Raw genomic sequence first — 57,671 nt, forward strand, 5'->3', positions numbered from 1 at the left:
GAAGACCGGACCGAGCAGGTCGTCCGCGAACGCCTTCGCGTAGAAGTCCTCGAGGAGCGCGATGATGTCCTCGCGGGAACCGATGTCCGGACGCTCCGCCATGCTGTCGGCGGAAGCGGGCGGACGCGGCTGCGCGGGCATGGACACCTCTCGGTCGGGCCGGACGCGGCTTGCGGCGGTGCGGACGAATGCAGACGCCGCAAGCTCGGCAAACGATGCAGACGCAGCAAGCAGAGTCAGCGAAGTACCAGTCCAGGGTACGTGGCGCCGGGTGGCGCGGCGTGGCCTGCCGGGATGTCCGGCCGGCCTCCGCTAGGGTCGGAGCCTGACACGAACAGATGTTCGTATAGCTGGGCCCGGCCCGGGCGGCGCACGGCCGGACGGGTGATGTGACGGGTGACATAAACGGGTGACATAAGGGGGAGTGCCGCGTGCGGGTATTCGGAGTCGACCCCGGTCTGACGCGCTGCGGTCTGGGCGTCGTCGACGGCGGTGTGGGAGCGCCGCTGCGGCTGGTCGAGGCCGGCGTCGTGCGCACCCCCGCGGACGCCGCGATCGACGCCCGCCTGCTGGCCGTCGAACAAGGCATCGAGGAGTGGCTGGACCGGCTCAAGCCGGACTGCGTCGCGGTCGAACGCGTCTTCGCCCAGCACAACGTGCGCACCGTGATGGGCACCGCCCAGGCCTCCGCGGTCGCCATCGTCTGCGCGGCCCGGCGCGGCCTGCCGGTCACCCTGCACACCCCCAGCGAGGTCAAGGCCGCGGTCACCGGCAGCGGCCGTGCCGACAAGGCCCAGATCGGCGCCATGGTGGCGCGCATCCTGCGGCTCGACTCGCCGCCCAAACCCGCCGACGCGGCCGACGCCGTCGCGCTCGCCATCTGCCACATCTGGCGCGGCGGCGCCACGAACCGGCTCGCCGCCGCGGTCGCCGCGGCCCGTACACCGTCCCCGCGCCTGCCGCGCGGTACGCGAGGATGACCCCGTGATCGCCTTTGTCAGCGGCCCCGTCGCCGCCCTCGGCCCCGAACTCGCCGTCGTCGAGGTCGGCGGGATCGGCATGGCCGTCCTGTGCACGCCCGGCACGCTCGCCGGACTCCGGATCGGCGAGTCGGCCCGGCTCTCCACCAGCCTCGTGGTCCGCGAGGACTCCCTCACGTTGTACGGCTTCGCCGACGACGATGAGCGCACCACGTTCGAACTCCTGCAGACCGCAAGCGGCGTGGGCCCGCGCGTCGCGCAGGCGATGCTCGCCGTACACACCCCCGACGCGCTGCGCGCCGCGATCGAGAGCGGCGACGAGAAGGCGCTGACCGCGGTGCCGGGCATCGGCAAGAAGGGCGCCCAGAAGCTGCTCATCGAGCTCAAGGGCCGCCTCGGCGCGCCCACCGGCGGCGCCGGCGCCGCCCGCGTGGGGGCGCCCGTCTCCGTGCACTGGCGCGACCAGCTGCACAGTGCCCTCATCGGCCTGGGCTACGCGACGCGCGAGGCCGACGAAGCGGTGGCCGCGGCCGCCCCGGAAGCCGAGGCCGCGATCGCCGAGGGCGGTACCCCCGACATCGGGCTGCTGCTGCGCACCGCGCTGCGCAGCCTGAACCGCCGATGACGTGTCGGGCGGGTGCGCAAGGATGGCGCGCGGCCCGCAAGCGGCCGGGTCCGGACTACGGCAGGGGCGAGACGGCATGACGCACGACGGGGACCGCCTGGTGACCGCCGAGGCGGACGGCGAGGACCAGGCGGTCGAGGCCGCCCTGCGCCCGCGCAGCCTGGACGAGTTCATCGGCCAGGAACGCGTCCGCGAACAGCTCTCGCTGGTGCTGCGCGCCGCCCGGGCCCGCGGCGGGACGCCCGACCACGTGCTGCTGTCCGGCCCGCCCGGACTCGGCAAGACCACGCTGTCGATGATCATCGCGGCCGAGATGGGCGCCCCGATCCGCATCACCTCGGGCCCGGCCATCCAGCACGCCGGCGACCTCGCCGCCATCCTGTCCTCGCTGGCCGAGGGCGAGGTGCTCTTCCTCGACGAGATCCACCGCATGTCGCGGCCCGCCGAGGAGATGCTCTACATGGCGATGGAGGACTTCCGGGTCGACATCATCGTCGGGAAGGGCCCCGGCGCCACCGCGATCCCGCTCGAGCTGCCGCCCTTCACGCTCGTGGGCGCGACCACCCGGGCCGGCCTCCTGCCGCCGCCGCTGCGCGACCGCTTCGGCTTCACCGGCCACATGGACTTCTACGCACCCGCCGAACTGGAGCGCGTGCTGCACCGCTCGGCGCGGCTGCTGGACGTCCCGGTGGATGCCGAGGGCGCCGCGGAGATCGCCGGGCGCTCGCGCGGCACCCCGCGTATCGCCAACCGGCTGCTGCGCCGCGTGCGCGACTATGCGCAGGTCCGGGCCGACGGGCGGATCAACCGCGAGGTGGCCGCGCTGGCCCTCGACGTGTACGAAGTGGACGCCTGCGGCCTGGACCGGCTCGACCGCGCGGTGCTGCACGCCCTGGTCACCCTCTTCGGCGGCGGCCCGGTCGGGCTGTCCACCCTCGCGGTCGCGGTCGGCGAGGAGACCGAGACGGTCGAGGAGGTCGCCGAGCCGTTCCTGGTGCGCAGCGGGATGCTGGCCCGCACGCCCCGGGGCCGTGTCGCGACCGCGGCCGCCTGGCGGCACCTGGGTCTGGTCGCGCCGCCTACTGCGGCAGGTGGACAGTCCGGGCGTAGGGCGCAGCCGGGATTGTTCGGGGACGAAGGCACCGCGCCTGGTCAGGGGCCGGACGGCGCATTCGGGTGAGCGTCGGGAACGACTGCGCGCCGCGATCGTTGTTCCTTGCGTACCCGTCCGTCTAGACTCCGCCGAGGCCCAAGGTCGGCCTTCATCGCATGTCGTGATCCGAGCCGCATCGCGGCACCGGAAAGGAACCGTTTCCAGCCGTGGACATCCTCAGCCTTCTGCCCATCCTGCTCATCTTCGTCGTGATCTATTTCTTCATGATCAAGCCGGCGAAGAAGCGCCAGCAGGAGGCGGTCCAGACGCAGAACTCGTTGCGCCCCGGATCGGAGGTCCGTACCATCGCGGGTCTCTTCGCGACCGTGAGCGAGGTCGAGGACGACTCTGTGATCCTCGAGATCGCGCCGGGCGTGCACAGCCGCTACCTCAAGAGCGCCATCGCCGCCGTGCTCAGCACCGGTGACGACGAGGACGACGACGACACCGTCGGCGACCACGAGGGCACCGGCTCGGACGACGGCGCGGACCGCGCCGAGGGCGCCGAGACGATCGATCTGGACAAGAAGCCGGAGAGCGGGTCGGCCGACGGTGGCAACGGCGACCGTCCGCGTACGGACGGCTAGTTCGTCCCGCGTAGAGCACCTAGGCGGCGGTCCGCAGGGCCGCCGCCGGCAATACAGTCATGTCCAGGCCACGGATGCACCCGGACAAGGGTCCGGGCGCTGTGCCGTGATCCGGTGACGCACGTGGTTCCGGATCGGCACCAACAGGGAGATGGGCGAAGGTGGCAGCACCGAAATCAAGCACACGAGGGCACCCGGGGCGGGCCCTGGTCTTCATCACGGTGGTCATCGCCGCCCTCTACGGGATCATGTTCGCGACCGGCGACACGACGCCGCGGCTCGGCATCGACCTGGCAGGCGGCACGAGCGTCACGCTCAAGGCCAAGCCGGATGCGGGCGGCAGCAAGAGCGCCGTCAACGCGGAGAACATGAACACCGCGGTCCAGATCATCCGGGACCGCGTCAACGCGTTCGGTGTGTCCGAGGCCGAGGTGCAGACCCAGGGCAGCGAGCACATCGTCATCAACATCCCCAAGGGGAAGGGCGAGGCGGAAGCCGCCAAGCAGGTCGGCCAGACCGCCAAGCTGTACTTCCGCCCGGTGCTGCAGACCGAGTACCAGCCGGACACGCCGCCCACCACCCCGGCGACCACGCCGCCCGCGAGCACGCCGCCGGCATCGAACCCGCCGCAGGGCCAGGGCGCCGCGACCACGCCGCCGTCCGCCTCGCCCCCGGCGACCACGCCGGCCGCGACCGGGACCGGGGCCGCCAAGGCCACCGCGACCGCCACGGCGTCCGCGAAGGCGACCGGCACCGCGACGGCGAAGCCGCAGAGCCGGGTCATCCCGGACCTGAAGCAGGACACCCCGTCGCCGACGCCGCCCGCGGCGAACACGCCCGGCGCGCCGGCCACCACGCCGCCGCCGATCGACATGACGCAGCCGGTCACGCCGCCGTCGAGCAACGGCGCGGGCGCGGACCTGACCAAGTACGGCGTCACGCCGGAGCTCCAGGCCCAGTTCACCGCGCTCAACTGCGCGGACCCGGCCCAGCGCGGCGTCGGCAACCAGACCGACCCGACCAAGCCGACCGTGGCGTGCTCGGCCAAGCCGCAGAACGGTACGTACGAGAAGTACATCCTCGGCCCGGCCGCGATCGACGGCACGGACCTCTCCTCGTCGAACGCGCAGCTGCCCACCGGCCCCGGCCAGATCGGCGGCTGGGAGGTCGCGCTCAAGTTCGACGGCACCGGCACCGACAAGTTCACCAAGATCACCGGTGACCTCGCCGAGGGCCAGTACCCGACGAACCGCTTCGCGGTCGAGCTGGACGGCGTCGTGGTCGTCGCGCCCACCGTCTCCACCGAGCTGCCGGGCGGCCAGGCGGTCATCACCGGCGACTTCAGCCAGAAGGAAGCCAAGAACCTCGCCAACGTCCTCAAGTACGGCGCGCTGCCGCTGTCCTTCGAGATGAGCGAGGTCTCCAAGGTCTCCGCGGCGCTGGGCTCCGACCAGCTGCGCGGCGGCCTGATCGCCGGTGCGATCGGCCTCTTCCTGGTCGCGCTGTACTCGATCATGTACTACCGCGGCCTCGGCGTGGTCAGCCTCGTCAGCCTCGCCATCTCCGGTCTGCTGACCTACGCGATCATGTGCCTCCTCGGCCGCGGCATCGGGTTCGCGCTGAACCTCCCCGCGGTCTGCGGCGCCATCGCGGCGATCGGCATCACCGCCGACTCGTTCATCGTCTACTTCGAGCGCATCCGCGACGAGGTACGCGAGGGCAAGTCGCTGCAGCCGGCCGTGGCCCGGGCCTGGCCGCGCGCCCGGCGCACCATCCTGGTGTCCGACTTCGTGTCGTTCCTGGCCGCCGCCGTCCTGTACTGGGTGTCGGTCGGCAAGGTGAAGGGCTTCGCGTTCACGCTGGGCCTGACCACGCTGCTCGACGTCGTGGTGGTGTTCCTGTTCACCAAGCCGCTCATGGTGATCCTGGCGCGCAAGAAGTTCTTTGCGTCCGGGCACCCGTGGTCGGGTCTCGACCCGGCACGCCTCGGCGCCAAGCGCCCCCTGGCGTACCGCGCGACCCGCCGGCCCCGCGCCAACGTCGAACCCAAGGAGGCATGATGGCGGGCCTCTCCAGCCTGCGGACCATCGGCCACCGGCTGTACACCGGCGAGGTCGAGTACGACTTCGTCGGCCGCAAGAAGAAGTGGTACGCGCTCTCCGCGCTCATCCTCATACTGGCCGTCGGCGGCCTGCTGGGCCGCGGCCTGTCGCAGGGCATCGAGTTCAAGGGCGGGGCGGTCTACACCGTCAACCAGGGCGGCATCTCGGTCGCCCAGGCGCACGAGGCCATAGAGGAGTTCCGGGGCGAGCACGAGCCGATCATCCAGAAGGTCGGCAAGGAGCAGGTCCGGATCCAGATCGCCAGCAAGGACACCGGCAAGTTCAACGAGATCCGCGATGCGCTCAGCGCCAAGCTGGGCGTCCCCGCGGACAAGGTGGACGCCGAACTCGTCGGTCCCAGCTGGGGCAAGGAGATCTCCAACAAGGCCTTGCAGGGCCTGCTGATCTTCATGGTCCTGGTGACGATCTACCTGGCCGTGGCCTTCGAATGGCGAATGGCCATCGCGGCCCTGGTCGCGCTCGTGCACGACATCGTCATCACGATCGGCGTCTACGCGCTGGTCGGATTCGAGGTCACGCCCGGTACGGTCATCGGTCTGCTGACCATCCTCGGTTACTCCTTGTACGACACCGTCGTCGTGTTCGACACGGTGAAGGAGACCACCCGGGGCATCACCAAGCAGAACAAGATGACCTTCAGCGAGGCCGCCAACCGAGGCCTGAACCAGACCCTGGTCCGGTCCATCAACACCTCGGTCGTCGCGCTGCTGCCGGTCGCGTCGCTGCTGTTCGTCGGCGGCGGCCTGCTCGGGGCGGGCATGCTCAAGGACATCGCGCTGTCGCTGTTCGTGGGTCTGGCCGCCGGTGCGTTCTCGTCGATCTTCATCGCCACCCCGCTGTACGCCGACCTCAAGGAGCGCACGCCGGAGATGCGCGCGCTGGCCAAGCGCGTCGAGCAGCACCGTGCGGCGCAGGCCAAGGCCGCCGCGCGCGGCGAGGCGGGCGATGCGGCCGAGGCGTCCGACGCGCCGGCCGACGGCGACGCGGACGACCAGGACGGCGACGACGGGGAACCCGCGGGCGCGGGTTCGGCCGGCTCCGGCGGCATCCGCCGCCAGCCCGCCCGGAACCGCCGCGCAGGCCGCCCGAGCGGCAAGCGCAAGCACTGATCACCGGTGACCGGGTGACGCGACAGGCCGGCTTCCCGCCCGCCCGTCCGTCACCCGGTCACCGCCGTTTTTGGGGAAGGACACCCTCACCGTGGAACTCCGCGACCTGCTGGACAGCCGCATCCGCGACGTTCCGGACTGGCCCAAGCCCGGCGTGGTCTTCAAGGACATCTCGCCGATGCTCGCCGACCCCGAGGCCTTCGCCGCGCTCGTGGACGCGCTGGCCGAGCAGTGCTCCGCGGCCGGCGTCGACAAGGTCGTGGGCATCGAGGCGCGCGGCTTCATCCTGGCCGCCCCGGTCGCCTACCGGGCCGGCGCCGGGTTCGTCCCGGTCCGCAAGCAGGGCAAGCTGCCGTGCGCCACGTACGCGCAGAGCTACGACCTCGAATACGGCTCCGCCACGCTCGAGGTGCACCAGGACGCCTTCGCCCCGGGCGAACGCGTCCTGGTGATCGACGACGTGCTCGCCACCGGCGGCACCGTGGCCGCCACCATCGACCTGGTGCGCCGCACCGGCGCCGAGGTCGCAGGCGTGTCGGTGCTGCTGGAGCTGGGCTTCCTGCCCGGCCGCGCCAAGCTCGCGGGCCTGCTCCCGGACGAGAGCGTACGGTCCTTCATCACCGTCTGACGCGGCCCCTGAGCGCCTGCTCCGGCCGACATCCCTGCGCGGAGGCGAACCCGCGGTGGACCGCTCTCGTTACGATGGAGGTCCACTGAGGTTTTTCGACGACCGACGCAGCGGACCGGTCGGGGGCCGGGCTCGGACAAGTCGCCCGCGGAAGACGCAGCAATAACCGGCGGGAGGAGTGCCGTTGCCGGACGAGGTCGTGCCCGTGGCACCGACATCGGGAGCGTCCGCGGACGCCGCCCGCGTCCCTTCGCGGGACGGGTCGGACCGGGCCAACCGGCAAGCACCGGACGTCGCGGCCGAGGCGCCTGCCCGCGCCGACGGCCCCGAGGCGGCCGCAGCCGAGGGCAAGCCCCGGCCCCCTGGGACCGCGGAAGGAACCGGCGGAGCGGGGGGAGCCGCCCCTGCGGCGTCCGCCGACTCCGGCGGATCCGGATCCGACGGGCCCGGATCCGACGCATCCGCGGCCGAGCCCGCACCTGCCGCGGCCCCCGACCCGGCCGGGCGCGAAGGCGGCGGCGTGGGGCACGGCGAGGCGGCGGCCGGCGCGGCCGGCCCGGAATCCCGCAACCAGCCGGCCCGCCCGCCCGTGGTCCGGCGTACCGGATCCGGCGACCGGGTGCGCAGCCTGCGCGGCGACACCGGCGGCCGGGTGCGCGCCCGGCTGGCCCGGCTCGGCGTGCAGCGCAGCAGCGTCTACAACCCGGTCCTCGAACCGCTGCTGCGGATCGTCCGGGCCAACGACCCCAAGGCCGACCTGCGCGAGATCGAGCGGGCCTACACCACCGCCGAACGCTGGCACCGCGGCCAGCGGCGCAAGAGCGGCGACCCGTACATCACCCACCCGCTGGCCGTCGCGACCATCCTGGCCGAGCTGGGCATGGACCCGCCGACCCTGATGGCCGGCCTGCTGCACGACACCGTCGAGGACACCGACTACGGCCTGGAGACGCTGCGCCGCGACTTCGGCGACACCGTTGCCATGCTCGTGGACGGCGTCACCAAGCTCGACAAGGTCAAGTTCGGCGAGGCCGCGCAGGCCGAGACGGTCCGCAAGATGGTCATCGCGATGGCCAAGGACCCCCGCGTCCTGGTCATCAAGCTCGCCGACCGGCTGCACAACATGCGCACCATGCGCTACCTCAAGCGCGAGAAGCAGGAGCGCAAGGCCCGCGAGACGCTGGAGATCTACGCCCCGCTGGCCCACCGGCTGGGCATGAACACCATCAAGTGGGAGCTGGAGGACCTGGCGTTCGCCATCCTCTACCCCAAGATGTACGACGAGATCGTGCGGCTGGTTGCCGAGCGCGCGCCCAAGCGCGACGAGTACCTCGCGGTGGTCATCGACCAGGTCCAGCAGGACCTGCGGTCGGCGCGCATCAAGGCGACGGTGACCGGGCGGCCCAAGCACTACTACTCCGTCTACCAGAAGATGATCGTCCGCGGCCGGGACTTCGCGGAGATCTACGACCTGGTCGGCATCCGCGTCCTCGTCGACTCCGTCCGCGACTGCTACGCGGCGCTCGGGACCATCCACGCGCGGTGGAACCCGGTGCCGGGGCGGTTCAAGGACTACGTCGCGATGCCCAAGTTCAACATGTACCAGTCGCTGCACACGACGGTCATCGGGCCCGAGGGCAAGCCGGTCGAGCTGCAGATCCGCACGTTCGACATGCACCGCCGCGCCGAATACGGCATTGCGGCGCACTGGAAGTACAAGGCGGAGGCGGTCGGCGGCAACCGCGCCGCGGCCGACGCCAAGGCGTCCAAGAAGGACAACAGCCAGGTCGGCGACATGGCGTGGCTGCGCCAACTCCTGGACTGGCAGCGGGAGACCGACGACCCGGGCGAGTTCCTGGAGTCGCTGCGCTTCGACCTGTCCTCGCAGGAAGTCTTCGTCTTCACCCCCAAGGGCGACGTCATCGCGCTGCCTGCCGGTTCGACACCGGTCGACTTCGCGTACGCGGTGCACACCGACGTGGGGCACCGCACCATCGGGGCCCGGGTCAATGGCCGCCTCGTCCCGCTGGAAAGCCGCCTTGACAACGGCGACTTGGTGGAGGTCTTCACCTCCAAGGCGGAGACCGCCGCACCCAGCCGGGACTGGCTCGGCTTCGTCAAGTCGCCGCGCGCCCGCAACAAGATCCGGCAGTGGTTCTCCAAGGAGCGCCGCGAGGAGGCCATCGAGCACGGCAAGGAAGCCCTCACGCGCGCCATGCGCAAGCAGGGCCTGCCGCTGCAGCGCCTCATGACCAGCGGGGACGCGCTGGTCACGCTCGCGCACGAGCTGCGCTACCCGGACATCTCCTCGCTGTACGCCGCGATCGGCGAACAGCAGGTCTCCGCGCAGCACATCGTGCAGCGCCTGGTCGCCTCACTGGGCGGCGAGGACGGCGCCACCGAGGACCTCGCCGAGGTCACCACGCCGACCGCGACGCGGCGCGCCCGGCGGTCCAGCGGCGATCCGGGCGTCATGGTCAAGGGCGTCGAGGACATCTGGGTCAAGCTCTCGCGGTGCTGCACGCCGGTGCCGGGCGACCCGATCATCGGCTTCGTGACGCGCGGCAGCGGCGTCTCGGTGCACCGCAAGGACTGCGGCAACGTCGAGTCGCTCTCGCAGCAGGAAGAGCGCATCGTCGAGGTCGAGTGGGCGCCTACCGCGTCGTCGGTGTTCCTGGTGGCCATAGAGGTCCAGGCGCTGGACCGGTCGCGGCTGCTGTCGGACATCACGCGGGTGCTGTCCGACCAGCACGTGAACATCCTGTCCGCGTCGGTGACGACGAGCCGGGACCGGGTGGCGCTGAGCCGCTTCACGTTCGAGATGGGCGACCCGAAGCACCTGGGACACGTGCTGAAGGCGGTGCGCGGCGTCGAGGGCGTGTTCGACGCGTACCGCGTGACGAGCGGGCGCCAGCAGGGCTGAGCGGCCGGAACCGGACGTAAGCGAGGGGCTCCGCGGCGGTCCGCGGAGCCCCTCACTTGTACCTGTCCTGCGCGGTCAGGCCGACCGGGCGGCTCAGCCCCCGACCGGGCCCCGCCAGATGGTCCGGGTGATCTGCCAGTAGGCGCTGGCCTTCGTGCGGTCCGGCTTGGCGACGATCTTGATCGCGCCGACCAGGCCCTCGCGCTTGTTCTTGAAGCACACGATCGAACCCTCGGTCAGGAGGGTGTACGAGATGCGCCCGTCGACCGCGTAGCGGGTGTCGCCCTGGCAGGTCTCGTAGTCGCCGACCTGCTTGGGGTCGAGCAGGACCAGCTCGGTGCCGGACAGCCGCTCGTAGCTCTCGTTGAACTGGATCATGTCGCCGTCGCAGTAGTCGTACGCGACCGGCGTGGCGATCTTCAGGCTCACGCAATACCCGTCCGGCACGTTCATCGGGATGGTGCTGATCTCGCCGCCTTCGGGGAAGCCGCTTGCGATGGCCCCGGGCGACTTGCTCGCCGAGGACGTGTTGGTACGCCCGGTCGAGGGGGTCGAGGTCGGCGTCCTCGAACCCGTGGCCGACGCGCTCGGCGAAGAGCCGTTCGGGCCCGTCGCGGTGGGGCCGGTCGGGAGGCTGAGGCCGGCGTTCTCGCCTTGCGCTTCCTTCTTCTTGTCGTCGTCGTTGCCCATGAGGCCGATCGCGACGCCGCCGCCCGCGGCGCCCAGGACCAGCACGGCGACCAGCGCGATCAACGCGCGGCGCTTGCGCTTCCGCTTCAGTGCCGGGTCCTTGGGCAGCTGCGGCGGCTGCTCGTTCTGCCGGGCCGTCACGTCGGCGACGAGAGTGGCCGGCAGCCAGCCGTCGGCGATCTGCAGCCGCGAGTCGCCGGACACGCTGCGGCACAGCTCGATGACCTGGGCCGGGGTGGGGCGCTCCGCCGGGTCCTTCGCGAGCAGCCGCGCGACGACCTGGCGTACCGGCTCCGGGCACAGGGAGAGGTCCGGCTCCTCGTGCACCACGCGGTACAGGATCGAGGTGTCGGTGCCCTCGCCGAACGGGCCGACGCCGGTGGCTGCGAAGACCGCCAGCGCACCGAGCGAGAACATGTCGGACGCGGGCCCGGCGGGCTTGCCCTGGGCCTGCTCGGGCGCCATGTACGCGGGCGTCCCGATGCTCATCCCGGTGCTGGTCAGCGGGGTCGCGTCGGCGGCGCGCGCGATGCCGAAGTCGATCACGCGCGGGCCGTCCGCGGCCAGGATCACGTTGGACGGCTTCAGGTCGCGGTGCACCACGCCCGCGGAATGCACCGACTGCAGCGCCTCCGCGACGCCCGCGGTGAGCACGAGCACGGTCTCGGCGGGCAGCGGGCCGTGCCGGTGGACCGCCTCGTTGAGCGGGGGGCCGGCGACGTACGCGGTGGCCAGCCAGGGCTGCGCCCCGTGCGCGTCGGAGTCCAGCACGGGCGCGGTGAACAGGCCTTGAACGCGCTGCGCGGCGGCGACTTCCTGCTGGAAGCGGCGGCGGAACTCGGCGTCGTCGGCGAACTCGCCGCGGATCACCTTGAGGGCGACGGGCCGGCCGCCGGGCGTGGCGGACAGGTAGACGCGCCCCATACCGCCGGCGCCGAGCCGGGCACGCAGCAGGTAGCCGCCGATCGTGCGCGGGTCGTCGCTCTCCAGCGGACGCAGCGCGGCCCGGTCGGGACCGCCGGACCAGGCAGGACGGTCGGCGCCGCGGGTGGCTGCTGCGGGGGCGGGAGCGGGCGCGGGCGCCACGGCCGGGTTCGGCTCGGTGGGGAGCGCGTGCGGGGCGGCCGGAGCAGCGGGCCGCGGGGTGGCCGGGACGGACGGGGCAGCCAGCGCGGAGGGCGTGAAGGCGGGGCCGTCCACGGTCTCGGGCTCGACCCGGGGGACGGCGGGTGCCGCAGGGGGTGCCGGCGGGGGAGCGGCGGGTGCCGCGGGCGGAGCCGCTGGAGGTCCGGCCGGGCGCGGCGGGGGGCCGACACGCGGGGCCGCGGCGGGCGGAGGCGGCGGAGACGACGCCGGGGGAGCGGCGGGATGTGCCACGGGAGGTGCCGCGGGAGGTGCCGCAGGGGCGACCGGGCTTGCGGAGCCCGCGAGTTGCGCGGCAAGCGCGGCCCGCCAGCGCTCTTCCCAGCCCGCCGGGTCCGCTCCGCACGCGGTCACCAGATCGAGCGTGACCTGCAGCGGAGGTACCAGCGCGCCGGCCAGCGCCGCGGTCAGAACTGCCTCGTCGACGCCGATGCGGGCGGCGAGTTCGCCCGTCTCGACGTCCACGGCCTGGCCCCGGACCTGACGCAGTTCGCGCGCAAACTCGGTCAAGGGCTCACCGACGGACATATGACTCCCCGAAGTCCCAGCTATGCAAGTGTGTTGGATGACGCGTCACATCATCGCGGATCTTGCCGGCGCGACGCGCGGGGGAACTCCATTGCCCTGCAAGCGTGAACACCTGAACAACGGTCTGAACAAGCGGGGCCGCGAGCGGACGCCGGCACCGGAGGCGGCACGCGCACATGCGGATCCGCGGGCACGCCGATGCCTGGACACGCCGAGACGAGGACCCCTGAGCGCCGACCCCTGAGCGCCGACCCCTGAGCGCCGACGCTTGACGCCGATCCTTGAGCGCCGATCCACGTGTGCGCCGACGCGCGGACACGCAGAGACGCGAACGGGCCCGGGGCGGTCTTCGCCCCGGGCCCGTTCAGGTCCGGCCGGCCGCTCGTTGCGGCCGTACTGCTTCTCGGTGCTGCCTCAGCGTCTGCTTCCGGCGCCGGGCGTCAGCCGCTGAACTCCTCCAGCGCCTTGCGCGCCTCGGCGAGCCACTCCTCGCGGGCCGCGACCGCCTCGTCGGCCTCGCGGGCCTTGCGGTCGTTGCCGGCCGCCCGCGCCTTGTCGCCCTGCGCCTTGAGCTTGTCGATCGACGCCTGCAGCTGGTCCACGGTGGCCTGCGCCCGGGCCCGGGCCTCCGGGTTGGTGCGGCGCCACAGCTCTTCCTCGGCGTCCCGGATGGCCCGCTCGACCGCGTGCAGCCGGGCCTCCATCTTCGGGCGCGCGTCGCGCGGGACGTGGCCGATCTCCTCCCAGCGCTCGTTGACCGAGCGCAGCCCCGCGCGGGCCGTCTTCACGTCCTCGACCGGCAGCAGCGCCTCCGCCTCGACGAGCAGCTGCTCCTTGAGGTTCTGGTTGTCGCGCTGCTCGGAGTCGCGCTCGGCGTAGACCTCGCCGCGGGCCGCGAAGAACACGTCCTGGGCCGCCCGGAAGCGCTGCCACAGGCTCTCTTCGACGTCCCGCTGCGCGCGGCCGGCGGCCTTCCAGTCGCGCATCAGGTCGCGGTAGCGCGCCGAGGTGTCGTTCCAGTCGGTCGACGTCGACAGCGCCTCGGCCTCGGCGACCAGCCGCTCCTTGGTGCGGCGCACGCCCTCGCGCTGCTGGTCCAGCTCGGCGAAGTGGCTCTTGCGGCGCTTGGCGAAGACCGAGCGGGCCTGCGAGAAGCGGTGCCACAGCTCGTCGTCGGTCTTGCGGTCCAGCCGCGGCACGGCCTTCCAGGAGTCCACCAGGGCCCGGAGCCGCTCGCCGGCCTGCCGCCAGTCGGTGCTCTGCGCCAGCTGCTCGGCCTCGGTGACGATGCGCTCCTTGGCGCCGTGCGCCTCCTCCTGCGCCTTGGCGCGGGCCACCTTGCGCTCTTCGCGGCGGCTCTCGACCACGCCGCCGAGCGCGTCGAGGCGCTTCACCAGGGCGTCGAGGTCGCCGACCGCGTGCGCGTCGACGATGTTCGCGCGCAGGTGCTCGATCGCGGTGGCCGCGTCCTTCGGCGCCAGGTCGGTGGTCCGTACACGCCGTTCCAGGAGCTCGACCTCGACGACGAGCCCCTCGTACTTGCGCCGGAAGTAGGCAAGGGCCTCGTCCGGGGAACCCGCCTGCCACGACCCGACGGAACGCTCACCGTCCGCGGTCTTGACAAAGACGTTTCCCTGCTCGTCGACGCGGCCCCACGGGTCGCTGCTCACAGCGGCCTCCTTCGATGCTGAATGCGGCGCACTTTACACAGGAGTCGGGGGCGGCGGGCGTGCCGCCGCCCCGTAACGGCGGCGATTCGGCCGGATGACGCCTGACGGCTGGTCAGGACTCCATCATGCCGAGGTCGGAGCCGGTACGGGGCCCGCTGCGCGGGCGGGCCCCTGGGCGTCCCTCTTACGGTCCCTGTGGGTGTCCCTGCGGGCGTCCCGGGTCAGGACTTCTTGGTGACCGTCACATCGTTGAGGACGACGTTCTCGTGCGGCGCGCCGTCCTCGCTCATGTCCTCGGTGCCGCCCGCGACGACCTTGTCGAGGACGTCCATGCCGGCCGTGATCTTGCCGAACGGTGTGTAGTTCGGCGGCAGCGCCGAGGCGGTCTTGACCAGGAAGAACTGGCTGCCGTTGGTGCCCGGGCCGGAGTTCGCCATGGCGACGGTGCCGGCCGGGTAGGTCGCACCCTCCAGGTTCTCGTCCGCGAACTTGTAGCCGGGGCCGCCGGTGCCCGTACCGGTCGGGTCGCCGCACTGCAGCACCGTCATCGCGCCGGTGGTGAGGCGGTGGCACTTGGTGTGGTCGAAGTAGTTCTTCTCGGCCAGGAAGTTGAACGAGTTCACGGTCTTGGGCGCCTTGGCGGCGTCCAGCGCGATCGTGATGTCGCCGCAGGTGGTCTTGAGGACCATCTCGTACGCGGCCTTGGTGTCGATCGACATCGCCGGCTCGGTCGGGTGCGTCTGGTTCTCGGGCTGGCCCGGCAGCGCTTCGGCGCACTGGCGCGGCTTGGTGTTGCCCGTGATGGGCAGCTCGTCCGATGCCGCGGTCGTCTTGCCCTTGTCGTCGTCGTCGAGCGCGGTGGCCACCCAGGTGCCGCCGCCGGCCACCACGAGGACCGCCACGACGGCGCCGATGAGCGCGTTGCGCTGCTTGGCCTTGACCCGGGCTTCCGCCCGCCGCACGGCCTGGCGCTCGTGCTTGGCACGGGCGAGATGCCGCTGGCGCTGCTCCTTGCTGACCACCGCGTGTTCTCCTGATTCGACTTCGACGCTCGACGCTTCGACTGCTTGTTCGGCCGGAACGGCTGGCACGGCACCCTGGTCGGCCCGCCATCCGGGTCGCGACCTGCGGTGATGCACCGGGACGCCGAAAGCGGGCGACTGGCGGACAGTGTAGGCGCGCACGGGGAACCGGTTCGCTAACCGCCCCCGCGCGCCGGTACCCTCGGACGAGGATTCCCACGTCCGCCGCATACTGCCGTCTGATCGTCCGCCCCGGAAGACCCTCCGGTTGCAATCGGGGCGCGATCCACCTTCGAGACAGCCGAGGACCAACGTGATCATCGCCGGGTTCCCCGCCGGGGCATGGGGCACCAATTGCTACGTGGTGGCCCCCGCCGCGGGCGAAGAGTGCGTGATCGTCGATCCCGGCCAGGATGCGTTCGACGGCGTCCAGGACATCATCCGCGAGAACCGCCTGCGCCCGGTCGCCGTGCTCCTCACGCACGGCCACCTCGACCACATGTGGTCGGTCATGCCGGTGTGCGCCGAGCACAAGGTCCCCGCGTGGATCCACCCCGACGACCGCGAGCTGCTGTCCGACCCGGGCAAGGGCATCTCGCGCGCGCTCGGGCAGCAGATCTTCGGCGGCATGACGTTCACCGAGCCGGACGAGGTCCGCGAGCTGACCGACGGCGCCACCCTGGACCTCGCCGGCCTGGAGTTCCGGGTCAGCCATGCGCCCGGCCATACCAAGGGGTCGGTGACCTTCGGCACCGGGGCAGAGGCGGACATCCCGCCCGTCCTCTACTCGGGTGACCTGCTCTTCGCCGGCTCCATCGGACGCACCGACCTGCCCGGCGGCGACCACGCGCAGATGCTGCAGTCGCTGTCCCGGGTGGTCCTGCCGCTGCCGGACGAGACCGTCGTCCTGTCCGGGCACGGCCCCCAGACCACGATCGGCCGCGAGCGCGCCACGAATCCGTACCTGCAGGAGCTGGCGCCCGGGTCGGGACCTCGCCGAGGAATGTGACGGAACGCAAGACGTGAGTACTTTTTCCGCCCCCAAGGGCACCTTCGACATGCTCCCGCCGTATTCGGAGACGTTCAACCGGATCCGGATCCAGTTCGGCCTCGAACTGCGCGACGCGGGCTTCCAGTACATCGAGACGCCGGTGTTCGAGGACACCGGCCTCTTCGTGCGGGGCGTCGGCGAGTCGACGGACGTGGTCTCCAAGGAGATGTACACGTTCCCCGACCGCGCCGGCCGCTCGCTGACGCTGCGCCCCGAGGGCACCGCGGCCGTCGTACGGTCCGTGCTGCAGCACAACCTGCAGGCCCAGCGCCTGCCGGTGAAGCTGTGGTACTTCGGCCCGTACTTCCGCTACGAGACGCCGCAGGCCGGCCGCACCCGGCAGTTCCACCAGGTCGGCGCCGAGGCCATCGGCAGCCAGGACCCGCTGGTCGACGTCGAGATGATCGCGCTGGCCGTGGAGGGCTTCCAGAAGCTCGGCCTGCGCAACTTCCGGCTCCAGCTCAACTCGCTGGGCTGCAAGGAGTGCCGGCCGGCGTACCGGGCCAAGCTGCAGGACTTCCTGCGCGCCCTGGACTTGGACGAGGACACCCGCCGCCGCATCGAGATCAACCCGCTGCGCGTCCTCGACGACAAGCGTCCCGAGGTGCAGGCGCAGCTCACCGACGCACCGCTGATCACGGACAACCTGTGCGAGGCATGCGCCACGCACCACGAGTTCGTGCGCAGCATGCTCGACGACCTGAAGATCGCGTACGAGGACACCCCGAAGCTGGTCCGCGGCCTCGACTACTACGTGCGCACCATCTTCGAATTCGTGCACGACGGCCTCGGCGCGCAGTCCGCGATCGGCGGCGGCGGCCGCTACGACGGCCTCGCGCAGGAGCTCGGCGGCCCCGAGCTGCCGTCCGTCGGCTGGGCTCTGGGCATCGGCCGCACCATGATCGCCATGGAGGACGAAGGCCAGGAGATCGAGACCGGCGCCGACTGCGACGTCTACGGCGTGGCGCTCGGCGAGGCGGCCCGCCGCGAGGTGTTCAAGCTGATCACCGAGCTGCGGCTGGCCGACATCCCGGCCGACATGGCGTTCGACGGCAAGAAGCTCAAGGGCGCCATGAAGGCCGCCGACCAGTCGGGCGCGCGCTACGCGCTCGTCGTCGGCGAACGCGATCTTGCCGAGGGCGTCGTCCAGTTGAAGGACCTCACCACCGGCGACCAGACGGCCGTCGCACTCGACGCCGTGGTCGACACTCTCAAGGAGAAGCTGCAGTGATCCGCACCCATGACGCCGGTACGCTCCGCGCGGAGCACGCCGGGACCACCGTGACGCTCGCCGGCTGGGTCGCCCGGCGGCGCGATCACGGCGGCGTGGCGTTCGTGGACATCCGGGACGCGTCCGGGACCGTCCAGGTCGTCTTCCGCGACCTGGACGCGGTCCACGGGCTGCGCGGCGAGTACTGCGTCAAGGTCACCGGCGACGTGCGGATCCGCCCCGAGGGCAACGAGAACACCGAGATCCCGACCGGTGCGGTCGAGGTCCTGGTGACCGACTTCGAGGTGCTCTCCGAGGCGGCCCCGCTGCCGTTCCCGATCGAGGAGTACACCCCCGGCACGGTGAACGAGGAAGTGCGGCTGCGCTACCGCTACCTCGACCTGCGCCGCCAGCAGATGGCCCGCAACCTGCGGCTCCGCTCGCAGGTCACGCAGATCATCCGCGACGTGCTGGCGGACAACCGCTTCCTGGACATCGAGACGCCCTACCTGACGCGCTCGACGCCGGAAGGCGCCCGCGACTTCGTGGTGCCGGTCCGCCTGCAGCCGGGCACCTGGTACGCCCTGCCGCAGTCGCCGCAGCTGTTCAAGCAGCTGCTGATGGTGGCCGGCATGGAGCGCTACTACCAGATCGCGCGCTGCTTCCGGGACGAGGACTTCCGCGCCGACCGGCAGCCCGAGTTCACCCAGCTCGACGTCGAGATGTCGTTCTGCGACCAGGAGGACATCCTCGCCCTCACCGAGCAGGTCCTCGCCCGCATCTGGCGCGAGGTCAAGGGCGTCGAGCTCGAACTGCCGCTGCCGCGCATGGCGTACGCCGAGGCGATGGGCAAGTACGGCTCGGACAAGCCCGACCTGCGCTTCGGCGTGGAGATCGCGGACCTGACCGGGTACTTCGAGGGCACCGACTTCCGGGTCTTCCAGTCGGAGTTCGTCGGCGCGATCGTGATGCCGGGCGGCGCCGGGCAGACCCGCAAGGAGCTCGACGGCTGGCAGGACTGGGCGAAGGCGCGCGGCGCGCGCGGCCTCGCGTACGTCCTGGTCGACGCCGAGACCGGCGAACTGCGCGGCCCGGTGGCCAAGAACCTCTCCGAGGCGCATCTCGGCGGGCTGGTCGAGGCCGCGGGTGCGAAGCCGGGCGACGCCATCTTCTTCGCCGCGGGCCGGCGTACCGCCTCGCTCGAACTCCTCGGCGCGGCGCGCCTGGAGATCGGCAAGCGCTGCGAGCTGATCGACGAGTCGGCGTGGAACCTGCTGTGGGTCGTGGACTTCCCGATGTTCGAGCCGATCGAGGACGACAAGGGAAACTTCCAGGGCTGGCACGCCATCCACCACCCCTTCACGGCGCCGACCGCGGAGTACCTCGACACGTTCGACAAGGACCCGGGCGCGGCCCTGTCGAACGCGTACGACATCGTGCTGAACGGCACCGAGATCGGCGGCGGTTCGATCCGTATCCACCGCGCGGACGTGCAGAAGCGCGCGTTCGAGGCGATCGGGCTCTCGGACGAGGAAGCGCAGTCGCAGTTCGGGTTCCTGCTGGACGCGTTCCAGTACGGCCCGCCGCCGCACGGCGGGATCGCGCTCGGCCTGGACCGCCTGGTGGCGCTGCTGGCCGGGGCGGAGTCGATCCGCGACGTCATGGCCTTCCCGAAGACCGCCACCGGCGGCGACCCGCTGACCGGCGCGCCGACGGCGATCACCCCGGCGCAGCGCCGCGAGGCGGGCATCGACGCCAAGCCGAAGTCGGCGGAGGCGGACGCCAAGGGCGAGGGCAAGGCCGACGCCAAGGCGGAGGTTGCGGCGGAGGCTGTGGCCGAGGCCAAGGCAGCTCAGTAGGCATCGGCGGCCGCGTAGTCACCCGGCATTAGCAGATGGCCCGGTCCCCAGCAGCGGGGGCCGGGCCATCTGTGGATAAGCGGCGGCTTCGCCAGGCTTGCAGAAACGTCTCTGCACACCGCGCCGTCGAACGGCTTTCCGTGCTCCTCCGGTTGCGTAGCGTTTCTTCTGGATCCGGCGACATGCCGGACCGCCGACGCTCGGAGGGGAACCCATGGCAGCCAAGACCGCGTCCAAGACCGGCGGGAAGAACAAGGCGACCGCCGCCGTCACCGGGGCCGACACCGAGCCCAAGGTGGCCGGGAAGTCCAAGCCCAAGTCCGCGACCAAGCCCGCCGCCAAGCCCGCCGCCAAAGCCAAGCCCGAGAAGTCCCGCGCACCGGGCAAGGCGAAGCAAGAGCCGCACGGTCAGCTCACCCCCGCAGTCACCCCCGCAGCCACCCCCGCACTCACCCCCGACCCCGGGCACCGATCCGGCGCGCCGCCCGAGGTTCCGATTCCGCCGCCGGTGCTCCTTGCCCGCGGCCATCTCCGGCGGCGCGGTTGGACCGACAGCGGGATCCTCAAGTTCCTCGGCGAGCCGGATGCGCATGCCCCGAACCCCGTCGTGTGGTCGGCCGCGAACATGCGGCTGTACGACCAGGCACGGGTGGCCGGCATCGAGGCCACCGAGGTGTGGCAGCGCTGGCGGGCCGAATCGGAGCAGCGCCGCGAGCTGAACCGCCGCCGGGCCGAGGAGCGCAGCCATGCCCGCGCCGAGCACCTGGCCAGGCTCGGGATGTACGCGGAGGTGGCGTCCCATGTCGCGAACCGCTGACCCGGCACCGGGTCTTGCCCCGGCACGCCGCCTGATGCCGCATCAATGTCCGTCCCATGCACGATCATGGGCAGCGAGGACTCGGGACGGAGGACGCATGGTCCAGACAGTGCACGTCAATTCGCTGCGCTGGTTCGTGGAGAAGGACGGCGGCACCGAATTCGTGTCCTCGCACGGCGACGCCGTCGACGACGAAGCGGTCGGCCGGGCACTCGCCACCGCCTACCCGGACGCCCTCCAGCTCGTGGGCGTACTCCGCGAGGCCGGCGTGGGCGCGGACTGCTGGTTCACGCTCGCCGACGAATCCGAGTCCAAGAACGAACCCGCGAACGAACCCGGGAACGAATCCGGGAACGAACTCGAGAACGGATCGGAGGGCGCATCCGACACCAGTCGTCCCCCGACCTCGCCCGACGACCACCTCCGAGCGCTCCGCAGCGGAGCCGTCTCGCTCGGCGGCCTGTCGCTCGCGGTCGGCGGGGACCCCGCACGAATAGGCACCCGCGTGGCGGTGACCGGACTGACCTGTACCGACCCGGACGACGAGGCCCTGGCCCGGGCAGCCGTCGCGTTGGCCAGGGAGTTCGGCCCGCAGGTGGTCTGGGACGATGGTCTGGCCGACGTGATGCTCGTGCGTCCCGGCATGACCGTCCCCGCCGTCCTCACACGCTGGAGCCGCCGCCGATGAGCAGCCCGAACCGTCCGAGCCTGCCGAACCGTTCGACCGTGCCGGATCCCGACACCCGGCGTATCGCGTTCGACAACCTGCACAACTTCCGTGACCTGGGCGGCTACCGGACACGGGACGGCCGGACGGTCCGCCACGGGCGGCTTTACCGCTCCGACTCGCTCGGCAAGCTGCGCGGCGACGACTGGGAGCTCTACCTCCGGCTCGGCATACGCACCGTCATCGACCTGCGCTACGACTGGGAGGCCGACCGCAACGGCCGGGTGCCCGAACACCCGGGCCAGGTCTACCTCAACCTGAGCATCGAGCACCGCCCCTACGACCAGGCCGCGATCGACCCGGACGCGGACCCGTGGCGCTACCTCGCCGACCGCTACGCCGAAGTCGCCCTGGACGGCGCCCAGGAGCTCCGCGAAGCCCTTGAGGCCATCGCCGCCGAAGACGCCCCGCAGGTCTTCCACTGCACCTCCGGCAAGGACCGCACCGGCCTCCTCGCCGCACTCGTCCTGATCCTGCTCGACGTCCCCGAAGAGACCGTCCTCGACGACTTCGCCCTGACCGAACTCTCCACCGCCCGGCTGCGCGCGGACTGGGAAGCCGCCCACCCCGACCGCGTCCTGGGCTGGCCCGGCTACGGCCGCGCGCCCGCCGAGGTCATGCGCCTGGTCCTCGCCGACCTGGCCGCCGACTACGGCTCCGTGCACGACTACGTCGCCAAACACCTCAAGGTCGACGAAGCCACCGTCGCCCTCCTCCGCACCCGCCTCCTGACCCCGGAGGACTCGGCCGGCTGACCACGAGCCCCACGAATCCTGCCGCCCTTGTTGTCCGGGCGGGCCGACGACAGGCCCGCACCGGCAGCCTCCTCCGCGGCTGTCGTGGCACGACCCGCGTCCGCGAGGCCGCCACGTCGCCGCTCGCCACGAGAAAGCCGCCACTCTCCATCACCCGGGACGCGTCATCTCCGCTCTGCGCAGCCCGCCGCGCCATGATCCGCGCGGAGCGCCATAACCGCATGCCCGGTCCCGGGGGTTGCCACTAGCGTCCGCAGCGTGGACCTGCCGACGCTGCCCCCGGAACTGCGCGAAGAAGTCCTCCACGGCGTGGCCCGCAACGCGGCCGCACCGGTGGCCGTCCTGCGCCGATTGATGCGGGCCCCCTGGGCAGTTCGGACCCTGGCGTGGGAGCACCCGTGCATGACTGAGGAACTCGCCGCCGAACTCCTCGCCCTCGACGACAACAGCATGACCGAAGCGCTGGCCTGCAATCAGAGCCTGCCGATCGCGTACCGGCGGCGGCTCACTGCACATCCCTCCGAGCAGGTGCGCCGTGCCGCCGTCCACGAGTCGCGGCACCATGACGCTGACGCACCCTGCGACCTGGCTGCCGAGTTGGCCGTGCTCGCCGACGACCCGTCCGCCTTCGTCCGCGCCGCGGTGGCGGAGCACTACGACGCCCCGGACACGGTCCGCGCGAAACTGCTCGTCGATCCGGACCCCGGAGTACGCCGAGCCTTGGCCCTGGGCTGGTGGACGCCACCGGCGCACGTCCTGCGCACGTTGCTGACCGACCCCGACCCGGAGGTCCGGTCCGCCGCACTGGCGATGCACGGAACCCCTCCTGCGGACCTGCACGACGCTCTCCTGGCACATCCGCTTACTCGGGCGGACACCGCACCGCACGTCGCGCTCACCCCGGCCCTCGCCGCGGAACTCGCCCGCGATCCGGACGAACACGTGCGCGCGGCCGTGGTGCGCAATCCCGGGCTCCCGCCCCGGCTCCGGGCGGAACTCGAGGCCGAGCGCAACTGCCCGGTTCGTTACGCGGTCCTCTGCTCGCCGTACACCGGACACGACGACCGGATCCGCTTGTACGACGAGCTCTGTGCGGCCGTCGACGCCGACGACGAGATCTGGCGCTACACCGAGTCGTATCTGTCCAGCGCCTGGCTGAGCGGCAGCCTGGCCTGGCTGGCGCGGTCTCCCGTGGCGGACCGGGTGGCGGCCCTGGACTCTCCGTTGGATTTCCTGCGCTGCGGCGTCGCGATGAACACCGCCGACCTGCCGCCCGGCGCCTTCGCACGCGTCCTGCACGATCGGGCACCTGAGGTACAGCGCGTGGCGGCCCTGTACGCCGAGTCCATCCGGCCCGAGGAACTCGAGCGGATCGTCGCGGCACACGGCGACATGGACCTCGCCAAGTTCACCGAGGGCATCCAGACCCGGCCCGATTTCCCCGCGGATGCGTACCCGCGCCTCGCCGCCTCGGAGAACGAGATGGTCCGGGCCCGGGCCGCGGGACGAGACCTGCCGGCCGCCCTGCTCGAAAGCCTCATCGCGGATCCCGAACCGTTCGTCCGCGAGGCGGCCGCGGCGAACCCCGGCCTGCCCGCCCACCGGCTGCCCGGACTGCTCACCGGGGAACCGACCCCGTTCATTGCGGTGGCCGTCGGCATGTCTCCCAATCTGCCGGTGGACTGGATGACGGCTCTCCTGGCCGCGGAAGGACTCTGACCGCGGGCGGCGGTACCGCCCGCCGACGGTCGCAAGGCCCTTGGGGCGCCGACTAGGGCATGTCTTATGAATCATGACTTGAGCCAGGTGAAGATCGCGGCGACGTGCAGTGCGGCTTGGTACTGGGTGGCGGGGTTTGTCGGTGCGCATGGCGATGCCGCGCCGTCGTCGGTTGGCTTGCTGGTCGGCGGGTTCGGGGATGACCGCGCGGATTCCTCGTCGGCGCAGGTGGGCGCGGATGGCGCGGGAGGAGTAGGCCCGGGCCGCCAGGACGACGTCGGGCCGGACGCGCGGTCGACCGACCGCGCGCGGGACGCGGATGGCGGCCATGACTCTCGTGAACTGCGGTGCGTCGCCTTGCTGTCCGGTAGTGACGACGAACGCGAGCGGACGGCACCGGCCGTCGGCGGCCAGGTGGACGTTGGTGGTCAATCCGCCTCGGGACAGGCCGAGGCCATGGTCGAGCGGCTCGCCTGCGGGCGCCCCCTTTTCAAGCCGCCCGCAGCGTGCTGGTGCGCGCGGACGATCGTGGAGTCGACGCCCACGAGCCAGTCCAGGTCGACGCCGGCATCGGCGCGGGCCTGCAAGGCGGTCAGGATCCGGTGCCAGGTCCCGTCGCGGGCCCAGCGGGTGAACCGGTGGAACACCGTTTGCCAGGGCGGGAATTCGTCCGGCAGGTCCCGCCAGACCAGGTTGTTGCGGTACTTGAACGCTCTATCAGCTTCCACTGGCCATCGGTCAGGCCCCCACGAACACTCACATCACATCAAACGACGATCACATTCATCAGACACGGCCTAGTTGTAGCGCATGCCCATGGTCGAGACGCACATGAGGAGCCAGACGATGGCCAGCACGGCCGCACCGAGGAAACATGCTCCGAGACGCCATTCGTCGCGACGGTATGAGGGTCCCAGCCGGTGCTTCTGCCGAGCCGGAGCAGCGCGACCCAGATCAGCGCACAGCATGCGGCGGAGACGGGGGCGGAGAAGGAACGGAACGGCGTAGTGACGACCTGGGTGCGGCGGCGTCGGGTGGCGGCGCCGCCGTGTCAGTAGCCCGAACGGGTCGGAGGTGGACGGGTCCTGCCCGACATGGCGGAGTCGGTGCTTGAGTGGGCGCAAGGTTGGTTTCGTGGAGGCACGTGCCGCGTCCGGAGCGGCACGTGCGGGTACTGGGCGGCGACGCGGCTCTACCGCCAGGCGGCCGGGACGGAGGAGCGGTGTGACGGACCAGGGGCCGGATGCGGACGAGGCGGCCACCATGCCGCCTAGGGAGGCGCGCCGGATCTTCCGCGAGGGGCTGGCCACCGGCACCAGCGGATGGGCCCGCGGGTATGCGCAGATGAACTTGCTGGCGGTGCCCGAGGATTGGGCGTACGACGTGCTGCTGTTCGCGCAGCGCAACCGGCAGCCGTGCCCGGTGCTGGACGTGACCGACGCCGGCAGCGCGGTGTCCGCACTGGCTCCGGAGGCGGACCTGCGGACCGACCTGCCGCTGTACCGGGTCTGGCAGGACGGCATGTTGGTCGACGAGCCCACCGACGTGGTGCGGCATTGGCGCGGGGATTTGGTGACGTTCCTGGTCGGCTGCAGCTTCACGTTCGAATTCGCGCTGCGGCAGGCGCGGGTGCCCTTGCGGCATACGGAGCAGGGACGGAACGTGCCGATGTACGTCACGGGCCGGGAATGCCGTTCGGCGGGGCGCGTGCACGGGCCGCTGGTGGTGTCGATGCGGCCGATCCCGGAGGGCATGGTCGAGACCGCGGTGCGGGTCAGCGGCCTGATGCCGGACGTCCACGGAGCACCGGTGCACGTGGGGTCGCCCGCGGACCTGGGCATCGCGGATCTGGACGCACCGGACTTCGGCGATTCGGTGGATGCCAAGCACGGGGACGTCCCGGTGTTCTGGGCCTGCGGAGTGACGCTGCAGGCCGCGGTGATGGCGTCGAAGCCGCCGTTCGCCGTGACGCACGCGCCGGGGCACATGTTCGTCACCGACACGCCTGATTCGGCGTACCGGGTGGGCTGACCAGAGGGCCGGCGGGCTGATCGGTGGGCTGACGGGGAGCGCGGGCGGAGCCGGGCCAGGGCGGGGGCACATGCTCGCGACCCGACCGGGGTACCTGCACGACTTCGACCCGTCCGGGCCGCGCCGCCGCCACGGCACGGGCGGCGAGTCCGTACCGACCGGAAGGCTGGAGACCCATGACCGACGTCAACGCCGCAGCCCGCGAGCAACTGGACAAGGCCGCCACGTCCGAGCACGGCCGCAGCGCGCACCTGCTCCTGCACGAAGGGCCGCTGCGCCAGACCGTGATCGCGCTGACGGCAGGGTCCGCACTGGACGAGCACAACGCCCCCACCGCGGCAAGCCTCCAGGTGCTGGTCGGCGAAGTGCGCCTCACCGCACCCAGCGGCGATGTGGAGCTGTCGCACGGCGAGCTGTACGCGATCCCCCAGGAGCGCCACGGCCTGACCGCGCTGCGGGACGCCGTCGTGCTGCTCACCGCGGTTACCGAGGTCGCCTGACCTGAGTTCTGCGCGACAGGCGACAGGCGACAGGCGACAGGCATCGGGCACCGGGCACCGGGCACCGGGACAAGTGCGGGGCGGAGGCAGGTAGGGGGTAAGGCCCTGTCGGCCGGGTGAGCCGGCCCCGAAGCCGCCTTGAAACCCGGCCTGCGGAGCCGGCAGAGGGCCCAGCCCGGAAGCCGGGGCGGAGCAGATGGGACGGCGCGAGGGAGCACCCTCGGCCGACGGGGCGCCGGGTCTGGCAGCGTGGTCTCCACAGGCTCGATTCGGGCCGTTCGGAGCTTCGGTCCACCGGCGTCCGGCGAGTCGGGCGTGAGGCCGGAGCAACCAGGGGAGGCCGGTATGCCGTTCGGATGGTTCCGCCGCCGCAAGCAGTCCGCACAGCAGGCCGGGAGCGCCCCGGCCGCGTCCGCCGCCTCGGCGCCGTCCCGTCCGGCGCCGGCGGCGACGGTGCGCACCGGGACCGGGTCGGCGGTCAGCCTCGACAAGATGGAGCGGACCGCGCCCGGGCTGGTGAGCCTCTACAAGGCTGCGGGCGTCAGCCTGGAGAAGCACCGGCTGGCCGGGGTGCGCGCCGCGGTGTACCTGGTCCTGGACCGCTCCGGGAGCATGTCGGGCTTCTACCGCAACGGCAGCGTCCAGTCGCTCGCCGAGCGGGTGCTGGCGGCCGCCGCGCACTTCGACGACGACGGCGTCGTGCCTGTCGTGTTCTTCGACAGCAAGGCCTACCAGGTCGAGGAGATCTCGCTCACCGACTACCCGGGCCGCATCGCCGAGCTGCACGCCAAGATGGGCCACATGGGCACCACCAACTACGTCGCGGCGATGGAGGCGGTGATCGACCACTACAAGGACTGCGGCGCGACGGACCCGGCGTACGTCGTCTTCCAGACGGACGGTGCTCCGGACAACCCCAAGGCCGCCGAAAAGACGCTGTGCAAGGCCGCGAAGCTGCCCATCTTCTGGCAGTTCGTGGGCTTCGGACGCGACCAGTTCAAGTTCCTGCACCGGCTGGACGAGCTGCCCGCACCCAAGCACCGGGTGGTCGACAACGCCGGGTTCTTCGAGGCGGGCGCCGATCCGCGCCGGCTGTCCGACGCCAAGTTGTACGACCAGCTGATGATCGAGTTCCCTGAGTGGCTGGTCGCCGCGAAGCGCGCCGGCGTGCTGCGTTGACCGGAAGCAGCTCCCGAGGCGAGTCCTGAGGCGTCTCCTGAGGCAGCCCCCGAAGCAGCTCCCGAGGCAGCCCCCGCGGAGCTCGGGGAGCTGTCCCGGATTCCGGCGAACCGCCCGGTTGTCGGAGCGTCCGGCTAGGGTCGAGGGCGTGGAACCCGATCTCTTCATCGCCGCCGCCGAGGAGCGGCAGCGCAAGGACCCCGCCCTCGCCCCGCTTGCCGTCCGGATGCGTCCGCGCGACCTCGACGAGGTGGTCGGCCAGCAGCACCTGCTGGGCGAGGGGTCCCCGCTGCGCCGCCTGGTCCGGGCCGGCGACGGCGTGACCGCGCCTTCGTCGGTGATCCTGTGGGGCCCGCCGGGCACCGGCAAGACGACTCTCGCGTACGTGGTCAGCCACGCCACCAAGCGCCGCTTCGTGGAGCTGTCGGCGATCACCGCGGGCGTGAAGGAAGTACGCACGGTCATCGAGGCGGCCCGCCGCGAGTCCGGTGCGCACGGCCGCGAGACGGTGCTGTTCCTGGACGAGATCCACCGGTTCTCCAAGGCCCAGCAGGACTCGCTGCTGCCGGCCGTGGAGAATCGCTGGGTCACGCTCATCGCGGCCACCACGGAGAACCCGTACTTCTCGGTGATCAGCCCGCTGCTGTCCCGTTCGCTGCTGCTGACCCTCGAGTCGCTGACCGAGGACGACATCCGGAACCTGGTCCGCCGCGCGCTCGCCGACGAGCGAGGCCTCGGCGGCGCGGTGGCCCTGGACCCGGAGGCCGAGGACCACCTCGTCCGGATCGCGGGCGGCGACGCGCGGCGCGTCCTGACCGCGCTCGAAGCCGGTGCCGGATCGGCGATGGACCGCGGCGAGAAATCGGTGTCGCTGGCCACGCTGGAGATGGCCGTGGACCGCGCGGCGGTCCGCTACGACCGGGACGGCGACCAGCACTACGACGTCGCCAGTGCGCTCATCAAGTCGATCCGCGGCTCCGATGTCGACGCCACGCTGCACTACCTGGCCCGCATGATCGACGCCGGAGAGGACCCCCGGTTCATCGCGCGGCGGCTCATGATCTCGGCATCCGAGGACATCGGCCTGGCCGACCCCACCGCACTGCCGACCGCGGTGGCCGCGGCCCAGGCGGTCGCCCTGATCGGCTTCCCGGAAGCGCAACTGACCCTGGCGCACGCCGCGATCGCGCTGGCCCTCGCCCCCAAGTCCAACTCCGCCACGCTGGCCATCGGCGCGGCCCTCGCCGACGTGCGCGCCGGCCTGGCCGGCCCGGTGCCGCCGCACCTGCGGGACGGGCACTACAAGGGCGCCGCGAAGCTCGGCCACGCCAAGGGCTACGTCTATCCGCACGATGTCCCCGGCGGCGTCGCCGAGCAGCAGTACGCGCCGGACGCCGTGCACGGCAAGCGCTACTACCACCCCACCCGGTACGGCAACGAGGCCCGCTACGCCGACATCCTGGACCGCGTCCGCGGCAAGCTCGGCCACGGAGATACGCCGCCGAAGGCCTGACGCCCGCCGCCTGACGCCGAGTCGGCACGCCGGTCGGAGTCGGCCGACCCGATCTCTGCGATCGCGCCTGGAGCGTGCAGGGCGAGGACGCTGTCGCGGGTGAGCCGTCCGCCCATTGAGTCCGGGTAGTGACTGCCGAGCACCGGAGTGCCGTTGTCCGCCGCCTACCAGGACACGAACGTCAGTCCCGGTCCACCACGAAGCGCACCTCGCCGCCCTCCCGGACCAGCCGGCCGCCGGTCGGGTCCGGGAAGTGCGTGCCCAGCACCAGCGTTCCCGTGTCGGCGTACCGGTCCACGAAGGCCCGCCGGGTGGCGGTGGCCTGCGCGATGTCGACGTCGGCCGGGCTCGGCACCTCGGGGGCGGCGAACTGCACCGGGTGGTGCACGAGGTCGCCGGTGACGACCGCGCGTTCGCCCTGCGACTCGACGACCACCGCGACCTGGCCGGGCGTGTGGCCGGGCGCGGCCTCCAGCCGGACTCCTTCGGCGACCTGGTGGTCCGCCTCGACCAGGTCCACGAGACCGGCGGCGAAGAGCGGGTCGACCGTGTCGGCGAGTTCGGTGGCGCCCACTGAGCCGGCCCCTTCGTGCTTGCTCCAGAACTCCCACTCCAGGCGCGGGATCAGGTAGCGCGCGTTCGGGAACGTCGGCACCCAGGCGCCGTCCGCGAGGCGGGTGTTCCAGCCGACGTGGTCGAAGTGCAGGTGGGTGCATATGACCGTGTCGATCGACTCGGGCGGATAGCCGAGCGCGGTGAGGGTGCCGAGCCAGCCGGTCTGCAGCGCGGGCAGTGCGGGGACCGTGCTGCGGTCATTGCCGATGCACGTGTCGACGAGGATCCGCCGCACCCCGGTGTCGACGACCATCGCGTGGAACGACATAGTGAACGTGCCGTCCGGACCGGCGAAGTGCGGTGCAAGCCACGGATACCGGTCCAGCAGGCCGGCGTCGGAGGTCCGGAGGGCGCCGGCGACGGGCAGCGGGAACTCCACTTCGACGACTTTGTGCAGTTGTGCCGAACCCACCTGCCACGACGCCATGTCCGAAATCCTCCGCCTGCGCGAATCCCGGCCACCGGCCCGGGAGGCCGGTCGCCCCGGGGCACACCTTCTCACTCAGGCGACTGTTTGAACACGGGTTGAAACAGAGCGGTCGCACAGGGTAGAAACGAATACCGGGTGCCGTGCGTGTCCGCTCTAAGGAACATCCAGGGGACGGCCGGAGACGTACGGCGCCCGACTTCTCCCTGCTGCCCTTTTCCGGCCCGCGTGCCGGCCCGCGCGCCCGACCCTTGTGCCGCCCCGCGGCAGGCCGCCTCAGAAGCCGCGGGTGCGCTTCGCCGCCGCGCGCTTGTCGCGGCCGCCGACCTGCGGCGAGGGCAGGACGAACCGGGCGACTTCGCTGCCCAGGTTGACCCCCACCGCGAGCGCCAGCGCCAGCCCCGCCGCGTTGACCAGGCCGAGCCAGCCGCGGTCGGTGTGCCCGAGCGCCAGCCCCAGCATGCCCTGGTACATCGCGCTGCCGGGGAGCAGCGGGCCGATGGCCGGGATGACGTACGGCAGCGCCGAGGTGCGCCCGGCCCGGGCCAGCAGCTGGCCGAGCAGGCCGACCACGCCGGTCGCGACGACGGTCGCCAGGATCGGTGCCGCGCCCGCCATGCGCATGACCTCGAAGATGGACCAGCTGACCGCGCCGCCGGCCGCCGCGATGGGCAGCACGTCGGGCCGCACCTGCACGAGCACCGCGAACGTGAGCGAGACGCCGGCCGCGGCGAGCAGCTGCACGGGCGGGTTCGATTCGGGGAAGAACGAGCCCTCGACGCTGAGTTCGACGCCCAGCTGGCTGCCCGCGTACAGCATTATCGCGACGCCGCAGATGATCCCGATGATGAGGTAGAAGACTTCCAGCAGCCGGGCCGACGCGGTGATGTAGAAGCCGGTCAGGCCGTCCTGCACGGCGGCCACCAGGGCGCGTCCGGGCAGCAGCGCGAACAGGCCGCCGGTCACCACCGCGAACGGCAGGATGCCGATCTCGGCCTTGGTCAGCCCGACCGCGATGGCCGCGGCCGGCATCGCGGCCAGCACGAACTGGTAGAACTCCGGGACGCCGCGCTTGGCCAGGCCCTGCGCGAGCCGGTCGCCGACCACGGCCGCGAAGAACGCCGCGCACGCCACGATCGGCCCGCCGCCGACCATGACGCTGGCGCTCGCCGCGATCAGCCCGGTGGCGACCAGGACCAGCCAGGTCGGGTACGGATGCCGGTTGCGGCGGATCCCGACGAGCCGGTGGTACGCCTCTTCGAGGGTGAGGTCGCCGGCCGTGATGTCCTCGACCATGCGGTGCGCGGCGGCCAGACGGGTGAAGTCGGTGGCCCGGCGGCGCACCACGCGCTCGCTGGTGACCGGCGCGTCGACCAGCGACGGCTGGTACGACAGGGTGATCACGGTGAACGTCACGTTCGGCGTGCAGCGCTCCAGGCCGTAGGCGTCGGTGATGCCGAGCATCGCCGCCTCGACGTCCTCGCCCGCCTCGCCACTGGCCAGTAGCAGTTCGCCGGTGCGCAGCGCGAGGTCGAGCACGCGCGGCACCGACACGCCCGGATCGGTCTTCTCCGGGGCCTCGGTGTTTAGCGCCGAGCCGCTGCGCAGCCGGGTGCGCAGCCGGTCCTGCCAGGGCAGCGCGGACAACGGCGGGGAGTGCCAGGGGAGTCGCGCACCCCGATCGCCGGCGGCCGCCGAGGGGTGTGCCTCGGGTGCGTCCGGCGACGGTCCGGCGGGCCGGTGCCCGGGGTCGCGGGGATCCTCCGGGCCGCCGGCGGTGCCGGGTCGCCCAGGGCGCTCGAACACCGCGTGCGTCCTTCCTCCTGATCGGTGGTGCCCCTCCACATTGCCCTATGAAGGCGGCATCCCCTCAATCGGAAGATGACGGCGCGCCGACGGAAGACCGGCCAGATGTGCTCACAAGCCGGCCAAATGCTGCCAAGAGGCGCCAGGAAAGAGCTACTTGCCCTCGGCGTCGCTCGGCGTCGCTCGGCATCGCTCGGCACCGGGCCAAGCGCTACTTGCCCTCGGCGTCGCTCGGCACCGGACCCTGGAAGAGCGACCGCAGCGCGTCGCCCAGCTCGGCCGGGTCGGTGACCGGGCCGTCGAACTCGAAGCGCACGTCGCGGATGCGCTCCTGGCCCGCGCAGCGCAGCCGCAGCCCGAAGCGGTCCAGCGCCACCGGCGCCACCCGGTCGGACTCCTCGGCCGCGCCGGTCAGCCGGCACAGCCGGGTGAGCTCGGCGCCGTGCGAGGCGGCCAGGTGCTGGAGCAGCTCGGTCTCGTGCGCGGCGAGCGGGTCGGCCGCGGCGTCGGCGTACTCGTCCGGCTCGATGTGCTCGGCGCCCCACAGGTCGTCGACCAGCACCTCGCCCGGCTCCAGCCGGACCACCGCGCCGGAGCGCGAGCCGTCGAAGGTGAGCAGTGCGGGGTCGCGGGTGGCCGCGGCCAAGAGCCCGGTGGCCCGGCTCAGGTCGGCGCCGGTGGGCGCGGAGAGCCAGCCGGCGATCCAGCAGTGCGCCCGGACCCGGTGCGGCACCGCGACCGGCGCGACGTCCACCAGGTGCAGCACGGCCGCGACGTCCTCGCGCGAGGTCAGCACCGCGGCGCCGACCTCGGGCGGCAGGAGCAGCAGCACCGAGCCGTCCGGCTCGACCACGCGCGCCGCCGGAACAACCTGCTCCTCGCCGATGTTGCCCGGAAGTTCGAGCACCGCGGAAGCGGCGTACGCGGCGAGCGTCCGGGACCGCGACGCGGCGTCCGGGTGCGTGCTGCGCCGGCCCTGCGGTGCGCAGCCGCCGTCCGCCCCGCCCTCCGCCCCGGCGCACGCCCCGGTCTCGTCGTGCGCCGCGTCGTACGCCTCCTCGTACGCCTCGTCGTACGTGTCGGCGGCGTCGGTGGTCCGGGGCATGCGTCCTCCAGCGGTTCGGGCGGCCGGGCAGGGCCGGGTGCGGCATACGGCGTACGGCGTGAGCGGTGCGCCGGCCGGCAGGGATGTCTTGATCGGCCATCGGCGTTAAGGTTAGGCTTACCTAAGAAGGCCGCGGCTGGCAAGTACCCACCGATTCGGAGGACCCGTTGAACCAGGCCCGCCCCAAGGTCAAGCGCAGCCGTGCGCTCGGCATCGCCCTGACGCCCAAGGCGCAGAAGTACCTGGAGAACCGCCCGTACGGGCCCGGCGAGCACGGCCGCGGCCGCAAGCAGTCGTCGGACTACAAGGTGCGGCTGCTCGAGAAGCAGAAGCTGCGGGCGCAGTACGACATCAACGAGACCCAGATGCGCGCCGCCTTCGACAACGCCCACAAGCACCAGGGCAAGACCGGCGAGGAGATGGTGGTCGCCCTCGAGCGCCGCCTCGACGCCTTCGTGCTGCGCGCCGGCTTCGCGCGGACCATCTACCAGGCCCGCCAGATGGTCAGCCACGGCCACTTCGAGGTCAACGGCGGCAAGGTCGACCGGCCCAGCTACCGGCTCCGCCCCGAGGACGTCGTCGGCGTCCGCGAGCGCAGCCGCGACAAGGCGCTGTTCCAGGTCGTGCGCGCGGGCGGCTTCGCGGCCGAGAACACCCCCAAGTACATCGAGGTCAACCTGCCCGCCCTCGTGGCCCGCCTGGACCGCCTGCCGCAGCGCCGCGAGATCCCGGTCATCTGCGACGAGCAGCTGGTCGTCGAGTACTACTCGCGCTGACGCGCCGCGCCCGGTCCGCGCGCCGGGCCTTGCGCCGGGCGCCGGAAACCGCGCACCGCTTCCGCACGGCACGCGCCCTGCCGTGCGCCCTGCGCGCGGCACCCCGGGTACCGCCAAGATGGGCCCTGCTCCGCTCCGGAGCAGGGCCCACGCGTGTTCCCGGTGCGGCGCGGCGGCCCCCGGCGCGTTCGACGACAGGCGTACGGCAAGGTCACGCCCGGTCCGTGCACAGCACCCACCCCGGCCGGTAGTGTCAGGCGACCGTCCCGCTACGGCGCGGTAGGGTCGGGGCTTCCGGGGTCGCCCGTGCGGCTGTGTCCCAGGTGACGCCCCCTCAGCTTGTCGTCCGCCGTTGTCTTTCGGCCAGTGAAGGCCATTGAAGGAGCGCATCAAGGTGTCGGGTGGCGAAGTCGCGCTGATGATCATCGCGACGTTCTGGGCGATTCTCGTCGCCTTCCTTGCGCTGGTGCTGGTGAAACTGGTCAAGGTGCTCAGAGAGGCCACCCGGCTGGTCTCCGACATCGCGGACCGCACACCGGACCTGCTGGACGAGATGACCGACGCCGTCCGCGCGACCAACGCGCAGCTGGCCCGCGTCGACCAGATCGCCGGCAACGTGCAGACCATGTCGGGCAACGCCACCGCGCTGTCCTCGACGGTCGCCGCCACGCTCGGCGGCCCGCTGGTCAAGACCGCCGCCTTCTCCTACGGCGTGCGCCGCGCGCTCTCCGCGCAGCAGCGCGCCGAACTGGCCAAGCGCGTCCGCTCCACCGCCAAGGCCGAGCGCATCGCGCGCCAGCGCGCCGCCCGCGGAAGGAGCTGACATGGCACGGCTGTTCTGGATGGCGGTCGGCGCCGGCGCCGGCATGTGGGCCGCCCGCAAGGTCAAGGACAAGGCGCAGAAGTACACCCCCGAAGGCGTTGCCGACAACGTCACCGGCCTCGGCGACGCGATCCGCTACTTCGCCGACGAGGTCCGGGCCGGCATGGCCGAGCGCGAGGCCGAGCTCTACCGCGCGATCGGCGCGGACGTCACCGCGGCCGCCGCGCCGCCGGTGCTGCCCGGGAGCCGCGAATATCGCGCGCTTCCCCCGGCCCGGTCGCCTTACGGTGGACGGGACCCGTACGGCCGGGAGATCCACGAGCCGTACGTGATCGACGCGTACGAACTGGAACAGTACGACCGCCAGGGCCGTCACGACGGTTCCGAGCAGGACGACCGCCTCGAGCGAGCCGACCGCAGGACCCCGGACGCACCCGGGATCCCCGCCCGCCGCAGCCCCCGCGGCCGGGCGGCCCGCGCGGACCGGGACGACCGCACCGAACGGCGCGGCAAGCGCGACAGGCACGACAACCAGCAGGGCTTCCGCCTCGGCATCCCCGGTGCGGCGCCCGCCCCCGAGCTGCACGACCGCCGTGACGGCGGCGACAGGTACGACCGGAAGGACCGACGCTGATGGATTCCGCAGAGATCCGTAGCCGCTGGCTGCGCTTCTTCGAGGAACGCGGACACACTGTCGTGCCGTCCGCGTCCCTGGTCGCCGACGACCCCACGCTGCTGCTCGTCAACGCCGGCATGGTGCCGTTCAAGCCGTACTTCCTCGGCGAGGTGAAGCCGCCGTACCCGCGCGCGACCAGCGTGCAGAAGTGCGTCCGCACCCTCGACATCGACGAGGTCGGCAAGACCACCCGGCACGGGTCGTTCTTCCAGATGTGCGGCAACTTCTCGTTCGGCGACTACTTCAAGGAACGGGCGATCACGCTCGCCTGGGAGCTGCTGACCACCCCCGTCGCGGACGGCGGCTACGGCCTCGAGCCCGAGAAGCTGTGGATCACCGTCTACCTCGACGACGACGAGGCCGAGTCGATCTGGCGCGACAAGATCGGCGTCCCGGCGGAGCGCATCCAGCGCCTCGGCAAGAAGGACAACTTCTGGTCGATGGGCGTGCCCGGCCCGTGCGGCCCGTGCTCGGAGATCAACTACGACCGCGGCCCCGAATACGGCGAAGAGGGCGGCCCGGCCGTCAACGGCGAGCGCTACCTGGAGATCTGGAACCTGGTCTTCATGCAGTTCGTCCGCGGCGAGGGCATCGGCAAGGACGACTTCGAGATCCTCGGCGACCTGCCCGCGAAGAGCGTCGACACCGGCCTCGGCCTGGAGCGCCTCGCGACCATCCTGCAGGGCGTCGACAACCTGTACGAGATCGACACGTCGCGGATGATCCTGGACCGCGCCGCCGAACTCACCGGCCACACCTACGGCGGCGACCACAAGTCGGACGTCTCGCTGCGCGTCATCGCCGACCACGTGCGCACCGCCGTCATGCTCATCGGCGACGGTGTCGTGCCCGGCAACGAGGGCCGCGGCTACGTGCTGCGCCGCATGATGCGCCGCGCAATCCGCAACATGCGCCTGCTCGGCGCGCAGGGCCCCACGCTCAGCGAGCTGGTCGCCACCACGATCGACGCGATGGGCCCGCAGTACCCCGAGCTCGTCACCGACGCCAAGCGCATCGACTCGATCGCGGTCGCCGAAGAGGCCCGCTTCCTCGACAAGATCGTCACCGGCACCTCGATCCTCGACAACGAGATCGGCAAGGCCAAGGCGGCCGGCGCCGCGCTGCTGCCCGGTGCCGCGGCGTTCGCGCTGCACGACACGCACGGCTTCCCGATCGACCTGACCCTCGAAATGGCCGCCGAGCAGGGCCTCGAGGTCGACGAGGACGGCTTCCGCCGCCTCATGGCCGAGCAGAAGCAGCGCGCCAAGGAAGACGCCCGGGCGAAGAAGCACGGCCACGCCGACGTTTCCGCGTACCGCGAGGTCGCCGACACCGCGGGTGCGACCGTCTTCACCGGCTACACGCTGAACGAGGGCGAGGCGACCGTCGTCGGCCTCCTCGTCGACGGCGTCCCGGCACCCGCCGCGCACGAAGGCGACGACGTCGAGATCGTCCTCGACCGCACCCCGTTCTACGCCGAGGGCGGCGGCCAGCTCGCCGACACCGGGCGCATCCGGGTCGACGGCGGCGCGGTCGTGGAGATCCGCGACGTGCAGCAGCCGGTCCCCGGCGTCAGCGTGCACAAGGGCACCGTGCAGGTCGGCGAGGTCACCGTCGGGGCGTCCGCACTGGCCGTCATCGACACCGAGCGCCGCCGCGCGATCGCCCGCGCGCACAGCGCCACCCACCTCACCCACCAGGCGCTGCGCGATGCGCTCGGCCCGACCGCGGCGCAGGCCGGCTCGGAGAACGCGCCGGGCCGCTTCCGCTTCGACTTCGGCGCGCCGTCCGCGGTGCCCGGCGGCGTCCTCACCGACGTCGAGCAGAAGATCAACGAGGTGCTGGCCCGCGACCTCGACGTGGTCGCCGAGGTCATGAGCATGGACCAGGCGCGCAAGCAGGGCGCTACCGCGATGTTCGGCGAGAAGTACGGCGACGAGGTGCGCGTCATCACGATCGGCGACTACTCCAAGGAGCTGTGCGGCGGCACCCACGTGCACAACACCGCGCAGCTCGGCCTGGTCAAGCTGCTCGGCGAGTCCTCGATCGGGGCCGGCGTGCGCCGCGTCGAGGCGCTGGTCGGCGTCGACGCGTACCGCTTCCTGGCGCGCGAGCACACCATCGTCAACCAGCTGACCGACGTGGTGAAGGGCCGCCCGGAGGAACTCCCGGAGCGCGTCTCCTCGATCGTCGCCAAGCTGCGCGAGGCGGAGAAGGAGATCGACCGGATGCGCGCGGCCCAGGTGCTGCAGGCGTCCGGCGCGCTGGCCGAGCAGGCCTCCGACGTGAACGGCGTGGCGCTGGTCGCGCACCGGGTCGCGGACGGCACCTCGACCGACGACCTGCGCAAGCTCGCCCTCGACGTGCGCCAGCGGCTCAACGCGCGCGCGGCCGCGGTGGCGGTCGTGTCCGTGGTCAACAACAAGCCGATGGTCGTGGTGGCCACCAACGAGGCGGCGCGCGAGCGCGGCATCAAGGCGGGCGAGCTGGTCCGCACCGCGGCCCAGACCCTCGGCGGCGGTGGCGGCGGCAAGGACGACGTGGCCCAGGGAGGTGGCGCGAACCCCGGTGCGGTCGAGGACGCGCTCGCCGCGGTCACGCGCACGGTCGCCGAGCGGACGGCCTGAGGTTGGGAACTCCGGTGCGGGGGTGTCGGATAGCGCGTGGCAGCGCGGTACGGCACTCCCGCTCACCGCTTCCCGTGGGGAGGCGGCGGTGAGACGTGGAGTACGTATCGCGGTGGACGTCGGCGACGTGCGCGTCGGCGTCGCGGCCAGCGACCCGCACGGCCTGGTGGCCTCCCCGGTGGAGACCGTCCCGGCCGGCCGCGGCGACGTGCGCCGCATCGCGGACCTGGTGGCCGAGCGCGAGGCCCTCGAAGTGATCGTCGGGCTGCCGCGGTCGCTCTCCGGCAAGGAGGGCGCCGCGGCCGCCAAGGCGCGCGCATTCGCGGGCCGGCTCGCCGCCGCGGTCGCGCCGGTCGAGGTGCGGCTCGTCGACGAGCGGCTGACCACGGTCACCGCGACGCAGAACCTGCGCGCCTCGGGCGTCCGCGGCAAGAAGGCCCGCACGGTCGTCGACCAGGCGGCCGCGGTGGTCATCCTGCAGAACGCGCTGGAGACCGAGCGGGCCTCGGGGCGCCCGCCCGGCCTGGCCGTCGCGGCGCCGGTGCAGCCTGCCCCGGGAACCGAAACCGGCCCGGCGGCGACTGGTACGGCGGAGCACACGACTACGCCGGATGGTGCCGGTCCGGATGGCACCGCCGACCCAGGGGGTACTACTGGCCGCACCGGCCGGACTGGTACGACTACTGCTACTGGTACGACTGGCACGTCCCCCGAAGCACCGACCCTTCCCGCGGCCCACGCCCCGACCCAGGCGGAGACCACCCCAGATGAGTGACCTCGGACTGTCGATGGACACGGAGCCGCGCAGCCGGCGCCGGGGCAAGAACGGCGGCTCGCGCGGCCGCCGCAAGGAGAAGCGCGGCCGCAGCGGCTGCGCCGTCTTCGTCGCCTTCGCCATCGTGATCGGCCTGATCCTGACCGGCGGGTGGTTCGCCTACGGCTTCGTGAAGGACCGTTTCGGCCCGCCGCCGGACTACTCCGGCGCGGGCTCCGAGCAGACCGTCGTGGTGGTCGTGAAGCCGGGCTGGGTGGCCTCGCAGATCGGCAACGAGCTCAAGCGCGCCCAGGTCGTCAAGAGCGTCGACGCGTTCACCAAGGTCTACACCGCGGACAAGCAGCAGCGCGGCATCGAGGCCGCGGCGTACGTGATGAAGACCAAGCAGTCCGCCAAGACCGCGTTCGAGTTCATGGCGGACCGCAAGAACCAGGCCAAGGCGACCATCCCCGAAGGCACCCGGGCGACCAAGGTCTACGAAGTCCTCGCCAAGCAGATGCAGATCGCGCCCGCCGAGTTCGAGGCGGCCGCCAAGGATCCGTCGCTCGGCCTGCCGCCCTGGGCGAACGGCAACATCGAAGGCTTCCTGTTCCCGACGCAGTACCCGGTCGCCCCCGGCATGAAGCCGGTCGACGTGCTGCGCGACATGGTCACCACGGCCAAGAACAAGTTCGCCGCGTGGGACCTCGAGGGCAAGGCCGCCAAGGTCGGCAAGTCGCCGTACGAGATCCTGGTGATCTCCAGCATGATCCAGGCCGAGGCCAAGCAGGACCAGGACTTCGGCAAGATCTCGCGGGTCATCTACAACCGGCTCGCGGCCAAGCCGGCCATGAAGCTCGGCTTCGACTCGACGGTCAACTACGGCCTGAACCGCAACAACATCGTGGTCACCGACAAGGAGACGACGTCGGACCACGCGTGGAACACGTACACCCGGAACGGCCTGCCGGCCACCCCCATCAACAACCCGGGCAAGCAGGCCATAGACGCAGCGCTCGCCCCGGCGGACGGCGACATGCTCTACTTCGTGACCGTCAACCTGGAGACGGGCGAGACGTTGTACGCCAAGACGCTCTCCGAGCACGAGAAGAACAAGAAGTTGTTCCAGGAGTACCTGAAGTCCAAGCAGAACGGCGGCTGACGCACGTGAAAGACCCGCGCCGTGCCGCGGTGCTCGGCTCTCCGATCGCCCACTCGCTGTCCCCGGTCCTGCACCGGGCGGCGTACGAGGTGCTCGGGCTGGAGACCTGGACCTACGACGCGTTCGACGTCGACGAAGCCGGCCTGCCGGACTTCGTCGGGGGCCTGGACGCGTCGTGGGCCGGCCTCTCGCTGACCATGCCGCTCAAGCGCGCGATCCTGCCGCTGCTCGACGAGGTCTCGCCGACCGCGGCCGAGGTGGACGCCGTCAACACCGTCGTATTCGGTGCGGACGGCCGCCGGACCGGCGACAACACCGACGTGCCCGGCCTGGTCGCGGCACTGCGCGAGCGCGGCGTGGAACGCGTCGACTCCGCAGCGGTGTTCGGCGCGGGAGCGACCGCGATGTCCACGATGGCCGCGCTGCGGTCGGTGTGCGACGGGCCGGTACGCGCGTACGTGCGCGGGGTGCTGCGCGCGCAGGAGATGTTCGAAGCCGGCGAGCGCCTCGGCATCGAGATCCAGGTGCGGCCGTGGGAGGACGCGCACAAGGGCCTGGACTACCCGCTGGTCGTCTCCACGACCCCGAAGGGCGCCACCGACCACCTCGTCGACGGCGTCCCGGCCACGCCGGGCGTGCTCTTCGACGTGGTGTACGACCCGTGGCCGACCGCCCTGGCCGCGGCGTGGTCGCAGGCCGGCGGCACGGTCGTCGGGGGACTGGACCTCCTGGTCCACCAGGCCGTCCTGCAGGTCGAGGCGATGACCGGCCGCCCGGGACCGCTCAAGGAGATGCGCGCCGCGGGCGAGGCCGCGCTGGCCGCACGCAACTGAACCCTGGCATCACTCGGAACCGCCTGCCGCGCCCGCGGCAGGCGGTTCTGCGTCCGGTACCCCCGGTTCCCACAGGCGGACGGAAACCCCGGTGCCCGCAGCCCGGCCCGCCCCATAAGCTGTCGCAGCTTCTCGTCCGTCGTCTTGATCGTTTTCTCTGGGGAGTTGGCCGTGTCCGAGGCCGGCGCAGGCAGTTTCATCTTCGACATCGTCGTCAACATCTTCATCTTCCTGCTGCCCGACAGCATCGCGACCGAGGCGTCGGTGGCCTTCCTCGTGCTGGTCGGGTCGTTCGTCGTCTACGTGCGCATCCGCAACGCGATACGCCGCCGCCGGCTCCGGCAGGCCCTGGCCACCGGCGACTACGCCCAGGTGCGCACCGGCAGCAACCCCTTCGCAGGCAACGCCGGCCCCGGCCAGGTCCCGGGTCCCGGACCGGCTCCGACGCACGGCGCGAACCCCTTTGCGGGCGCCGGTCCGTCCCCGCTCCAGGAGAACCGTTCGTCCGCGGACTGACCACCTGTGGATGACGGAACGTGTCCACCCCGTGATCCACCGTAAAGTCTGACCCGTGTTCATCAGCGCGACCCTCGTCTGCGCCGTGGTCGGATTCGCTGCCGGCCTGGTGCTGCGGGTACCCATCGACAGATTGGTGACCACCGCCTCCGGGCGGGCGGCGGCCACCTGGCAACCGGAGCGCCCGGCCACGGCCGAGGGGCCGGCACCCGTGCCGCGTCCCCCTGTGGTCCTTGCCGTACCGGGTTCCCCGGGCATGGCGGCACTCGGCGCCCTCACCGGCGGCGTGTTCGCCCTGCTGGCCTGGCGCCTCGGCCCCGGGCTCGATCTGCTGGCCTTCCTGCTGCTCGCGGCCGCGGGCGTGGTGCTGGCCATGGTCGACCTGCGGACCCTGCGCCTGCCCGACTCCGTCATCGGCGTGCTGCTGCTCGCCGGCCTGACGCTGCTGGGGATAGAGGCGCTGGCCCTCGACGACTTCGAGGCCTACGCCCGGGCTCTGCTGGGCGCGTTCGTGCTGGCCGCGTACCACTTCGCCCTCGCGGTCTTCCGCCGCGGCTCGCTGGGCTTGGGCGACGTGAAGCTGGCAGCCGTCCTGGGGTTGCATCTGAGCTGGCTGGGCTGGGACGTCCTGGCCGCAGGCGCGTTCCTGTCGTTCGCCGGCGCCGCCTCGGCCGCCATCGTGCTGCTCGCCACCAGACGCGCCCAGTGGGACACGGCCTTGCCGTTCGGCCCGTGGATGCTGGTCGGCGCCCTGGGCGCGGTGTTGTGCGGAGAGCAGTTGGTGGCCGCCTATGTCGGCTGGTGACCCACGAAGACGTGGCGGCGGGGGCGGGGGAGGGACCTCGGCGCCAATGGCCCCCACCAGGGCAGGAAGGGCCCGACGTGCGTTCGGGGAGACTGCGCCGGTCCGGCGCGGGAGTACGGCGGTCCCGGTGCGGCGGCACCGAGGTCCAGTACTCGGACGGGTGCGCGGTGCGCGTTCTCCGGCATGAAAGGATCGGGGCAGGCCATTCCCGCCGCCGAAGCGGGGTCCCGGCATCGGCCGGGCAGCACTGGAGGAACACCGTTGGGCAACTTGCGCTGGCTGACCGCGGGCGAATCGCACGGGCCCGCCCTCGTCGCGACCCTGGAAGGGCTTCCTGCCGGAGTCCCCGTCACCACCGATGCGGTCGCGGACGCGCTCGCGCGGCGCCGGCTCGGTTATGGGCGCGGCGCCCGCATGAAGTTCGAGCGGGACGAGGTCACCTTCCTCGGAGGCGTGCGGCACGGCCTCACCCTGGGCAGCCCCGTGGCGATCATGGTGGGCAACACCGAGTGGCCCAAGTGGGAGACGGTGATGTCGGCCGACCCGGTCGACCCCGAGATCCTCGCCGGGAGCGCGCGCAACGCGCCGCTCACCCGGCCGCGCCCCGGGCACGCCGACCTGGCCGGCATGCAGAAGTACGGCTTCGACGAGGCCCGTCCGATCCTGGAGCGAGCCAGCGCGCGCGAGACCGCGGCGCGGGTCGCGCTCGGCACCGTCGCCGCGTCGTTCCTGGAGGCCGTGGCCGGCATCCGGATCGTCAGCCACGTCGTGGAGTTCGGTGCGGCGAAGGCGCCCAGCGGGGTGCTGCCCGTGCCGGAGGACACCGCGCGTCTCGACGCCGACCCGGTGCGCTGCCTCGACGCCGAGGCGAGTGCCGCGATGGTCGCCGAGGTGGACGCTGCGCACGAGGCCGGCGACACGCTCGGCGGCGTGGTCGAGGTGCTGGCGTACGGCCTGCCGCCCGGCCTGGGCAGCCACGTGCACTGGGACCGCCGGCTCGACGCGCGGCTCGCCGCCGCGCTGATGGGCATCCAGGCGATCAAGGGCGTCGAGGTCGGCGACGGCTTCGACCTGGCCCGGGTGCGCGGCAGCCAGGCGCACGACGAGATCGTGAACACCCCCGAGGGCGTCCGCCGCACCTCCGGCCGCTCGGGCGGCACCGAGGGCGGCATGTCGACCGGCGAGGTGCTGCGGGTGCGCGCCGCGATGAAGCCGATCGCGACCGTGCCGCGCGCGCTGGCCACGTTCGACGTGCGGACCGGCGAGGTGGCGCAGGCGCACCACCAGCGCTCCGACGTCGCCGCGGTGCCGGCCGCCGGCATCGTCGCGGAGGCCATGATCGCGCTCGTGCTCGCGGACGCCGTGGTGGAGAAGTTCGGCGGCGACTCGGTGCCCGAGACGCGCCGCAACGTCGCCTCCTACCTCGACGCGCTCGAGGTCAAGTAACCCGGCAGGACCGGGCCGCGGCCCGCGCGAGCGGCGTCCGCGGCCCGGCGCATGCCGGTTCCGGGGCTGCCCCGGGACCGGCCTGGAGGCACACCGAAGGGGGTTCCCCGATGGCGGAGACGGCAGACGCCGGCCCGGGGCCGCTGGTCGTCCTGGTCGGCCCGCCCGGAGCCGGCAAGACCACCGTCGGCCTGCTGCTCGCCGAGCGCTACGGGGTCGCGTTCCGCGACACCGACGCCGACATCGAGCGCGTCGCCGGCAAGCCGATCCCGGACATCTTCGTGGACGACGGCGAGCCGCACTTCCGCGCCCTGGAGCACCAGGCCGTTGCCGATGCGCTGGCCGGGCACGGCGGCGTGCTGGCGCTGGGCGGCGGTGCGGTCATGGACCCGGCGACCCGCAAGCTCCTCGCCGCCCACCCGGTGGCCTTCCTCGACGTCGAACTCGCCGATGCGGTACGCCGCGTCGGCCTCGACGCCCCGCGCCCCCTGCTGGTCGGCAACCCCCGCGCCCGGTGGCGCGAACTGATGGCGCAGCGCAGGCCGCTGTACGAAGAGGTCGCGACCGTGGTGGTGGCCACCGCCGGGCTCGCCCCCGAGCAGGTGGCCGACGCCCTCGCCGCCGCGCTCGCCGGGCCGCCGGCCGGCGCACCGCCCGCCGCGGGAAGCGGCCCGGCAGACAACGAAGAGGCCGCCGACGAGCAGGCCGGCAAGGACCAGGAGCGATGAGCGCAACCAGCGAGCCCGTCCGTATCCACGTCGGCGGCGACGCCGAGCCGTACGACGTCATCGTCGGCACCGGCCTGCTCGGCGAACTGCCGGGCCTGCTCGGCCCTAAGGTCCGCCGCGTCGCGGTGCTGCACCCCGAGGCGCTCAGCGTCGCGGGCGAGGCGGTCCGCGAGGACCTCGCCGCGCAGGGCTACGAGGCCATCGCGATCCAGGTGCCGAACGCCGAAGAGGCCAAGGACGTCCAGGTCGCCGCGTACTGCTGGTCGGTGCTCGGGCAGACCGGCTTCACCCGCTCCGACGCGATCGTCGGCATCGGCGGCGGCGCCACCACCGACCTGGCCGGCTTCGTGGCCGCGACCTGGCTGCGCGGTGTGCGCTGGATCGCGATCCCGACCACGCTGCTGGGCATGGTCGACGCCGCGGTGGGCGGCAAGACCGGCATCAACACCGCCGAGGGCAAGAACCTCGTCGGCGCGTTCCACCCGCCGGCCGGCGTGCTCGCCGACCTGGCCACCCTGGAGACTCTGCCCGCCAACGACTACATCAGCGGGCTCGCCGAGGTCGTCAAGGCCGGCTTCATCGCCGACCCGGTGATCCTCGACCTGATCGAGTCGGACCCGGCCGGCGCCCGCAGCCACGCCGGGCCGCACACCGCGGAGCTGATCCAGCGGTCGATTCAGGTCAAGGCCGACGTCGTGACGGCCGACCTCAAGGAGTCCGGGTCCCGCGAGTTCCTCAACTACGGGCACACCCTCGGGCACGCCATCGAGAAGGCCGAGCGCTACAAGTGGCGGCACGGCGCCGCGGTCAGCGTCGGCCTGGTGTACGCCGCCGAACTGGGCCGCCTCGCCGGCCGCCTCGACGATGCGACCGCCGACCGGCACAAGACGGTCCTGGAGTCGCTCGGCCTGCCGCTGACCTACCGCGGCGACGCGTGGCCGAAGCTGCTGGACTCCATGCGCATCGACAAGAAGTCGCGCGCCGACCGGCTGCGCTTCGTGGTGCTCGACGGGCTGGCCAAGCCCGCGATCCTGGAGGCCCCGGACCCGGCGATGCTGGCTGCGGCGTACGGCGAGGTGGCGCGCTCATGACCGCACTCACCAAGGTCCTGGTCCTCAACGGCCCGAACCTGGGCCGGCTGGGCAGCCGCGAGCCGGACGTCTACGGCTCGACCTCGTACGCAGGCCTCGTCGAGGCCTGCCGCAAGACCGGCGCCGAGCTGGGCTTCGACGTCGAGGTGCGCGAGACCAACGACGAGGGCGAGATCATCCGCTGGATCCACGAGGCCGCCGACGCGCGCACCCCGGTGGTCATCAACCCCGGTGCGTTCACGCACTATTCGTACGGCCTGAAGGACGCCATCGCGCAGCGCACCGCGCCGCTCATCGAGGTGCACATCTCGAACCCGTACACGCGCGAGGCGTTCCGGCACACCAGCGTCGTCGCCTCTGTGGCGACCGGCACCATCGCCGGCTTCGGCATCGGCTCCTACCGCCTCGCGCTGCGCGCGCTGGCGGACGAACTGGCCGACTGATCAAGGCGCTTCGCCGCCCGGCCGGGCATCCGCGCAGTCCGGGGCATTGCTGCCCGGATGTCCGGCATGTGTACGCACATTGACGCGGCATGCCGCGGACCCCTACCTTGCGAACGACATTGCGATGCTGTGGGGAAGCCGGTGGAAATCCGGCGCGGACGCGCCACTGTGATCGGTTCCGTCGAGCCCAGGCACCTCAGGGCATCGCCGCGAGCCGTCAGTCAGACCCTCCACATCGTGCCGCCACCGAACGGGCGCGTGCCCCGAAGGAGGAACACATGGCCACGGCTGCTGTCCCCACCTCTCCCGCTGCCTCTGCCGAACCTGTCCCGGTCCGCATACCGGTCCGCGAAGTGCTGCCCTGGGCGCTCTTCATGGGCGTGCTGGCCCTCTTCATGATCTACTTCGTCGGTGCCGAGCAGGGCGCCACGGCGATGTTCTCCGGAACCGGGGTGCACGAGTTCGTGCACGACGGCCGGCACCTGCTCGCGTTCCCCTGCCACTGAGGCCGGGGGCACGACTGATGATGCGCAAACTGCTGGTCCGCGGCATGCTCACGGGCATCGCGGCCGGTCTTCTGGCCTGGGTCTTCGCCTACGTGTTCGGCGAACCCGAGGTCCGCAACGCCATCTCCTTCGAGGAGGCGAACTCCGCGCCCGAGCCCATGCCGGACCACGGCGGGCACGGCGGGCACGAAGAAGAAGAGGTCGTCAGCCGGGACGTGCAGAGCACGCTCGGGCTGCTGACCGGTGTCGGGGTCTACGGAATCGCGGTCGGCGGGCTCTTCGCCCTGGCGTTCGCGTTCACGTACGGGCGGCTCGGGGCGGTCCGGGCCCGGGCCACCGCGGGCATCCTGGCCGCGGTCGGCTACGTGGCCGTGATCCTGGTCCCGTTCATCAAGTACCCGGCGCAACCGCCTGCGGTCGGTGCTCCCGACACCATCGGGAAGCGCACCGCGCTGTACTTCGGGTTCATCGCGATCAGCATCGGGCTGGCCATCGTCGCGGCATACGCCGCACGGCAGTTGGCCCCGCGGCTCGGGGGCGCCAATGCGATCCTGGCGGCGATCGGCGGCTACATCGTCGCCGCCGCGCTGATCGCCGTCGCGCTCCCGTCGCCGGAGTCGGTGCCGGAGGGCTTCGACGGCACCGTGCTGTGGCGGTTCCGGATCGCGGCACTCGGCGTCCAGGCGGTCATCTGGGCGACGTTCGGCATCCTCTTCGGCGTGCTCGCCAAGAAGGTGGTGGAGCGGCCCCAAGTCGCCTTGGCGGCCTGACCGCAGGACGCCCCGGGCGACCGGACGCCCAGGCGCTTTATCCGCGGGGCGTCCGGGACCGCAACGTCTGCCGAACCCGCCCTACCTGCGGGCCAGTTCCAAGCGCGAGGCGATCGCGCCCGCGACCTCGGGCCGCGCCAGATACTCGTCGAAGTCGTGCGCCCGGTCGCGCGGATTGTCCACCGACGACTCCGCGGTCAGACCGGACCAGCGCCCGGCCAGCGGGCAGCCGATGGCCACGCCGTCGCCCGGCGCCCATGCGTTGAACCACCACGGCACCCGCTGCGGGCAGTGCGGCCCGCGGGTCAGCAGCCGGTCGTACACCGTGTCCATGCCCAGCGGTGCCCCGAGCGTCACCAGGGCCGACACCGCCGGTCCGTCCGCGGGGACGGCCAGCAGGTCCATCGCGACCAGCGTGCCCAGACTGTGCGCGACCAGCACGATGCCGCCGCTCGACGGCACGGTCTCGCGGACGCACGCCAGCACTTCGTCGCGCACCCGGCGGTCGTCCAGATACCGCGCGACGTCCCGGAACGCCCCCGCGATCACCAGCCGGTCCACCCCCGAGTGCCGGGCCAGCCAGTCCAGCGGACGCCGAGCGACCCGCACCACGCCGCCCAGCCCGAACCGCTCGTCGGTGTGCACGGCATCGCTCTCGTCCGGCATGCCCGCCGCGTCCGCGGCCTGGAAGAGCAGCCGCGTGTACAGCTCCCGGGCACTGCCGGACTCCGGTGCGGCCGCCGCCGCGGGGTCGTCGGCGACCGAGTCGAAGCTCGTCGCCGACACCGACTCATGCGCGTCCAGGACTGCGGCGAGGCGGTCCCCGTAGTACGGGAAGTAGATGTCGGCAGGGTCCAGCGTCGCGTAGCCGAGCCGGGCCAGACCGCTGTTGAGCCCGTCGGTCCACTGCCGCCGCAGCGACTCCGGATGCCGCCCCTGCTGGCTGCGCCCGTGCAGGAACACCAACTGCCGGGCGGCCCCGAACGCTTCAGGACGGCCCGCGACCCCGGTCAGGATCGCCGACTCGGCCGCCCGCGGCAGCGGCACCGCCACGGCGGCCGGAGGGGAACCCGGCACCACACCCGCACTCGCGGTGGAAGCCGCGGCCGGGACCACGCCCGGGACCGCACCCGCACCCGCGATCGAAGCCGCGGCCGGGTCCGAAGCCGCGGTCGTCCCCTTCCCGCTTGCATCGTCCGCACCCGGCACCACCGTCGCCGGAGGCGTGAGGGGCTGCGGTACGAGCGCCTGGGGCACGAGGGCTTGGGGTAGGACGGCCGGCGCGCCCGGGGTCAGCGCAGCGGCTGCCGCCGACGCTGTCGTCGGACCCGCCGCGGCCGGCGCGGGCGCGCCGATGCCCGGACCGATCTCGGCCAGCACCGGGTGCAGTTCGGCCGGCGTGTGGGCGGCGAGATGCCGAAGAACCGAGCTGATCCGGGCGCCTTCGTTGGCCACCCAGGCCACCGCCGCATCCCCCTGCGCCGACGTCCACGGCTTCCCGTCGAGATTGAGCACGCGGCCCTGCTCGTCGGTCTTCGGCACGCCGCGGTGGTGCAGCGCGACCACTTCCCACTGGTCGTTGAACACCGGCGACCCGGAGTTCCCCGGTTCGGTGTCGGTGGCGTAGTGCAGGAAGTCGTCCAGCCGCACCACGAGTTCATTGCTGCGGATGGCGATCTCCTTCGGCCGCCCCGACGGGTGGCCGATGATGTTGACCGGGTCGCCGACCACGATCTTGCCTTCGGCCGGGTCGAGCCGGTTCCACCCGAACACCTCGCCCGCATGCCGCCCGTCCAAGCCGGGGGCGAGCGCCACGAGCGCGTAGTCGAGGCCCTTGTCATTGGCGAAGAAGACCTCGGGCGCCGTCTTGTACGGGACCCCGGTCTTGGGCATGTCGTCCAGCCCCGCCTCGGCGTCGAACTCCGCGAACGCGTCCTGGGCCGTGGCGAAGTCGCGGAAGACATGGTGATTGGTCAGCAGCAGCCGCGGCCCCACCATGAAGCCCGTCGCGCACGCCTGCGGACGCCCGTTCACCTTCAGCCAGATGCGCGCCACCGTGGCGGCCACCCGCACGCCGCGCGGCAGGAATGCCACGGACTGCATGTCGTTCGCATCGCCGATGATGCGCTCGTCGGCTTCGACCGGGTCGACGCCCGGCTCCATCGCGACCAGGACCTCGCCGGGCACCGCCCCCGACTGCAGCAGCCGCTGCGCCCGCCGCGCGAGGCGCTCCGGGGCATCCGGGAAGCGCTTGCCTTCCTCCCGCTGCCGCCGGAACTCCTCGACCTGGCCTTGCACTTCCCGGCCGCGCTCGGCCGCCGCGGCCAACTGCTCGACCATGAGCTCGTACCGATCGGGGTCGGGCGTTCCGCCGGCCCCGGGCTCGCCGATGATCATCGTGCGCACACCCCCCGGTGTGTGGGCTCCCCACCCCTGGAGACCCCGTCGATGTGGCGGAGCCCGGCACGTTCCCGCGCACCGCGGCCCCTTCCGAAAATCGTAGGGCCGCACGGTCTCCGCCACACCGGATCGGCGCGCCTTGCCACGCCGAGTCACCCGAACGGACGTACTCAGGCCGACTTTTCGAGTCGACTCAGCAGCCGCTCCCGGGTCCGGTCCGACAGGCTGCCGCCGATACCCGCTGCCAGTCCCATGAGTTCGGTGCGCTCCCCGGGGGTGCAGGAGAGGTCCCCGTCCGGCCGCAGGCGGACGCGCGCACTCCAGTGGAATGGCTGGTCCGCCCAGGCCTGCAGGGCGGCCAGCGCCTGCGCGGCGAGTTTCGGGTCCGGACCGCCGGCGGCGACCAGCGCGGCCTTCAGGCGCGGAACGCCGCCTTTCGCGCGCAGCAACCGGAACGCGCCGACCCGACGGACCCGGCGCCCATCGGCCAACGCCGGCCACAGGGCCTCCTCCGGGACACCGTCGATCCGTCGCAGCAGCACGGCGGTCGCACCCCGCACCACCGCGGCGGAAGAGTCGGCGAACAACGCCAGCGCGGCATCCGTCGGCACCGCGTCCAACTGCCCGAGCGCCTGCAGCGCCCGCAAACGGCCGTCCGGTTCCGGATGGGCCAGCCAGCGGCCGGCCAGCGCCGCGTCGGTCGGGCCGCCCGTCTCGCCCAGCCCCGACAGCGCCCCGGGGGCGGGCGCCTCGGGACCGGACACGGCCGCCCGGTAGTGCGCGAGCGCGTCGACGCCGTGCCGACGGGCGATGTCGCGCGCGCTGGCCCGGATCACCGCCGAGACGTCGTCGAGCGCGCCGAGCGCCCGGCCCGGGTCCCCGGCCCGCGCCGCCGCGACGATCCCGACCGCGCGCACACTCGCGTGGCTCGCCATGGCGAGCCGGGCCAGCAAATCGCCGCGCCCGGTCCACAGCGCCTCGCGTGCCGCGGTCTCGGCCGCCGCGGGCCGCAGGCGCGGATCGCCGTCGCCCTCGGCCACCCGGACCAGTTCGTCGAGCGCGGTGCCCGGCCAGGTCCCGGCCCGGAAAGCCGCCCGGCGCAGCGCCGGGATCGGTGATGCGCGCAACTCGCCCAGGACCTCGCGCGGCCCGGCGGCGATCGCCGCGTCCACTTGGAGCCGGGCGGTGCGGGCCCGCTTCCGGTCCGGGACGGAGAAGACCAGCTCGGCAGCCGGCCGCAGGTGCGCCGCGGGGTTCTCCAGCAGCCGGTCCACGAGGGCGAGCAGCGCGATCTCGCGGACCGGCCGCACCCAGTCGGTGGTGCGCAGCGTGATGTAGGGCGTCCACACGCCTTCGGACCTTTGTGTCATCCGCCGCAGCGCGCTCTCCCGGAGGCGGCCGTCCGGATGCATGACCGCCAGGACGACGGCGATCGGCCCTGGTTCGCGCACGGCGATGCGGCGCCGGATCTGCTCGTGCCAGCAGGCCGGTCCGCCGGCGGGCGGCGGTGTCTGCGCGTCGGGCCAGGGCACCGTCTGCCAGGGGAGATACCGGTCCTGGCACCAGGCCTGATGGCGTACGGCCTGGTCCAGGCGCACCACAGCGCGCGGCTGCCGGGCCAGCGCGGCGACCGCGTCGTGGGCGAGGACGAGGTCGTCTGCGACGTCGGCGGCGAGCAGTAGCTCGACGAGCCGCGGAGCGGCGTCCGACACGCCCGGGGGGCGCCGTCCGGCGGTGCCCTCGGGTGGCCGCGCGGGCGACCCGACGGGCCGGGCGGTGCCGTCCTCCGCCGGTGGCCCGAGCCCGCGAGCGGGGCCGCGCCTGACGGGCCGAGGGCCGGGTGCGGGGTTACGCTGAGCGCATGCCCGAGGCCCACGCCGTACGCCGAGATCGGCTGCGCGCCCGTGTTGCTGCGACCGGCGCCGATGCCGCTCTGATCACCAATCCGGTCAACGTGCGCTATCTGACCGGCTTCACCGGTTCGAACGGCGCTCTCCTCATCCATGCCGCGGTCCCGGAGGGCGCCGAAGGTGCGTCCGGCGCGGTGCTGGCGACCGACGGCCGCTATATGACGCAGGCCGCCGAGCAGGCGCCCGACGTCGAGCTGGTCGACGAGCGGCTGTGCGCGCCCGGCCTCGCCAAGCGCGCGGCCGCGTCCGGGGTGCGGCGGCTGGCGGTCGAGGAGCACGCGGTCACCGTCGAGATGTACCGGACGCTCGGCGAGGCGGCCGAGGGCGTGGACCGGGTGGCGCTCGGCCGGGCGGTCGAGGAGCTGCGGCGGATCAAGGACCCGGACGAGATCGCCACGCTGCGCATCGCATGCGAGATCGGCGACCAGGCGATCGCCGAGATGATCGAGTCGATCCTGGTCGGGCGCACCGAGCGGCACATCGCGCTGGAGCTGGAGCGGCGGATGGCGGACCACGGGGCCGACTCGCCCGCGTTCCCGACCATCGTGGCGTCCGGTCCGCATTCGGCGATCCCGCACCACAGCCCGGGGGACCGGCGGGTCGAGGACGGCGACTTCCTGAAGATCGACTTCGGTGCCTGCTACCGCGGCTACCACGCGGACATGACGCGGACCTTCGTGATCGGCAACGAGCCGGCCGGGTGGCAGGTCGAGGTCTACGACGTCGTCTTCGCGGCGCAGAAGGCGGGCCGCGAGGCGCTCGCGCCCGGCGTGGAGACGTCCGCGGTGCACGGTGCGGCGAAGGCCGTGATCGATGCGGCCGGCTACGGGGAGTACTTTCCGCACGGCCTCGGGCACGGCGTCGGCCTGGAGATCCACGAGGACCCGCGCATGGGTCCGACGACGGACGGTAAGCTGGACGCTTGCATGCCGGTCACCGTCGAGCCGGGGATCTATCTCCCGGGGCGCGGCGGTGTCCGCATCGAAGACACTCTCGTGGTCCGTCCGCCCGAGGACGGCGGGCCCGAGCTACTTACCATCACGACCAAGGAGCTGCTGGTCCTGTAGTGCGCCAGGCCGCACACCCGACAGGCGCCGGCACCCCGGTCCGAAGCAACGCAGGAGATCCCGCACCCGTGGCCACGACCAACGACCTGAAGAACGGCATGGTGCTCAAGCTCGACGGTGGACAGCTCTGGTCCGTTGTGGAGTTCCAGCACGTCAAGCCGGGCAAGGGCCCCGCCTTCGTCCGCACCAAGCTCAAGAACGTGCTGTCCGGCAAGACCGTCGACAAGACGTTCAACGCGGGCATCAAGGTCGAGACGGCCAGCGTGGACCGGCGCGGCATGCAGTTCTCGTACAAGGACGGCGCCGACTTCGTGTTCATGGACACGGAGACCTTCGACCAGCTCCCGGTCAGCCCCGCGGTCGTCGGCGACGCCGCCAACTACCTGCTCGAGGGCTTCGAGGCCACCGTCGCGATGTACGAGGGCGCGGCGCTGTACGTCGAGCTCCCGGCGTCCGTCGAGCTGGTCATCGAGTACACCGAGCCGGGTGTGCAGGGCGACCGCTCCACCGGCGGCACCAAGCCGGCCAAGCTGGAGACCGGCTACGAGATCGCCGTCCCGCTGTTCATCACGACCGGCGAGAAGGTCAAGGTCGACACCCGTTCCGGTGACTACCTGGGCCGTGTGAACAGCTAGTGGCCGGTGCCCGTACCAAGACCCGCCGCCGTGCGCTGCAGATCCTCTTCGAGGCGGACCAGCGCGGCGGCGATCCGGTGACGGTGCTCGCCGACTGGGTCGGCCGTGCGCGCGGCGGCGATGCGGACACCCCGCCGATCGCCGAGTACACGATGACGCTGGTCGAGGGCGTGCAGGCGCACCGCGGCCGGATCGACGACCTGATCTCGACGTACTCGGTCGGCTGGACCATGGACCGCATGCCGACCGTGGACCGCAACGTCCTGCGGCTCGGCGTGTACGAGCTGCTGTGGCAGGACGACGTGCCGGACGCCGTGGTCATCGACGAGGCCGTCGAGCTGGCCAAGGAGTTCTCCACCGACGACTCGCCGCAGTTCGTCAACGGCCTGCTGGCCCGGTTGAAGGACCTGAAGCCGACGCTGCAGCGCTGACCCCGCGGCCGCCCCGCAGACGGCGGGAAGCGGCGGCCGGGAACGTCTTCGAGGGCGCCCGCGGAGCATTGCTCTGCGGGCGCCCTCGTGTTTCCCCGGGGCTGCGTCCCGGCGGGTGAATATGAACAATCATCAGCAAATCGCTGCGAAGCGGGAGTTGGCCGCGCGGAGCCGGACAAGGCAATTGGTCTGGACCAGTCGCGAAACCCTGGTGGCAAGGCCCGCCAGGCCCTACGTTCGTGACCATGCTTCCCGCCGCGGGCCCCGACGCCGCCGAGCCGCCGGCACCCGGACACCCGCCCCTGCCCGGCATCGTGCGCATCGGCTACGGGCTGGGCTCGTTCGGCACCGGCATATTCGGGGCCGTCCCCGGCCTCCTCCTGCTCTACTACCTGACCGACGTCCTCGGCGTCGCCCCGCTCCTGGCCGGCGTCGTCGTGTTCCTGCCCAAGGCGTGGGACGTGGTGGCCAACCCGTACGCGGGCAGCCTGTCCGACCGCACCGAGCACCGCTGGGGCCCGCGCCGCCCTTGGATGCTCGGCGGCGCGCTCACCCTGCCGTTCCTGTTCGCCGCGATGTTCGCCGGACCGCCGCTCACCGGCAACTGGGCTGCGCTGTACGTCGGCTTCATGTACCTGCTCGCGGCCACCGCGTTCGCCGCCTTCCAGGTCCCCTACATCGCGATGCCCGCCGAGATCACCACGGACCACCACGAGCGCACCCGCATCATGGCGTGGCGCGTCGCGTTCCTGTCCTTCGCGATCCTGCTGTCCGGCGGCGTCGCGCCGCTCATCACCGGGCACTCGGGCAACGACGACCCGGGCACCATGAACGGCTACCGCATCATGGGCATCGCGCTCGGCGCCCTGCTCATGGCCGGCATGCTCGCCGCCTTCTTCACCACGGCCCGGGCCCGCGTCGTCGTCCCGGTCAGCGCGGGGGAGGGCTCGATCCTCAAGCAGCTCGCGATCGCCCGGACGAACCGTTCCTTCATGAACCTGTTCGGCATGTACGTCGTGCAGGCCATCGGCGCCGGCGCGATGCTCGCCGGCGTGCAGTACTTCTCGACCTACGTACTCGACGACTCGTCCGCGACCACATGGCTGTTCGCCGCCCTGGTCCTGCCGTCCATCGTGGCGATGCCGCTGTGGTCGCGCGCCGCCCTGCGCTACGGCAAGCGCAACGCCGCGTTCGCCGCGTCCTGCTGCTTCCTGGCCGCCTGCCTGCTCATGACCTCCGCGGGCCAGGTGCCGGCCGGGATCGTCTACGCCATCACCGGCATCGCGGGCGTCGGCTACGCGGGCATGCAGATGCTGCCCATGTCGATGATCGGGGACGCGGTGGCGGCCGACGCGATGACCACCGGGCAGCGCCGCGCCGGCGTGTTCACCGGTGTGTGGACGGCCGGCGAGATGCTCGGACTCGCGCTCGGCGCGGGCGTGTTCGCCGCCGTCCTGCAGGTCACTGGGTTCGTCTCGTCGGACGCCGACCACCGCGTCCCGCAACCCGACTCGGCCCTCACCGGCGTCCTGCTCGGCTTCACCCTGCTGCCCGCCGTGCTCCTCGCGGTCAGCATGCCGTTCATCCTGCGCTACGACCTGACCGAAGAGAAGCTCGCCGAACTCCGCGACCGGTACGCCGCCGTCCCCGCCCAAGCTGCCCGCCCCGCGGACGCTCCTGAGGCACGGACCGTCCCGGACTCGCCCGCCCCCGAGGCCGGCCGACCTGAAGAGGAACCGGTGTGACCGAACGCGACATCTCCCGCGACATTTCGCGCGATGCCTCCCGTGACATCCTGGCCGAGCTCGCCGCACTCCGCGCCGCCGACCTGCCGGTGCACGGCGGCCGCACGCTCGCCTACGTCTACGATCCCGGGCTCGGCCCCGACACCGCCGACCTCGCGCACGCCGCCTACGCGGCGATGGCCGACGTCAACGGGCTGGACATGACCGCCTTCCCCAGCGTCGCGGCGTTGGAGAACGACGTGGTCGCGGCGGCCGCGGCACTGCTCGGCGGCGGGCCCGACACCGCCGGCACGGTCACCAGCGGCGGCACCGAGAGCGTGCTGCTCGCGGTGCTCACCGCCCGCGAACACGCCCGCGCCACACGCGGCGTGACCGCACCGAAGATGATCCTGCCGGTCACCGCGCACGCCGCCTTCCACAAGGCCGCGCACCTCTTCGGTATCGAGACCGTACCTCTCCCGGTCGACCCGGAGACCTTCACACCGGACCCCGCCGCGGTCGCCGCCGCACTCGACGACCGCACCGCCCTCGTCGTCGTCTCCGCACCCTCTTATGCGCACGGCGTGGTCGACCCGGTCCCCGAGATCGCCGCACTCGCCGCCGCCCGCGGAGTCCTGTGCCACGTCGACGCGTGCATCGGCGGATGGCTCCTCCCGTACGCCCGGCGCCTGCCGGACGCCCCGGCCATGCCCGCCTTCGACCTCGCGGTGCCGGGTGTCACCTCGCTCTCCGTCGACCTGCACAAGTACGCCTACACCCCCAAGGGCGCCTCGGTCGTGCTCTTCCGGGACGCCGAACTGCGCCGCCACGGCTACTTCGCGTGCGCCGCCTGGCCCGGCTATCCGGTCGTCAACACCACGCTGCAGGGCACCAAATCCGCCGGTCCGCTCGCCGCCGCCTGGGCCGTGCTCCGGCACATCGGCGACGCGGGCTACCTCGACCTCGCGGCCCGCACCGTGCGCACCGCCCGCGCGCTGCGCACCGGAATCGCCGCGATCCCCGGCCTGCGGGTGCTCGGCGACCCGCCCGGATCACTGCTCTCGGTGGCGAGCAGCGATCCCGCGCTGGACGTCTTCGTGGTCGCCGACTGCCTGCGCGCGCACGGCTGGTACGTCCAGCCGCAGCCCGGCCACGGCGGCCTCCCGCGCACCGTGCACCTGACCGTCACCGCGGCCGCCGACGGCAAGGCCCCCGAACTCCTCGCCGCGCTCGCCGACGCGGCCGACGAAGCCCGCAAGCTGGGCCCCGCGGTCGCCGACCCCGGACTCGTCGAAGCGGCCGCCCTCATCGACCCCGCCACCCTCACCCCCGAGGACAGCGCCGCCCTCCTGCAACTCGCCGGACTGGGCGACGGGGGAGCACTGCCGGACCGGATGGCACCGGTCCTCGCGCTCCTCGAACAACTCCCCACCGCCCTCGCCGAACGCCTGCTCCCGGACGTCATCGGCGGCCTCTTCCACGGCAGGCCTGCGAACCTGGCCTAGGACGCGAAGCCCCGCCGCAGCCGGGTGCATCCGCCCGGCTGCGGGCGCGTCCGGGGAGCGGGCGACGGCGTCCGGCGTCGTGCCCACTGCCTTGCCGGACCGGGACCCGGACTCGGACCCGGACCCGGACTCGGACTCGGACTCGGACTCGGACCCAGACCCAGACCTGGGCCCGGCCGTGCCAAATGCCTTTGCCACCGGCCCGGATCGCCCGCCACGCTCGTTCCATGAGCGACGCCGAGCCCGGGCGGCCCGAGCTGCGGGCGTACCCCAAGATCCCCGCGCGGGGCGGCACAGGCGTGTCCGGCGTGCGCGAGTGGACCGCGACCGAGAAAGTGCACGGCGCGCACTTCGCCGTCGTGGTCGACGAAGCAGGTCCGCGGCCCGCCAAGCGCCGCGAACTCCTCGGTGACGGCACCCTCGACGAGTTCTTCGGCGCGAGCCGCATCTGGCCCGCGCTGGCGGTGGCCGCGGACCGCTGCGCTGCCGCCCTGCGCGCCGCGCATCCGGCGTGCGGCAGCACCGCGACGGTCACCCTCTACGGCGAACTCGCAGGCGGCCGCTACCCGCACCCGGACATCCCCGCGGAGCCGGGCGTCGACCCCGTGCAGACCGGAGTCTGGTACGCGCCGGGACTGCACTGGCTCCTGTTCGACGCCACCCTCGGCACCGCCGACGGCCGTCTATGGGCCGCCGACCGGACGCTCCGCGCGGCCGCTGCCTCCGCCGGCCTGGCCTGCGTGCCGCTGCTGGCCCGCGGCCCGCTTGTCCGGCTGGACGGCGTGCCGCGGGTGTTCGCGACCCGGGTCCCGGCGTTGCTGGGCCTCCCCGAACTCCCGGACAACCTCGCCGAGGGCTACGTGCTCAAGCCGGCCGACACGTGGCACGAGACTGCCGGGCCTGCCGGAAGCCCGGAGCCTGCCCGGTCCCCAGGGCGCCGGGACCCTGCTGCACCTGCCGCCCGCCCGCTTGCCAAGATCAAGCACCCCGCCTTCGCCGAAGACCACCGCTATGCCGGGGCGTTGCCGTACCTCCCGCCCACGCAGGGCGCCGCGGGCGTCCCGGGCTGGCTCGTCCTGCAGGCCGCCGCGCTGCTGACCCCGGCCCGCGCCGCCGCCGCGGTGAGCAAGACCGGACCGCGCACGCCGCTCGACGCGGTCGCCGCCGAGATCGCCCGCGACGCGGCCGACGACACCGCGGAAGCAGTGGGCGGCCTCGACCCCGCGCAACTGCGCGCCCTGGCCGACGCACTGCGCCCCGGAGCCGAGGCCCTGGCCCGCTTCGACGCCGCCGACCGCACGACCGGCCGCACCACCGACCGCACCACCGACCTCACGACCTGACACACCGCGGTACCGGCCCGGGCACGGCGTACGAGCGACCCCGAACAGCGGCCCGGAGCCTGACCCGGCACAATCGTGACCATGGCCAAAGATCGGCGCCGCCCCCGGCTCCAGGAGATCGGGGACGAGCCCGACTACCGGTTCACGCTCGCCAACGAGCGCACGTTCCTCGCCTGGATCCGCACCGCGCTGTCCCTGCTCGCGG

Annotated in this window: 49 protein-coding genes, 2 pseudogenes and 1 riboswitch (2 of these 52 running past the window's edge); of the genes and pseudogenes, 41 read left to right on the forward strand and 10 right to left on the reverse strand. The window is 72.4% G+C overall.

Annotation, left to right across the window (positions count from 1 at the left end; all coding sequences use genetic code 11):
• On the reverse strand, positions 1-102 hold the 5' end (the start) of the coding sequence (locus tag LZ495_RS17665) for a group III truncated hemoglobin (protein ID WP_235053192.1). The gene continues 357 nt to the left of window position 1, outside the view; the window shows 102 of its 459 coding nt (coding positions 1-102); it begins with the start codon at positions 100-102; the stop codon falls past the left edge of the window.
• A 329-nt stretch (positions 103-431) separates the two neighbouring features.
• Here LZ495_RS17665 and ruvC point away from each other — a divergent pair, with 329 nt between their 5' ends.
• The 8 genes from ruvC (at position 432) to LZ495_RS17705 (ending at position 10,128) form a co-directional block, all read left to right on the forward strand.
• Positions 432-980, forward strand: a complete 549-nt coding sequence (gene ruvC / locus LZ495_RS17670; RefSeq protein ID WP_235053193.1) for a crossover junction endodeoxyribonuclease RuvC — start codon at positions 432-434, stop codon at positions 978-980.
• Between the two features lie 4 nt (positions 981-984).
• Entirely contained in the window at positions 985-1,605 is a 621-nt protein-coding gene (ruvA, locus tag LZ495_RS17675) for a Holliday junction branch migration protein RuvA (protein WP_235053194.1), read from the forward strand.
• Between the two features lie 76 nt (positions 1,606-1,681).
• Positions 1,682-2,785, forward strand: coding sequence for a Holliday junction branch migration DNA helicase RuvB (ruvB, locus tag LZ495_RS17680; protein WP_235053195.1), 1,104 nt, complete (start codon positions 1,682-1,684; stop codon positions 2,783-2,785).
• Positions 2,786-2,925: 140 nt separating this feature from the next.
• Positions 2,926-3,345, forward strand: a complete 420-nt coding sequence (yajC, locus tag LZ495_RS17685; protein ID WP_235053196.1) for a preprotein translocase subunit YajC — start codon at positions 2,926-2,928, stop codon at positions 3,343-3,345.
• A gap of 161 nt (positions 3,346-3,506) precedes the next feature.
• Complete coding sequence (gene secD / locus LZ495_RS17690; RefSeq protein WP_235053197.1) at positions 3,507-5,405, forward strand: protein translocase subunit SecD; 1,899 nt, start codon at positions 3,507-3,509, stop codon at positions 5,403-5,405.
• The gene (secF, locus tag LZ495_RS17695) at positions 5,402-6,577 is read left to right on the forward strand and encodes a protein translocase subunit SecF (RefSeq protein ID WP_235053198.1); all 1,176 of its coding nucleotides are present in this window, start codon (positions 5,402-5,404) and stop codon (positions 6,575-6,577) included. Before secD ends, secF begins: the two co-directional genes overlap by 4 nt.
• 91 nt (positions 6,578-6,668) lie before the next feature.
• Positions 6,669-7,205 carry an adenine phosphoribosyltransferase gene (locus tag LZ495_RS17700; protein ID WP_235053199.1) on the forward strand — a complete coding sequence of 179 codons (537 nt, stop codon included), beginning with the start codon at positions 6,669-6,671 and terminating at the stop codon, positions 7,203-7,205.
• A 184-nt stretch (positions 7,206-7,389) separates the two neighbouring features.
• Positions 7,390-10,128 (forward strand): RelA/SpoT family protein, encoded by a 2,739-nt coding sequence (locus tag LZ495_RS17705; RefSeq protein WP_268822952.1) that lies wholly within the window; start codon positions 7,390-7,392, stop codon positions 10,126-10,128.
• A gap of 93 nt (positions 10,129-10,221) precedes the next feature.
• Here the strand turns inward: LZ495_RS17705 and LZ495_RS44900 are convergent, their stop codons facing one another.
• The 3 genes from LZ495_RS44900 to LZ495_RS17720 all read right to left on the reverse strand — a co-directional run bounded on the left by LZ495_RS44900 (position 10,222) and on the right by LZ495_RS17720 (position 15,181).
• Positions 10,222-12,471 (reverse strand): serine/threonine-protein kinase, encoded by a 2,250-nt coding sequence (locus LZ495_RS44900; RefSeq protein WP_372498586.1) that lies wholly within the window; start codon positions 12,469-12,471, stop codon positions 10,222-10,224.
• Between the two features lie 458 nt (positions 12,472-12,929).
• On the reverse strand, positions 12,930-14,159 hold the full coding sequence (locus LZ495_RS17715) for a DUF349 domain-containing protein (protein ID WP_235053201.1): 1,230 nt from the start codon (positions 14,157-14,159) through the stop codon (positions 12,930-12,932).
• Between the two features lie 221 nt (positions 14,160-14,380).
• Positions 14,381-15,181: a peptidylprolyl isomerase gene (locus LZ495_RS17720; RefSeq protein WP_235053334.1), complete on the reverse strand. Its 801-nt coding sequence runs from the start codon at positions 15,179-15,181 to the stop codon at positions 14,381-14,383.
• Between the two features lie 313 nt (positions 15,182-15,494).
• Between LZ495_RS17720 and LZ495_RS17725 the strand changes: the two genes are divergently transcribed.
• From LZ495_RS17725 to LZ495_RS17755, 7 genes are all read left to right on the forward strand, one after another.
• Positions 15,495-16,190: an MBL fold metallo-hydrolase gene (locus tag LZ495_RS17725; protein WP_235053202.1), complete on the forward strand. Its 696-nt coding sequence runs from the start codon at positions 15,495-15,497 to the stop codon at positions 16,188-16,190.
• Between the two features lie 13 nt (positions 16,191-16,203).
• Positions 16,204-17,463 carry a histidine--tRNA ligase gene (gene hisS / locus LZ495_RS17730; protein WP_235053203.1) on the forward strand — a complete coding sequence of 420 codons (1,260 nt, stop codon included), beginning with the start codon at positions 16,204-16,206 and terminating at the stop codon, positions 17,461-17,463.
• Entirely contained in the window at positions 17,460-19,301 is a 1,842-nt protein-coding gene (aspS, locus tag LZ495_RS17735; RefSeq protein WP_235053204.1) for an aspartate--tRNA ligase, read from the forward strand. Before hisS ends, aspS begins: the two co-directional genes overlap by 4 nt.
• A gap of 214 nt (positions 19,302-19,515) precedes the next feature.
• Positions 19,516-20,118, forward strand: coding sequence for a hypothetical protein (locus tag LZ495_RS17740; protein WP_235053205.1), 603 nt, complete (start codon positions 19,516-19,518; stop codon positions 20,116-20,118).
• A gap of 97 nt (positions 20,119-20,215) precedes the next feature.
• Complete coding sequence (locus tag LZ495_RS17745; RefSeq protein ID WP_235053206.1) at positions 20,216-20,806, forward strand: hypothetical protein; 591 nt, start codon at positions 20,216-20,218, stop codon at positions 20,804-20,806.
• Positions 20,803-21,600, forward strand: a complete 798-nt coding sequence (locus LZ495_RS17750; RefSeq protein WP_235053207.1) for a tyrosine-protein phosphatase — start codon at positions 20,803-20,805, stop codon at positions 21,598-21,600. The genes LZ495_RS17745 and LZ495_RS17750 overlap by 4 nt, the downstream gene beginning before the upstream one ends.
• 258 nt (positions 21,601-21,858) lie before the next feature.
• The gene (locus LZ495_RS17755; protein ID WP_235053208.1) at positions 21,859-23,319 is read left to right on the forward strand and encodes a hypothetical protein; all 1,461 of its coding nucleotides are present in this window, start codon (positions 21,859-21,861) and stop codon (positions 23,317-23,319) included.
• Positions 23,320-23,390: 71 nt separating this feature from the next.
• Here LZ495_RS17755 and LZ495_RS17760 read toward each other — a convergent pair.
• Positions 23,391-24,068: pseudogene (locus tag LZ495_RS17760) on the reverse strand (IS5 family transposase); the annotation flags it as partial.
• Between the two features lie 475 nt (positions 24,069-24,543).
• Between LZ495_RS17760 and LZ495_RS17765 the strand changes: the two are divergent.
• The 4 genes from LZ495_RS17765 to LZ495_RS17780 all read left to right on the forward strand — a co-directional run bounded on the left by LZ495_RS17765 (position 24,544) and on the right by LZ495_RS17780 (position 28,542).
• Entirely contained in the window at positions 24,544-25,350 is an 807-nt protein-coding gene (locus tag LZ495_RS17765) for a putative hydro-lyase (protein WP_308268283.1), read from the forward strand.
• Positions 25,351-25,526: 176 nt separating this feature from the next.
• The gene (locus LZ495_RS17770; RefSeq protein WP_235053209.1) at positions 25,527-25,850 is read left to right on the forward strand and encodes a cupin domain-containing protein; all 324 of its coding nucleotides are present in this window, start codon (positions 25,527-25,529) and stop codon (positions 25,848-25,850) included.
• Between the two features lie 345 nt (positions 25,851-26,195).
• The gene (locus LZ495_RS17775) at positions 26,196-27,029 is read left to right on the forward strand and encodes a vWA domain-containing protein (protein WP_372498587.1); all 834 of its coding nucleotides are present in this window, start codon (positions 26,196-26,198) and stop codon (positions 27,027-27,029) included.
• A gap of 148 nt (positions 27,030-27,177) precedes the next feature.
• Positions 27,178-28,542 carry a replication-associated recombination protein A gene (locus LZ495_RS17780; RefSeq protein ID WP_235053210.1) on the forward strand — a complete coding sequence of 455 codons (1,365 nt, stop codon included), beginning with the start codon at positions 27,178-27,180 and terminating at the stop codon, positions 28,540-28,542.
• A gap of 181 nt (positions 28,543-28,723) precedes the next feature.
• On the opposite strand, the gene LZ495_RS17785 is transcribed toward LZ495_RS17780, so the two are convergent.
• The 3 genes from LZ495_RS17785 to LZ495_RS17795 all read right to left on the reverse strand — a co-directional run bounded on the left by LZ495_RS17785 (position 28,724) and on the right by LZ495_RS17795 (position 32,495).
• Complete coding sequence (locus LZ495_RS17785; protein ID WP_235053211.1) at positions 28,724-29,584, reverse strand: MBL fold metallo-hydrolase; 861 nt, start codon at positions 29,582-29,584, stop codon at positions 28,724-28,726.
• 276 nt (positions 29,585-29,860) lie between these two features.
• Entirely contained in the window at positions 29,861-31,231 is a 1,371-nt protein-coding gene (locus LZ495_RS17790) for a threonine/serine exporter family protein (RefSeq protein ID WP_235053212.1), read from the reverse strand.
• 370 nt (positions 31,232-31,601) lie between these two features.
• Positions 31,602-32,495 carry a DUF2470 domain-containing protein gene (locus LZ495_RS17795; RefSeq protein ID WP_235053213.1) on the reverse strand — a complete coding sequence of 298 codons (894 nt, stop codon included), beginning with the start codon at positions 32,493-32,495 and terminating at the stop codon, positions 31,602-31,604.
• A 167-nt stretch (positions 32,496-32,662) separates the two neighbouring features.
• On the opposite strand from LZ495_RS17795, the gene rpsD reads away from it, so the two are divergent.
• The 15 genes and pseudogenes from rpsD (at position 32,663) to LZ495_RS17870 (ending at position 46,451) form a co-directional block, all read left to right on the forward strand.
• Complete coding sequence (gene rpsD / locus LZ495_RS17800; protein ID WP_235053214.1) at positions 32,663-33,271, forward strand: 30S ribosomal protein S4; 609 nt, start codon at positions 32,663-32,665, stop codon at positions 33,269-33,271.
• Between the two features lie 394 nt (positions 33,272-33,665).
• Positions 33,666-34,094: a DUF948 domain-containing protein gene (locus LZ495_RS17805; RefSeq protein ID WP_235053215.1), complete on the forward strand. Its 429-nt coding sequence runs from the start codon at positions 33,666-33,668 to the stop codon at positions 34,092-34,094.
• A gap of 1 nt (position 34,095) precedes the next feature.
• The gene (locus tag LZ495_RS17810; RefSeq protein ID WP_235053216.1) at positions 34,096-34,728 is read left to right on the forward strand and encodes a DUF6167 family protein; all 633 of its coding nucleotides are present in this window, start codon (positions 34,096-34,098) and stop codon (positions 34,726-34,728) included.
• Entirely contained in the window at positions 34,728-37,397 is a 2,670-nt protein-coding gene (gene alaS / locus LZ495_RS17815) for an alanine--tRNA ligase (RefSeq protein ID WP_235053217.1), read from the forward strand. Before LZ495_RS17810 ends, alaS begins: the two co-directional genes overlap by 1 nt.
• 88 nt (positions 37,398-37,485) lie before the next feature.
• Positions 37,486-37,941, forward strand: a pseudogene (gene ruvX, locus LZ495_RS17820) (Holliday junction resolvase RuvX); the annotation flags it as partial.
• Between the two features lie 223 nt (positions 37,942-38,164).
• Positions 38,165-39,313 carry an endolytic transglycosylase MltG gene (gene mltG / locus LZ495_RS17825; protein ID WP_235053218.1) on the forward strand — a complete coding sequence of 383 codons (1,149 nt, stop codon included), beginning with the start codon at positions 38,165-38,167 and terminating at the stop codon, positions 39,311-39,313.
• A gap of 5 nt (positions 39,314-39,318) precedes the next feature.
• The gene (locus tag LZ495_RS17830) at positions 39,319-40,146 is read left to right on the forward strand and encodes a shikimate dehydrogenase (protein ID WP_235053219.1); all 828 of its coding nucleotides are present in this window, start codon (positions 39,319-39,321) and stop codon (positions 40,144-40,146) included.
• Positions 40,147-40,317: 171 nt separating this feature from the next.
• The gene (locus tag LZ495_RS17835; protein WP_235053220.1) at positions 40,318-40,662 is read left to right on the forward strand and encodes a hypothetical protein; all 345 of its coding nucleotides are present in this window, start codon (positions 40,318-40,320) and stop codon (positions 40,660-40,662) included.
• A gap of 55 nt (positions 40,663-40,717) precedes the next feature.
• Positions 40,718-41,467 carry a prepilin peptidase gene (locus tag LZ495_RS17840; protein WP_235053221.1) on the forward strand — a complete coding sequence of 250 codons (750 nt, stop codon included), beginning with the start codon at positions 40,718-40,720 and terminating at the stop codon, positions 41,465-41,467.
• Positions 41,468-41,728: 261 nt separating this feature from the next.
• Complete coding sequence (aroC, locus tag LZ495_RS17845; protein ID WP_235053222.1) at positions 41,729-42,913, forward strand: chorismate synthase; 1,185 nt, start codon at positions 41,729-41,731, stop codon at positions 42,911-42,913.
• A 110-nt stretch (positions 42,914-43,023) separates the two neighbouring features.
• Positions 43,024-43,641 (forward strand): shikimate kinase, encoded by a 618-nt coding sequence (locus tag LZ495_RS17850; protein ID WP_235053223.1) that lies wholly within the window; start codon positions 43,024-43,026, stop codon positions 43,639-43,641.
• A complete protein-coding gene (gene aroB / locus LZ495_RS17855; RefSeq protein ID WP_235053224.1) occupies positions 43,638-44,732 on the forward strand; it encodes a 3-dehydroquinate synthase in 1,095 nt (364 codons plus the stop codon). Before LZ495_RS17850 ends, aroB begins: the two co-directional genes overlap by 4 nt.
• Positions 44,729-45,175, forward strand: coding sequence for a type II 3-dehydroquinate dehydratase (gene aroQ, locus LZ495_RS17860; RefSeq protein ID WP_235053225.1), 447 nt, complete (start codon positions 44,729-44,731; stop codon positions 45,173-45,175). The genes aroB and aroQ overlap by 4 nt, the downstream gene beginning before the upstream one ends.
• Positions 45,176-45,253: 78 nt before the next feature.
• Positions 45,254-45,424, forward strand: a riboswitch (cobalamin riboswitch).
• 29 nt (positions 45,425-45,453) lie between these two features.
• The gene (locus LZ495_RS17865; protein WP_235053226.1) at positions 45,454-45,681 is read left to right on the forward strand and encodes a CbtB domain-containing protein; all 228 of its coding nucleotides are present in this window, start codon (positions 45,454-45,456) and stop codon (positions 45,679-45,681) included.
• Positions 45,682-45,698: 17 nt separating this feature from the next.
• On the forward strand, positions 45,699-46,451 hold the full coding sequence (locus tag LZ495_RS17870) for a CbtA family protein (protein WP_235053227.1): 753 nt from the start codon (positions 45,699-45,701) through the stop codon (positions 46,449-46,451).
• 81 nt (positions 46,452-46,532) lie between these two features.
• Here the strand turns inward: LZ495_RS17870 and LZ495_RS17875 are convergent, their stop codons facing one another.
• Both LZ495_RS17875 and LZ495_RS17880 read right to left on the reverse strand, forming a co-directional pair.
• Entirely contained in the window at positions 46,533-48,848 is a 2,316-nt protein-coding gene (locus tag LZ495_RS17875) for a S1 family peptidase (protein ID WP_235053337.1), read from the reverse strand.
• Between the two features lie 173 nt (positions 48,849-49,021).
• Entirely contained in the window at positions 49,022-50,563 is a 1,542-nt protein-coding gene (locus LZ495_RS17880) for a hypothetical protein (protein ID WP_235053228.1), read from the reverse strand.
• A gap of 149 nt (positions 50,564-50,712) precedes the next feature.
• On the opposite strand from LZ495_RS17880, the gene LZ495_RS17885 reads away from it, so the two are divergent.
• The 7 genes from LZ495_RS17885 to LZ495_RS17915 form a co-directional block, all read left to right on the forward strand.
• Positions 50,713-51,828, forward strand: coding sequence for a M24 family metallopeptidase (locus tag LZ495_RS17885; protein ID WP_235053229.1), 1,116 nt, complete (start codon positions 50,713-50,715; stop codon positions 51,826-51,828).
• 68 nt (positions 51,829-51,896) lie between these two features.
• Positions 51,897-52,463: an elongation factor P gene (efp, locus tag LZ495_RS17890; protein ID WP_235053230.1), complete on the forward strand. Its 567-nt coding sequence runs from the start codon at positions 51,897-51,899 to the stop codon at positions 52,461-52,463.
• On the forward strand, positions 52,463-52,894 hold the full coding sequence (nusB, locus tag LZ495_RS17895; RefSeq protein WP_235053231.1) for a transcription antitermination factor NusB: 432 nt from the start codon (positions 52,463-52,465) through the stop codon (positions 52,892-52,894). Before efp ends, nusB begins: the two co-directional genes overlap by 1 nt.
• A gap of 245 nt (positions 52,895-53,139) precedes the next feature.
• Positions 53,140-54,639: an MFS transporter gene (locus tag LZ495_RS17900; RefSeq protein WP_235053232.1), complete on the forward strand. Its 1,500-nt coding sequence runs from the start codon at positions 53,140-53,142 to the stop codon at positions 54,637-54,639.
• Complete coding sequence (locus tag LZ495_RS17905; RefSeq protein WP_235053233.1) at positions 54,636-56,123, forward strand: pyridoxal phosphate-dependent decarboxylase family protein; 1,488 nt, start codon at positions 54,636-54,638, stop codon at positions 56,121-56,123. Before LZ495_RS17900 ends, LZ495_RS17905 begins: the two co-directional genes overlap by 4 nt.
• Before the next feature lie 227 nt (positions 56,124-56,350).
• Positions 56,351-57,466: an RNA ligase family protein gene (locus tag LZ495_RS17910; protein ID WP_235053234.1), complete on the forward strand. Its 1,116-nt coding sequence runs from the start codon at positions 56,351-56,353 to the stop codon at positions 57,464-57,466.
• Between the two features lie 81 nt (positions 57,467-57,547).
• Positions 57,548-57,671 carry the 5' portion of a YidH family protein gene (locus LZ495_RS17915; protein ID WP_235053235.1) on the forward strand. 245 nt of this gene lie beyond the right edge of the window, so the window shows 124 of its 369 coding nt (coding positions 1-124); it begins with the start codon at positions 57,548-57,550; the stop codon falls past the right edge of the window.

The sequence above is a fragment of the Yinghuangia soli genome (assembly GCF_021502675.1).
GTDB lineage: Bacteria > Actinomycetota > Actinomycetes > Streptomycetales > Streptomycetaceae > Yinghuangia > Yinghuangia soli.

Coding starts and splice junctions, on each gene's coding strand:
- LZ495_RS17850 (WP_235053223.1), top strand. CDS start 43,024: ATGGCGGAGACGGCAGACGCCGGCCCGGGGCCGCTGGTCGTCCTGGTC.
- mltG (WP_235053218.1), top strand. CDS start 38,165: ATGAGTGACCTCGGACTGTCGATGGACACGGAGCCGCGCAGCCGGCGC.
- alaS (WP_235053217.1), top strand. CDS start 34,728: ATGGATTCCGCAGAGATCCGTAGCCGCTGGCTGCGCTTCTTCGAGGAA.
- LZ495_RS17785 (WP_235053211.1), bottom strand. CDS start 29,584: ATGGCGTCGTGGCAGGTGGGTTCGGCACAACTGCACAAAGTCGTCGAA.
- LZ495_RS17810 (WP_235053216.1), top strand. CDS start 34,096: ATGGCACGGCTGTTCTGGATGGCGGTCGGCGCCGGCGCCGGCATGTGG.
- ruvB (WP_235053195.1), top strand. CDS start 1,682: ATGACGCACGACGGGGACCGCCTGGTGACCGCCGAGGCGGACGGCGAG.
- LZ495_RS17770 (WP_235053209.1), top strand. CDS start 25,527: ATGACCGACGTCAACGCCGCAGCCCGCGAGCAACTGGACAAGGCCGCC.
- LZ495_RS17740 (WP_235053205.1), top strand. CDS start 19,516: ATGGCAGCCAAGACCGCGTCCAAGACCGGCGGGAAGAACAAGGCGACC.
- LZ495_RS17865 (WP_235053226.1), top strand. CDS start 45,454: ATGGCCACGGCTGCTGTCCCCACCTCTCCCGCTGCCTCTGCCGAACCT.
- secF (WP_235053198.1), top strand. CDS start 5,402: ATGATGGCGGGCCTCTCCAGCCTGCGGACCATCGGCCACCGGCTGTAC.
- aroQ (WP_235053225.1), top strand. CDS start 44,729: ATGACCGCACTCACCAAGGTCCTGGTCCTCAACGGCCCGAACCTGGGC.
- LZ495_RS17900 (WP_235053232.1), top strand. CDS start 53,140: ATGCTTCCCGCCGCGGGCCCCGACGCCGCCGAGCCGCCGGCACCCGGA.
- LZ495_RS17745 (WP_235053206.1), top strand. CDS start 20,216: ATGGTCCAGACAGTGCACGTCAATTCGCTGCGCTGGTTCGTGGAGAAG.
- LZ495_RS17750 (WP_235053207.1), top strand. CDS start 20,803: ATGAGCAGCCCGAACCGTCCGAGCCTGCCGAACCGTTCGACCGTGCCG.
- LZ495_RS17875 (WP_235053337.1), bottom strand. CDS start 48,848: ATGATCATCGGCGAGCCCGGGGCCGGCGGAACGCCCGACCCCGATCGG.
- LZ495_RS17795 (WP_235053213.1), bottom strand. CDS start 32,495: ATGCCCCGGACCACCGACGCCGCCGACACGTACGACGAGGCGTACGAG.
- aroB (WP_235053224.1), top strand. CDS start 43,638: ATGAGCGCAACCAGCGAGCCCGTCCGTATCCACGTCGGCGGCGACGCC.
- LZ495_RS17775 (WP_372498587.1), top strand. CDS start 26,196: ATGCCGTTCGGATGGTTCCGCCGCCGCAAGCAGTCCGCACAGCAGGCC.
- LZ495_RS17910 (WP_235053234.1), top strand. CDS start 56,351: ATGAGCGACGCCGAGCCCGGGCGGCCCGAGCTGCGGGCGTACCCCAAG.
- LZ495_RS17870 (WP_235053227.1), top strand. CDS start 45,699: ATGATGCGCAAACTGCTGGTCCGCGGCATGCTCACGGGCATCGCGGCC.
- LZ495_RS17885 (WP_235053229.1), top strand. CDS start 50,713: ATGCCCGAGGCCCACGCCGTACGCCGAGATCGGCTGCGCGCCCGTGTT.